Raw genomic sequence first — 54341 nt, 5'->3', positions numbered from 1 at the left:
AGGTGCCGGTCAGGGGGCGAGGAGGGCGGGCACCTCGACGGTGACAGCGCCCGATTGGCCCATAAATGGCCAGGTTTGCCGAGCTGTTCCGTAAGTGTTGATGGATTCCTGATATTGGCTGTCAGGAGGCAGTAGACGCGTTCGTCAAAGTTGAAATGCTGTTAACCGGTACGTCATGGGAACGCCTCGTCGCGACGTTTGTGGGCAGACGAAGGGGTATGGACGCGATGAGCTTAGCGAGCAGGAACGATCGCGTTCCTCGCGTCCTGGAGGTGAGAGGCAATGGCTCTGCCCATAAGGCGCAATCGGGCGCCGGTGCAGCAGCAGTGGGGTGGCTCCTGGCCGAGACGGGGCTGGGATCCCTTCACCGAGTTCCAGCAGTTGTGGGATCAGATGGGACGGCTGTTCGAGCAGGGCCCCGAGACGGACATCGCCGCCTGGCGGCCCGTCGCCGAGACCGAGGAGACGCCCGACGCGTACGTCGTCCGCGCCGAACTGCCCGGTCTGAAGAGGGAAGACATCAACGTCGAGCTCGACGGCAACGAGCTGTGCGTCTCGGGTGAGATCAACGACGAGGAGAAGGGGAACAGGCTCCGGCGGCGTACCGGGAAGTTCGTCTACCGCACGATCCTGCCGAGCGACGCCGACACGGAGCAGATCCGCGGCGAGCTGGCCGACGGCGTGCTGACCGTACGCGTGCCCAAGACCGAGCAGGGCCGTTCCCGCCGCGTCGAGATCAAGGGCTGACGACCGAGTTCGGGGGAGGCGCATGGCCGGGACCCAGGCGTTCTGGATCGACGCCGGGCACGAGGGCACGCAGGCCCGTTATGGCGAGCAGCTGCGCAGGTGGCGGCACGCGTTCGCGGCGGCGGAAGGGGAGCCGGCCGCGGGCGGCGTCACGCTGGACCCGCTGCACTTCGCGCTGGGCGCGTGGGAGGTGGCCACTCGGCCGATGGCCGAGTCGCCCTACGTACGCTGCCATCCCCGCGTGCTCGACGCGACCTGTCACCGCCCGGAGGAGACGCGCGGCCCGCTGGCCGTGGTCGAGCTCGCCGTCCCGGCCCCGGTCCCGCTTCCTGACGGCTGGTCGAGCTGGCAGCGCCAGGACGGGGGCGAGCCGGCGTACGTGGCGCCGCCGTACGAGCGGCCGACCGCGCTGACCACGCTGGAGCTGCGGGTGCCGCTGGCGGCGGACCGCCTGCCGACGCCCACCCGGGCGCGCGCCGACGGCCTGCCCAACCTCGACGACGCCCAGGCCTCGCTGGAGGCGCTCGTGGCGGAGCTGAACACCGTGGTCACGCCCTTCCTGCGCGAGCTGGAAGCGACCGCGAGGTGAAAAGCGATGAACAGGCGAAACGACGATCCAGGCGACCCGCACGACGAGTTCTTCGCTCCCGTCCTGCGTGAGCCACCGCCTCCCGAGTCCGTGTCGGAGTCGGGGAAGGTGAGCGACACCGGCGTGCCCGACGTCGCCGGGGCCGGCCGGGGGCGGTGGGCCAAGGCGCCGCCGCCCTCGAACGCGCTCAGCGTGCGCCTGCTGGCGGCCGCGCTCGGCGTGCTCGCCGGGGTGGTGCTGGCGCTGCTGGCGCTGCTGGCCGGACGGCCGCTGCTGGCCATCCTGCCCGCCGCCGTCGCGCTGGGGGCGGCCGCGTATCTGGTGGTGTTCGGCGTACGCCGCTCCCGCGCGGATGGCGGCCCGCCGACGTTCGGATGAGCGCCTGGTTTCACCCTCGTCAGCAGGGTAAACGCCCTGCTGAGAACGGACGAACCTGGCTAGGAGGCCCGCATGAAACACGTTCAGCGAGGAGTCGTGGCGCAGCTCATCGATCGGGAATGCGTCCGCCGGCTGCTGACCTCGGAACAGCCCGACGCCACGCTGGTCTTCGTGCGCGGCGACTGCGTGGTCCTCCCGGCCGCCGACGTGGACGACGCCCACAAGGGGCTGGTCATCGCCCGCCGTGACGAGGTGGCGGCCAAGCTCCCGGACCGCCTGACCGACAAGGTCCTGGACGACCTGGCGCACCGGCTGGACAACATCGTCCGGGACCTGGGCGCCTGAGGCGCCGCGCCCCTCCTGGCGGCGGACTTCTTCCAGGATCCTGGTCCCAGACCGGGTTCGATCGCCAGGACGAGGAAACGGGACGATCACGCCCCTAGATTCATGACGTGACGGATGAGAAGCCCCGTGGTGGCCGGGGAACACGGCTGCGCAGGATCGTCGTCTGGTGCGCGGCGCTGGTCGCGCTGGTGGCGGCCGCGGGGTTCGGCTACGAGTCCGTCGCCCGGCGGGCCGACGGCACGCGTCACCCCGCGCCGGGCAGGCTCGTGCGGGTGGGAGACCACCGGCTCCACCTGCACTGCACCGGCGCCGGGACGCCCACCGTCGTGCTCGAGGCGGGGCTGGCGGAGTCGAGCGCGAGCTGGGACGTCATCCAGCGCGGGCTCTCCGGCGGCGCCCGCGTGTGCGCCTACGACCGGGCGGGCTACGCCTGGAGTCAGGACGGCCCGCCGCCGCGTACCGCCTGGCACGCCGCCGGGGAGCTGCGTGCCCTGCTCTCGGCGGCCGGGGAGCGCGGGCCGTACGTCCTGGCAGGACACTCCTACGGCGGCAACATCGTGCGGGTCTTCGCCGGCCGCTGGCCTGACCTTGCCGCAGGCCTCGTGCTGATCGACGTCACCGACGAGAACGCCGCCGACGCCCTGAACCTGTCCAGGCCGCTGCTCGCCGCGCAGTTCACCGTCAACGGCCTGCTCGCGCGGACCGGCCTGCTGCGGCTGTCCGGCGAGGCGCTGGTGCCCGCCGAGGCCACCGCCCCGGCTCGCGTCCATGCTTCTGTGGTCTACGGGGGCAGGAGCATGGACGCCGCGCGGGCCGAGGCCTGGTCCGTCCTGGACAGTGCCGCGCAGGTCCGGGCGACGGTACGGCCGGGGGCGTGGGGTGACCGGCCCGTCGTGGTCATCGTCCCCTCCGGCCAGCCCGCCATCGCCGTCGATCAGGCCCGGCGCCTCGCCGCGCTCTCCACCCGGGGCCGCCTGATGATCGCCGCCACCGCCGAGCACTACGTGCAGGCCGCCCAGCCCGAGCTGGTCATCGGCGCGATCCGCGACGTGGTCGCCGCACGATAGGCTCCCCGCCGATCCTGCCCGGCAGGGAGGCGGCGGGGAGCCCTCTGGACAAGCCGCCAAGGCGTGTGGTGAAGTCCTTGCCAGCGTCGCGGTGCGCCCGGCAAGGAGATCGCCGAGGGCATGGAGGCGCCGGAATCCCGGGACGACTGTGGAAAGACCTGACGAGCGCCTGCTGGCGTTCGGTAACCAGCTGATCGAGGTACACCTCTGGCTCCGGGAGGAGCTCGACGCGCTCCGCGAGGACGTCGACGCCTTTCTCGCCGGGGACGCGCGGCCCCGCGAACTGAGGGCCCATTGCCTGACCTTCTGCTCCGCGCTGCAGCGGCACCACACCGGCGAGGACGGCGGCGCCTTCCCCGAGCTCGCCGAGCGGTTCCCCGAATTGGGCCCCGTGCTGGACGAGCTGCGCCGCGATCACCAACTGGTCGAGGACTCGCTCCAGAGACTGCAGGAGCTGCTCGACGGCCTGGACGGGGCGGCGGACCCCGCCGCGGTGCGCAGAGAGCTGGACAGCCTCGCCGCGCTGATGGAGACGCACTTCGTGTACGAGGAGAAGCGGATCGTCTCGGCGCTGGACGCGCCGGCGTGGGACCGCTCCCCGCCCGATTTCCTGCTCTTGGACGACGCCGAGCGCTGATCCCGCCGGCCGCGGTGGCCTGGCGGGTCAGCCGAGTTCGAGGACGACCTTGGTCCAGCCGGGCTCGCGGCGGTCGAACGCCTGGTAGGCGTCGATCACGTGGGGCAGGTCCTCCTGCTGGGTCAGCACAGTGCTGGGATCGGCCGCGCTCGCGGCGATCTTGCTGAGCAGGCCGGGCGCGTAGCGCCGGTGGTTGCAGTTGCCGGCCTTGATGGTGAGGTTGCGGTTCATGGCCGCGCCCAGCGGGAAGCTCTCGTGCTGCGGCGGGTAGACGCCGACGATCCCGATGGTGCCGGCCTTGTCGACCATCTCCACCGCCCAGCGCAGCGCCTGGTTCGGCGCGTCGCCGGGGACCCAGGCGCCGCCCTTGGTGCTCCGCTCGGTCCCCTCGGCGGCTGGTCCCGACTTGGGGCTCTCCGCGTCGATGCCCACGGCGTCGATGACCCGGTCGGCGCCGATGCCGCCGGTGAGCTCCTTGACCGTCTGCACCGGGTCCTCGACGTTGAAGTCGATCGTCTCGGCGTTCTGCAGGCGCGCGGTCTCCAGCCGGTCGGCGTTGCCGTCGACGATCAGCACCCGGCCGGCACCCTGCATGCGGGCCGACAGCGCCGCGAGCTGCCCCACCGGCCCGGCGCCGAGCACGGCCACCACGTCGCCGTTGCCGACCTCCGCCAGCTTCGCGCCGAACCAGCCGGTGGGGAAGATGTCGCAGACGGTCAGCGCCTGCTCGTCCGTCACGCCGGGCGGGATGGCGACCATGCCGGTGTGGGCGTACGGGATGCGGGCGTACTCGGACTGGAGCCCGTCGAAGGGACCGGTGCTCTCCGGCCCGCCGAAGAACGCCGTTCCCGCGGCTGGGCCGTTCGGGTTGGCCACGTCGCACTGCGCGTAGTAGCCGGCCCGGCAGTAGGCACAGCGGCCGCAGGCGATGGTGGAGCACACGACCACGCGGTCGCCGGGATTGAAGTTGCGTACGTTGGGCCCGGTCTCCTCCACGACCCCCACGGCCTCGTGGCCCAGGATCGTCCCCGGCCGCATGCCGGGCACGGTGCCGCGGACGAAGTGCAGGTCGGTGCCGCAGATCGCGCTGGCGGTGATGCGGACGACGGCGTCCTCCGGCTCCTGGATGCGCGGATCGGGCACCTGCTCAACGGCGATCTTGCCGACGTCGTGCCAGACGACAGCCTTCATCAGCTCTTCCTTCCTCTCAGATGGCCTCTCAGTGGCTTCTCATGGCCTCTCAATGGGCCGCCCCGTTCAGGCGGCGTCGCGATGCTGGTGGTCGCGGGGTGGCAGGGCGAGGTCGGCGCCGCGCGGGTGGAGATAAGGGTCGGTCCTGTGCAGCCCGGCGGTCTGGATGATCCGGCTGATGTCGGTCGGAGTGAGCAGCCCGATCAGGCGGCCGGAGGGGTCGAGCACCACGGCCCGCCCGTCGGCGCAGCCGCTCATCCGGCCCAGCAGCCCGGTCAGCGGCTCATCGGGGGTGGCCTGCGGCACGTCCCCGGGAGGGCAGGCGATGTCGGCCAGCCGCGTCGCGTCCCGCGCCGCGGGGGCCACCTCCCTGATGCGGTTGAGCGTCACCAGGCCGAGGAAGGCCCCGTCCGCGCCCACGAGCGGGTACGTCGACAGCCGCCGGCTCATCACCAGGCGGTCGATCAGGCCGGACACGGTCTCGTCCGGGTGGGCGACGACGGGTTGCCGCGACATCACGTCCCCGACCCGTACGCCGTGCAGGGCGGCGCCGAGTTGCGCCTGCTGCTCCTCGGCACTGGCGGCGTTCACGAGGAACAGCCCGATCAGGACCAGCCACAGGCCCTGGAAGCCGAGTCCGGTGACGACCTGCAGGAAGCCCAGCGCGATGAGCATGTACCCGAACACCCGCCCCGCGCGGGCGGCGGCGATCGCCGCGCGCACCCGGTCGCCCCACCGCGCCCAGAGAGCGGCACGCAGCACGCGGCCGCCGTCCAGCGGCGCGGCCGGGACCAGGTTGAACACGGCCAGGAGCACGTTGACGCCGGCCAGGTAGGCGAACATCCCGGCCACCAGCGCCGCGCCGGAGACCAGCGCCAGCGCCCCGAAGACCACCCCGCACGCCAGGCTGGCCACGGGTCCCACGACGGCGATCTTCAGATCGGCGCCGGGCGACTTCGGCTCGCTGCGGAGCTCGGCGATCCCGCCGAGCAGCCAGAGCGTGATCTGCGGCACCTCGATGCCGTGGCGCTTGGCCACCAAGGCGTGAGCGAGCTCGTGGGCGAGCAGGGAGGCCAGGAACAGCACGGCCGCGGCCAGCCCGGCGAGCAGGTACGCCGCCACGGAGTAGCCGGGGAAGACGATCGGGAAGCGCCCGAAGGCCAGCCCGACCACCAGGATCAGCACGATGAAGAGCACGCTGACGTTGACCCCGACGAGGACCCCGCCGATGCGGCCCAGACTGAACGACGAACGCATCTGCCCACTCCTCGCGAATCGACGCCGACCAGCGCCAATTCCGCTACCCGGGTGAGGATGCGAAAACCTGTCCGGCCGTCAGCCGCCGCTACCGAGGGCGACCGCGCACACCGCTGACTACGAGGCCAGGGCGCGTTGCATGAGCGTGGTGTCGATCCAGCGGCCGTGCTTGTAGCCGACGTCGATCAGCCGGCCCGCCTCGGTGAAGCCGAAACGGCGGTGCAGCGCGATCGAGCGGTCGTCGCCGGCGTCGGCGATGACGGCGATCATCCGGCGCATGCCGGCCGCGATCGACCCGGCCACCAGCTCGCCCAGCAGCGCTCCGCCCAGTCCCAGGCCCGTGTGTCCGGGGGCGAGGTAGATCGAGTCCTCCACGGTGTGCCGGTAGGCGGACTTGGGGCGCCAGGGGCCGGCGTAGGCGTACCCGGCCACCTCGCCGGACCGGTCGGCGACGAGGAAGGGCAGGCCGCGGCCGGTCAGCTCGTCCAGCCGCCGGTGCCAGTCGTCGACGGCCGGCGGCGTCTCCTCGAAGGTGATCACGGTGTTGGTGACGTAGTGGGAGTTGATCTCGGCCACGGCCTTCAGGTCCGCGGGAACCGCCGGTCGGATGACGGCTTGGGGAGGCGTCACAGTGATCGTCTTTCTCTATAGTGAAATCAACTCCCATTATAGAGTAGTCAGTCGGCCGTGAACCGGGCTATCCAGCGGCGTTGCCACGGGGTCTCGACGGCCCGGGGGTGGTGGTGCTCCCGCGTCCAGGCCACGGCGCCGGCGGCATCCAGCCCGGCCAGCACGGCGAGGCAGGCGATGACGGTGCCGGTACGGCCGATGCCGCCGCCGCACGCGACCTCGACCGGCTCCCCGGCCCGCGCCCGCTCGTGCAGCGCGCGGATGCCACGGACTGCCAGGTCCCGGTCGCGGGGGAGCAGGAAGTCGGGCCACTCGATCCACTCGCGCGGCCACGGCAACGCGGCGTCGTGCCGGCGACGAAGCCGGCCAGACCCCAGGTAGAGCCCGAAGCCGGGCGCAGGTCCCTCGGGAAGCGGGCGCCGCAGACCACGGCCCCGCACCCAGCAGCCGTCCGGGAGCCGGATCGCGCCGACAAGTGGCGGACCGCTCGCCGGGTCGCGCCCATCGGACGTGGGAAAGCTCGCCGGATCGCGCCCATCGGATGTCGGGGAGCTCACCGGATCACGCTCCCCATCCGTCGCCTGGCGCGGTGGTCGGCGACGTTGACGCGGTTGCCGCATCGGTCCGGCATGCAGTAGCTGCGGCGCCCCGCCCGGCTGGTGTCGACGAAGACGCCGCGGCAGCCCGGTGCGGCACAGGGGCGGAAACGGCTGTGGCCGAGCGTCCGGACTGCGCCGAGCAGCCCGATGCCGATGAGCGCGGCCAGCTCGCCGGCCGGCGACGCGCCCGGTGCGGTGGGGACGTACCACTGCCAGCCGCCGGACTCGCGGCGCAGCACCGGGGCCTGGCCCGCACGCCCGGCCAGCACCATCGCGCCCGCGACGGCCTGCTCCTCCCACTCGGTCTCCAGGACACCACGCACCTCCCTGCGCAACAGGTGGATCTGGTGGAGGTCGTCGGCGGTCGGCGCCCCATCCGCCAGGGCGTCGAGCCGGACGCCGCGTTCGGCCAGGAAGCCCGTCAGCGCGTCCGGGTCCGTAAGGGCCTCGGTGGCCCGCACGGTGGGCGAGGTGTTGACCAGGTCGGTCGCCACCGCCGCCCCCACCGCGTAGTCGATGATGGAGATGTCCACGCCCTGCCCTCCGAACTGTAAGGGTTATAGAGAGACTATACCCATTACAGTATGGGAAACCCCTACCATAGGGGCTTGGTGAACCTCGAAGCCCTGGGCAGGCACATTCAGGAGCTCCGCCACGACCGGGCCATGACGCTCCAGCAGTTGGCCGACGCGGCCGACGTGAGCGTGAGTATGCTGTCCTCCGTCGAGCGCGGGCACAAGGCACCCACCATCGTCGTGCTGGCCCGCATCGCCGACGGCCTCGGCGTGCCCGTCGCCGAGCTGGTCGCGCAGCCCGAGGATTGCCGCGTCATCGTGCGCCGCGCCACCGAGCAGGAGCACCTCGACGAGCCCGGCGGATGGCGGCGGACGATCCTCACGCCGGTCGTGCCCGGCGTGAACTTCGAGTGGATCCGCACCACGCTGCCGCCGAAGTGCGACGCGGGCCGGTTCCCCGCGTACGCGGCGGGCTCCCACGAGTACGTCGCCGTCGAGTCCGGCACTCTCCGGCTGACCCTCGGCGACAGGCACCTCGACCTGAACGCGGGCGACTCAGTCTATTTCGCCGCCGACGTCGAGCACGCCTACGCCAATCCTGGCGGGGTTCCGTGCACGTACCACGTGGCCGCGCTCATCATGCGCCCCCGCAGGGCCCACCCGCGCCCCAACGACTAGGGCCCGGCGCCGCGATCATTGACAAATGAACGCACCTGTGCTCCGGAGCTCGGTAAGAAGTGGGCGCGGACATCTTATGCGGCGGCCGACTCCCGGATAGTGTGCGGTAAGGCAAGCAATCCCTGTGTCCATGTCACCCGAATTCCTGGCCCGAATTCTGATCGGTGGGCATCACATGCAGGATCTGACGTTCGCCGTCCAGAGGCTGCCGGGCGTGTGCGTGATCTCCGTGGCAGGGGAGATCGACGCCGCGACCGCCGGCCAGCTCGACCGCTATGTCCAGCGCAGCCGGCGCATGCCCGGCGAGCACATGGTGATCGATCTCAGCGAGGCCGGGTTCCTCGGCAGCGCGGGACTTCGCGTGCTGCTGAACACCCATGCCTTCGCCCGCCAGCATGGCGGCGCCCTCCATCTGGCCGCGCCGCATCCCACGCTCGCGCGCATCATGGAGATCACCCAGGCGCACACCGTGCTGCATGTGCACGCCACGGTCGAGCAGGCGGTGATCGCCGCGCTCCAGCAGTCCAGTGCGCCGGAGAGAACCCTCACCCAGGCTTGACCCCAGTCGATTTGGTACGCGGACGCAAGAAAATTTCAGCTGATTTCCGGCTGCGGCGATCGCGCCCGGCCAGCGGCGATAAGGCCGGTGTCAGGGGGCGACGATCGCCGGGATCTTGCGCTTAAGCAGGACTTACCCGCCATTCATCATTCTTGTGTCATCGGGACCTAGGAGATGACATGGACGCGAACGAGCCTCGCGAGCACAGCGCCGGTGGCTGGAGCCAGTTCGGTGACACACCGCCCTCCGCGGGAGGGTTCACGCGGCCGGAACCGGTGGGCCCCGCCCTGCCGCCACCGCCGCCGCCGCGGCGACCGGGTCTCCGGGTCGGCCGCAAGGCGATCGCCGGGCTCGCGCTGGCCGCCGTGGCCGCCATGGGGGTGTCGGCGCTGGGCGGAGGCGCCGTGGGGGCGTACATGGCAGGCGGCGCACGCCCCACGGTGACCACCACCGCGACCGCGGCGAGCCCCGTCTTCCGCACCGTCGCCGACCAGCTCACGATCTCGCAGGTGGCGGAGAAGGTGCAGCCGTCGGTCGTGATGATCCAGGGGCAGACCGCCGAGGGCTCCGGCGTGGTGCTGTCAGAGGACGGGCTGATCCTCACCAACAACCACGTCGTGGCAGGGCAGAACGGCGGGCTGACGGTGAAGTTCAACGACGGCACGACGGCCAAGGCCACTGTGGTCGGCACCGACCCGGCCACCGACCTCGCCGTCATCCGCGCCGAGGGCGTGAAGGGGCTGGCCAAGGCCACGCTCGGGGACAGCGACCAGCTCAAGGTCGGCGACGACGTGCTGGCCCTCGGCAGCCCGCTCGGCCTGGACGGGACGGTGACCTCGGGCATCGTCAGCGCGCTCGACCGTACGGTCACCGCCGGTGGCAGCCCCAACGAGCAGCAGCTCCCGCCCGGCTGGAGCCAGCAGGGAGCGGAGAGCGAGACGACCACGCTCGGTGGCATGATCCAGACCGACGCCGCGATCAACCCCGGCAACTCCGGCGGCGCCCTCGTGAACGCGGCGGGCGAGCTGATCGGCATCAACAGCGCGGTGTCCTCCGAGGGCGTCAACCTCGGCTTCGCGATCCCCGTGAACACCGCCAAGCTGGTGTCCGAGCAGCTCATCAGCAAGGGCAAGGTGAGCCATGCGTTCCTCGGGGTGAGCGTCACGGACGCCGCCGGCGAGGCCCCCGGCGCGCTGGTCCGCCAGGTGACCGCGGGCAGCCCGGCGGAGAAGGCGGGGCTGAAGCAGGGCGACCTCATCACCGAGATCGGCAACACGAAGGTCGAGGGCGGCGACACGGTCGTCGGCCAGGTCCGCGGGTTCCAGGTGGGCCAGCAGGTGGAGGTCACGTACGTGCGGAACGGCAAGACGGACACCGTGATCGTCACCATGGAACAGCAGAAGTAGCCTGTTTCAGGTGCCGAGGCCGGCGTCCCGGGCCCGGGCCACCGCGGAGGCGCGGTCGGAGACGCCGAGCTTGGCGAAGATGTTGGAGACGTGATTGCGGACGGTCTTCTCGCTGAGGAAGAGCCGCTGCGCGATCGCGGTGTTGGTGAGGCCGGTGGCGAGCAGGTGGAGCACCTCGCGTTCCCGGTCGGTCAGCTCGGGCAGCGGGCGCGGTCCCGTTGCCTGCGAGGTCAGGGCGGAGAGCACGCGGGTGCCCGTGGCCGGGCTGAAGACGACCTGGCCGGCGGCGACCGCCTCCAGCGACCGTACGATCTCCGCGGGCGTCGCCTCCTTCAGGAGGTAGCCGCGGGCGCCGGCGCGGATGGCGGCCAGGACCGAGGCGTCGTCGGACATCATGGTCAGCGCCAGCACGGCCACCTGGGGATGGCGGGCGATGATGTGCGCGGTGGCCGCGACCCCGTCCATGCCGGGCAGGCGCAGGTCCATCAGCACGACGTCGGGCAGCACCTGGTCGACCAGGTCGACGGCCGCCTCCCCGGTGCCTGCCATCCCGGCGACCTCCACGCCGGGCAGGTCGGAGAGCAGGGTGAGGAGCCCTTCGGCGAACACGGGGTGGTCCTCGACCACCACGACGCGGATCACGGCGTGCCGTTCAGCGGCAGGCGGACGAGGACGCTCGTGCCGGGGCCGGTGCCGGTGAGGAGATCGAAGGTGCCGTTGAGCTCCTCTGCGCGGCGTCGCATCGAGGTGAGGCCGAAGCCGTGACGCGTGGGGGAGGCCATGCCGATCCCGTTGTCGTCCACTCTCAGCTCCAGATCGTCCTGCGCGCGCAACCGGATCGTACAGGTGGAGGCCTGGGCGTGCCGGGCCGCGTTGGTGAGGGCCTCGGCGGTGATCCGGTACGCGGCCAGCTCGACCGCGGCGGGCAGGTCGGGCAGGTCGGGCGGCGTGTCGACGTCGACCTCCAGATGCCCGGCGAAGCCCCTGCCGAGCTCGGCCAGTGCGTCGGCCAGACCGAGGTCGTCCAGGGGCGGTGGGGCGAGGTCGTGCACGATGGCGCGTACGGTGTCGACCGTCGTCCGGGTGCGCAGCGCCAGGTCGCCGAGAAGGTGTTTGGCCTGGCCGGGGTCGGTGTCGATGAGGCCGCGGCCGCGGTCGATGTGCAGGGCGAGGGCGGCCAGGGTGGGGCCGAGCCCGTCGTGCAGCTCGTACAGGAGCCGGTCGCGCTCCTCCTGCCGGGCGGCCAGGAGGCGGCGGTGAGAGCGTTCGAGGTCGGCGCCGAGGCGGTGGGCGCGCACGGCCACGGCCAGGTGCGGGGCCAGCTCCGACAGGAGGGCGTGGTCCCTGGGCCGCAGCCGCTCGCCGATCACGAGCGTGCCGACGCGCTCGCCCGAGTGATGCAGCGGTACGCGTTCCGACGCCTCGGCGGGGCGGCCCCACTGGGCGACGATCGCGCCGGACTCCTCGACGCCCACGTAGTGCACGCGCAGGCTGCGGCCCAGCTCGGCGGCCATCCGGTCGAGCAGCCGTCCAGGGGGCTCGGCGTCGGACAGCCGGCTGCCGAGCCGGCGCAGCGTCTGCCGGGGGTCGTCGCGGTCGCCGTACACGAGCTGGTTGGCTCTGGCGCGGACGCGCGTGTACAGGGGATGGACGGCGAAGGCCACCAGCGCCGCGCTCGCCGCCGCCCCCACCACCCGGCCGAGCGTGAACACGGCCAGCGCGTACGCCCCCAGCAGCAGCACGCTGACGGCGCCGAAGGCCAGCGCCCGCGACAGCAGCAGGTCCAGGTCCCACAGCCGGTGGGCCACGACCGCGACCGCGACGGCCACCGGCAGCGGCACCGGGGCCAGCGCGACCAGCAGCGGCCCGGCCACCTGCAGCAACTGGCCCGCGCCCAGCATGACCACAGTGACCAGGGCGGCGGCCAGCACCCACTGCAACTGGCGGCGCGCCCCCGGTTGCGCCCGCCGGTAGCGCACCGCCAGCGACGACACCGCCAGGACGGCCACGGCCGCGGAGCAGCCCGCCGCGGCGACGCGCAGGACGGGCGGGAACGGCGGCAGCCCGGCCAGCACGCCGACGTAGCCCGGCGGGTACAGCCCGGCCACGTCCACCACGGTGACCGGCCGCAACGCCCAGTCCAGGGTGTTGACCACGATGGCCGCCACGGCCAGCACCGCCACCGGGCGCCACCGCGGCGACGGCAGCCGCCCGTCCGGGAAGACCAGCAGGAACAAGGTGGGCACCGCGAGGTAGGCGGGCATCCACAGCCAGTTCGACAGCCACATCGCCCAGTCGTCGCCGGGCAGCCGACCGCCGTTGATGCCGAGCAGCCCGTACGCCGACAGCGCCACCCCCACCCCCTGCGCCGCCCCGATCGCCGTCATCAGCCACCCGACGCGGCTGACCGGAAGCTGCGCCACGACGAAGAGGCCGGGCAGGCCGAACGCGAGCGCGGCCACGGCGCGGAAGGCGTCGAAACGCTCCACGAACCCCGTCACCCCGAGCACGCGTAGCTGGGGCTCGATCGCGAGCGCGCCCACGACCAGGCAGAACAGCAGAATCCCGGCCGTGGTGCCGAGGCGGATCGAGGTGCGGGTCACGACTCGAATGGTGTCATCCGCCGTGTCCCGCGGTCACGGGACGAAATGTCCCAATTTGGGGGCGGCCTGGGTGATCGTGCCCTTGCTGGCGCTGCTGCTCGAACGCTGACGGTCACTCCTGCTTTCCGGGGCGGAGCAGGCCGGACTCGTAGGCGTGGGCGACGAGCTGGGCGCGGGTGCGCAGGGCCAGCTTGGTCATGAGGTGGTTGATGTGCGTGCCGACCGTGGCCTGGGTGATGAACAGGGCGGCGGCGATCTCGGCGTTGGACAGGCCGCGGGCGACCAGGCGCAGGATGTCCACCTCGCGCGGCGTGAGCGCGTCGAGGCTGGAGGGGGCGGCGCGCCCGGCGTACCCGGCGATGACGCGGGGGGTCACGGCGGGGTCGAGCAGCGCCTGGCCGCGTACGGCGGCGTGGATGGCCGCGAAGAGCTGCTCCGGCGGCGACGACTTGAGCAGGAATCCGCTGACCCCGGCGCCTAGGGCGGCGGCGAGGTGGTCGTCGCTGTCGTAGGTGGTCAGCATGATGACGCGCGGGGGGCCGGGCAGGGTCATGATCTGCCGCGCCGCGGTCAGCCCGGTCACGGCGGGCATCGCGATGTCGAGCAGCGCCACGTCCGGGCGCAGCCGCCGGACGAGCTCCACCGCCTCCCGGCCGTCGCGGGCCTCGCCGACCACCTCCAGGTCGCCCTGCGTGCCGAGCACCATGCGCAGGCCCGCTCTGATCATCTCCTGGTCGTCGGCGATGACGAGGCGGACGATCATCGGCCGCCCACCGCCTCCGAGGTGCTCGCCGGCAGCGGCAGCACGGCGCGCACGCGGTATCCGCCGCCCTCGCGCGGCCCGGCGTCGAGATCGCCGTGGAACAGCGTCACCCGTTCCCTGATCCCCATCAGGCCGTTGCCTCCCGATGGGACCGCAGGCCCGGCGCGCCCATCCTTGGGCCCTTCGTCGGTGATCTCCAGGCTTAGCTCACCGGTCCCGTAGGTGACCTTGATCAGGGCTTCGGTGGGGCCGGCGTGCTTGAGGATGTTCGTCAGCGCCTCCTGCACGATGCGGTAGGCGGACAGGTCCAGGCCCGCGGCCAGCGGCACCGGCTCGCCCTCCACCCGGAGCGCGACGTCCAGCCCGGTGGAGCGCAGGTGCGCCACCAGCTCGGACAGCCGGTCCAGCGTCGGCCGCGGCGCCGTCTCGTCGCTCTCCGGCGCCGCCCGCAGCAGGCCCAGCATGCGGTGCAGCTCCTCCACCGCCCCGCGCCCCGTCTCCTCGATCGAGACCAGCGCCTCTTGCTCCTGGCGGCGGTCCTTGGGCAGCATCATCCGTACGCCGCCGGCCTGCAGCACCATGACGCTGACGCTGTGCGCGATGATGTCGTGCAGCTCACGGGCGATGCGGGCGCGTTCCCTGGCCACCGCCTCCCTGGCGAGCAGCTCGCTGCGCGCGGCCATCAGCTCGCTGCGCGCGTCGGCCAGGTCTGCCCGCAGCCCGTGCCGCCGCACGGCGACGCCCGCGCCACCGGCGATCATCGCCATCACGGCCGAGACCGCGTACTCCTCCACCCCGCTCGTGGTGGTGCCCACGAACAGGCCCGTCAGGAAGAAACCCGTCATCAACAGGCCGGCGACCCCACGCCAGCTCCCCAGCGGGACCAAGCTGAGCAACGTGAACAGCAGCAGCAACTGGGTGTACCACTGCCAGGCCCCCGGCGGCTGCCGGGCCAGCAGGAACACCGCCATGTTGGCGGCGGTGAACAAGCACACCACCGCGAACGGCGCCCGCCGCCGGACCAGCACCAGGATCGCCGTCAGCGCCGCCCCGCCCAGCCACAGCGCCACGACGGGCCGCTCGGGCAGGCCGGCGGAGCCTCTCAGCTCCTCCATCAGCGCGAACAGGCCGATCACGGCGGCGACGAGCCAGTCGATCGGCCCCAGCCTCACCGTACGTCGCCCGGTGCCGCCGCCAGGTGCGGCGGTCCACGAGGAGGAAGGGGGAGAGTCGGCCATGAGCGGAGCCTAGGACACCATGTCCGGGCGGTCATCAGCCCAGCGCAGCACCCTGTGTCCCCCTCTGGGCGGACCCCGGGATCAAGGCACGCCTTGATCCGGGTCCCGGGACCATATGTCCCGGCCTCGAGATGACCGGCGCCTCATGACGCCCGACCGGCGCGACCCCGACGGTGGACGGCATGAAAACCGCGTCACCGTACGTCACCATGGCGGTCGTCAGCTTCCTCGGCTGGGCCGCGCTGGCCGTCGAATCGTTCGTCACTCCACCGCCGCAGGCGTACCGGGACGCGCTCGTCCTGATCCCGTGGACCCTGTACGGGGTGGTGCTGGCCGGCGTCCACCAGGCCCAGCGCCACCGGAGCGGCCGCCTGGCCCGCACCGGCCTGATCGTCTCCCTCGTGGGCATGCTGACCTCCGCCGTCGGGAACATCGGCGTCCTGCTGGGCAGTGAGGCCACGGTGGCCATCTCGTTCCCCGTCGGGCCGGGCCTGTTCTCTCTCGGGCTGCTGCTGTTCGGGATCGCCACCTTCCGCGCCGGCGTGCTGCCCAGGTGGGCAGGGGCGGCGCTGGTCCTGTCGCAGCCGCTGGCCATCGGGATCGGACTCGCCCTGGTGTGGCACGTGCCGGTTCACCCGCACGGCAGCTACACCGGCGGCCTCGGGCACGGCCTCGTCGTCCTGCTGACGGGGATCGCGCTCCACCGTTTCCGCCGTGAGCCGAATCCCGCCCTGCGCTGAGCTCATGAAGCGAAGAAACGCGCCGACCAGGCCGCCGAGCTCGGCGCCGACGGCGGTGGTCCGGGGGTGCGAACGAAAGCAGGCGACCCCCGGAGAAACATCGCGAGGACATGCCCTGCGAATAGCCAACCTCTGACCCGGCCTGTGGTAGCGTGATGCCGTTGCAGTTTGGTACCCATGAATTAGTGTGCGCCTGACGGTATGTAGCGTCGGGCGCATTTCTTGTTTAGCCGGTCATTTCCGGGTGGGTCAATGCGGCGACACGGGATTCGCGAGGTGTGGATTCCGGCTTTGCGCCTATGAGGAGATCGCCATGGCGACTGGCACCGTCAAGTGGTTCAACGCCGAAAAGGGCTTCGGTTTCATCGAGCAGGACGGCGGCGGCGCCGACGTCTTCGCCCACTACTCCAACATCGCCGCCCAGGGCTACCGTGAGCTGCGGGAGGGCCAGAAGGTGAGCTTCGACATCACCCAGGGCCAGAAGGGCCCGCAGGCGGAGAACATCGTTCCCGTCTGACGGCAGTGAACAAGCGGGCCCGGTCCTCCACGAGGGCCGGGCCCGCTTGTTCGGTGTCATCAGGCAAGGTGGCGCCGGGGTCGTGATGCCCGCCCCCGAGATCGGCCCGGACACGCGGCAGCGCATCGCGCGGCTGGCCGAGACCGTCGGCCGCCGATGATGCAGGGCGGCATTTCGCCGGGAATTCGTGATGTGCGGAGATGGCGGCATCCAATCTGAACCGGTCCGGGCGGGAGGCCGTACCTCACGGTGGGACGAGGTGGGGAGGTCGGCCACGTGCGGCACCGGATCACGAGCGCGGGCGTCGGGTTGCTGTTGTCGATGGCCCTGATCACGGGCCCGGCGGATGCGCACGGCGCGCTGGAGAGCCCCCTCAGCCGGGCGGCCGCCTGCGGCGCCGAGAGCCCGAAGACATCCGGGTCGGCGGCCTGCCGCGCGGCCGCGGCGGTGCGCGGTACGGCCCTGCCGGGCGATTGGGACAACCTCAGGGTATCGAACGTCGCAGGCCGGGACCGCGAGGTGATCCCGGACGGCAAGCTGTGCAGCGGCGGCGTCCCCGCCTTCAAGGGCCTCGACCTCGCCCGCGCCGACTGGCCCGCCACCACCGTGAAGCCCGGGGCCCGCTTCACCTTCAAATACCGCGGCACGATCCCGCACCGGGGCACCTTCCGGCTGTACGTCACTCGTGCCGGCTACGACCCGGCCAAGCCGCTGAAGTGGTCCGACCTGGAGCGCAAGCCGTTCCTCAAGTCCACCGACCCGAAGCTGACCGACGGCTCGTACGTCATCAAGGGCCGCCTGCCCGCCGGCCGGACCGGCCGCCACCTGATCTACACGATCTGGCAGAACTCCGACACGCCCGACACCTATTACTCCTGCTCGGACGTGATCTTCCGCAAGAGCGGCGGCGCGCGGCCCCGGCCCGCCCCCGCGCTCCAATCCACCGTCCAGCACGGCGGCCTTCCCTGGCCGGTAGGCGTGGGCGCGCTCCTGGCCGTCGGCGCCGGAGCGGCGATCATCGTGGGCCTCCGGTCGAGCCGCCGCCGTCATGGGCCGGGGCGGCCGCGGCACCGGTGAGGTCCCGCCCGCTCCGCTCAGGCTGAAATCCGGCAACGCCCGCACGTACGCGCCGTGGGCGTCGGCATCGGTGGCGGTGAGCACCGGATCGCCGAAATCTGACCGCCTGATCCGCCCGTGGCCGCCGGCCGCTGGTCCTCTTATGGCCGCCATCCGGCGGGCGGCGACGCCCAAGGGGCGAGTGTCCGCCAAATCGCATGCGCGCGAGCGTCCACTGCGTCCCGGCGTCCAGCGCGGCGGGGCGTGACCAGGAACTGGACAGCAAATGGCCTGGGAACTGGTCAGCCGGAGAGCCGATGCTCGGCAGGCTGGCGGGACCCCGCGGCGACCTCTCCCATGACATGAAGGAAAGGCTGATCCATCGTGACCGAGCGCCTGCGCGTGGCCGTGCTCGCGGGCGGGCCGTCCGCCGAGCACCAGGTGTCGCTGCAGTCGGCGCAGGCGGTGCTCGACGCCCTGCCGAGGAGCCTGTACGAGCCCTTCCCCATCATCATCGACCGCCATGGCGGGTGGCCGACGGAGCTGCGCCGCGACATGGCCGACGTGGTCTTCCCCGTGCTGCACGGGCCGTACGGCGAGGACGGCGTGCTGCAGGGGCACCTGGAGACGCTCGGCCTCCCGTACGTGGGCTGCGGGGTGCTGGCCTCGGCCGTGGCCATGGACAAGGTGGCGATGCGGCGCGCGTTCCTGGCTGAGGACCTTCCGGTCACCCCGCACGTGTGGTTCACCGAGCACGAATGGCGCGCCACGACCGACCACCGGAGCGTGGTGAAGGCGCTCGACTGGCCGATGTACGTCAAACCGGCCAACCTGGGCTCCTCCATCGGCATCTCCCGCGTCACCTCCATGGAGGAGCTGCGCGCGGGCGTCGAGCTGGCGTTCACCTACGACCGGGTGGTGGTCGTCGAGCAGGGCGTGCGGGCGCGGGAGCTGATCTGCGGCGTGCTCGGCGGCTACGACACCCCGGGGGCCTCGGTGCCAGGCGAGCTCATCGTCGGCGGCGACTGGCTCGACTACGAGACCAAGTACCTCAGCCCGGCCGACATCGCCACCATCCCGGCCGCGCTGCCCGAGCCGGTGGCCGAGGAGGTGCGGGAGCTGTCGCTGCGCGCCTTCCGCGCGATCGGCGGCTATGGCCTGTCCCGCGTCGACTTCCTCTACGAGGAGGACACCGGCCGCCTGTACCTGCTGGAGATCAACACCATGCCCGGCTTCACCTCCTGTTCCGTCTATGCCAAGGCCTGGGCGGCGAGCGGCGTCGCCTACCCCGACCTGCTGCGCCGCCTCATCGACCTGGCGCTGACTAGGAGTCGCTCATGATCCCCATGACGCTGAGCGAGATCGCGCGGCTCCTGGGAGCCGGCCTGCACGACGTCGGCGACCCGGACGCGCTGGTCACGGCCCCTTCGGCGGTCGACTCCCGCGAGGTCGTGCCCGGCGGCCTGTTCGCCGCCACGACCGGCGCACGCGTGGACGGTCACGACTACGCGGCCAAGGCCGTCGCGGACGGCGCCGTCGCCGTACTGGCGTCCCGTCCCGTCGGCGTGCCCGCCCTCGTGGTCGGTGACGTCCAGCACGCGCTCGGCGTGCTGGCCCGGCAGGCGCTCGAACGCCTCGACCCCACCGTGATCGCCCTGACCGGCTCGGTGGGCAAGACCACGACCAAGGACCTGCTGGCCCAGGTGCTCGAACGGCACGCGCCGACGGTCGCCACCGACAGGTCGTTCAACAACGAGCTGGGGCTGCCGCTCACCGTGCTGCGTGCCGACGCCGCGACCCGCTACCTGGTGCTGGAGATGGGCGCCGGGCGCCGGGGCGACCTGACCTATCTCACCCGGATCGCGCCGCCGACGGTGGGCCTGGTCCTCAACGTCGGCGCCGCCCACGTGTCCCGCATGGGAGGCGGGCTGGAGGACGTGGCCGCTGCCAAGGGGGAACTGGTGGAGGCGCTGCCCGCCGACGGGGTCGCGCTGCTCAACGCCGACGACCCGTACGTCGTGGGCATGGCCGCCCGCACCCGGGCCAGGATCACCTTGTACGGCCGGTCGGCCGGAGCGCAGGTACGCTCCGGCGACGTGCGGATGGACGACCGGGCACGACCCTCGTTCGAGCTGATCACTCCCACCGGCCGCGCCCAGGTCGAGCTGAACCTCATCGGCGAGCACCAGGTGAGCAACGCCCTGGCCGCCGCGGCCGTCGCCACGACGCTCGGTCTGTCCGCCGAGCAGATCGCCCAGGGGCTCAAGGAGGCCACCCGGCGCTCGGCGGGGCGGCTGGAGATCCTCGAACGGCCCGACGGCGTCACGATCGTCAACGACGCTTACAACGCCAACCCCGAGTCCATGCGGGCCGGGCTGCGCGCGTTGAAGGCGCTGGCCGGCGCCCGCCGCAGCGTGGCCGTGCTCGGTGCGATGGGGCAGCAGGCGGACGCCTCCCGAGCCCGGCACGCCCAGGTGGGGCGGCTCGTGGCCGAGCTCGGGATCGACGTGCTGATCGCGGTCGGTACGGGCGACCCCGTCGCGATGGCGCAGGAGGCCGAGTCCGCCAACCTGGGCGTCGCCGTCCACCGGGTCGCGGACGCCGCCGCGGCCGTCGCCCTGGCCACCGAGCTCCTCGAACCGGGTGACGTGGTGCTCGTCAAGGCCTCCAGCGAGATCGGCCTCGCCGCGTGCGCGCGCGAGCTGGCGAGAGCCGGAGTTCCGTGATGTCAGGGCCGCTGAGCGGGGCGCCCGGGGACGTGATCACGCAGCCGCACGCCGAGGACGCCGTCTTCGAGGCGATGCTCGACGGGTGGGCGCGGCAGCAGCGCGGCACCGGGCGTTTCCAGCAGTCGACGCTCCTCTTCCGCGAGCAGATCGTGCGCCGGTTCGCCGCGTTCAGCGGCGCGTACCCCTGGCAGTGGTCTCGCGAGCACTTCGATCTATGGATCGCCCAGCTGACCGTGGAGCTGCGCCGGGCCGAGTCGACCGTGCGCGGCTACCAGTCCGCGCTGCGGATCTTCTGCGAGCCCGCTATCGGGACGTCACCGTCTTCAAGGTCGTCTACGCCTGGGGGCTGCGCGGCTCGGAGGCGTCCGGGCTGGACGTGACCGACTTCCACTCCCACGCCGACGCTCCGGAGCTGGGCCGGTTCGGCTCCCTGTACGTGAGGGCCAGCGGGCGAACCCGTGGCCAGCCACCACGGCGGCGGACGATCCTCAGCGTGATGCCGTGGGCGGTGGAGGCGGTCCAGGCGTACCTGGCCGACGTCCGGCCCCGCTACCGTGCCGGCCATCGGCCCGCGCTGTGGCTGACGGAGCGGGGCGGGCGCTTGCGGGCCAGGGAGATCGAGCAGCGGTTCGCGACCTACCGGGACGCGCTCGGCCTGGACGGGGCGTTGACGCCGCTGTGCATGCGCAACGCGTACATGGCCCATCTGGTCGAGGACGGCGCCGATCCGGCGTTCGTGCAGGAGCAGGTCGGGCACCGCTGCGCCGCGGACGCCGTCCACAGAGAAGAGCCGGTGTGACGGAGCACGCGGCGAAGCTGGACTACCGCTGGCGGCTGCGCAAGGTCATGGCCGAGCGCGGCATGTACGCCACCACGGACCTGCGGCCGCCGCTGGCCGAGCGGGGCTTCAAGCTGTCGCAGAGCCAGGTCTACCGGCTGGTCGTCGAGCGGCCGGAACGGCTGAACCTGCGCGTGCTGATGGCCCTGCTGGACATCCTGGACTGCACGATCGAGGACCTGATCGAACCGGTCGCCGGCGAAGGGGATCACCGCGACGCCGCCACGGACGACCAGGGCGCGGCGGCCGGGCGGACATCCGGCGCGGAGGACCGGCCCGGCGTGCCGCGCCCCAAGCGGGCGCGTGTCCTGCCCGGCACGCCGGACCCAAGACGGCGATAAGGCCATTTGCCGGGCGGGTTTCTGCGCACGGTTGGTTGTGGGCGCGCGGAATGCCGATTTCATTAGAGGATTGTTTCGTGCATCGGCCCGACTATTCCCTGCTCGCATGTCATCGGCCCTGGTCATTGCGCGTTTAATGCCATGTGTGAATGTGTTGAATTACGCATTGATTTTTGTCGGGCCGGAGATGCGCCGACGTTAGGGTTAGGGACATGTCATCGGGTATTGACAAAAGGTCCGAGCTGCTTGGGCGGCGTTTACAGGCCGCCCGCGAGTCGGCGTTCGTGGGAAGAGAGGAGGAGCTGGCGGTTTTCTGTGCGGCGCTGTACGGCGACCGGTGCAGCGTTCTGTATGTGCACGGTCCCGGGGGCATCGGGAAATCGGCGTTGCTGCGCCGGTTCGCGCAGAAGGCCGCGATGGCGGGGCGCTCGGTGGCCAGGGTGGACGGGCGGACGCTGGAGCCGTCGCCGGCGGCGTTCGAGGCCGAGGCCGAGCTGGTGCTGCGCGATGACCGGGCGGTGCTCCTGGTGGACACCTTCGAGCGGATCCAGGGCCTGGAGGGATGGCTACGGGAGCGGTTCCTGCCCCGGGTGCCGGTGGGCGCGCTGGTGGTGATCGCGGGACGGTTCCCGCCGGACATGCAGTGGCAGGCCGACCCCGGATGGGCGGGGGCGCTGGAGGTGATGCCGCTGCGCGACCTGCCGCCCGGTGACGCGAAGGCGCTGATGGACTGCTGCGGGGTGGCCGACGAGCTGCGCGAGCCGCTGCTGGCCTTCGCCGGCGGGCATCCCCTGGCGTTGCTGCTGGGGGCGGCGGTGGCGGTGCAGGACGGCGGGGCCAGCAGGCGGTGGACGCCGAAGCGGGACGTGGTGGCCACGCTGCTGGACCAGCTCGTCGGAGAGGTCCCTTCGGGGGCGCATCGTCATGCTCTGGAGATCTGCGCGCACGCGTACATGACGACGGAGGACCTGCTGCGGGCGGCCCTGCCGGAGGACACCGGGGCGCTGTTCCGGTGGCTGCGGCGGCTGCCGTTCGTCGAGTCGAGCAGTCTCGGGCTGTTCCCGCACGACGTGGTGCGTGAGGTGCTGGAGGCCGATCTGCGCTGGCGGGATCCGCAGGGGTACGCCGCGATGCACGACCGCATTCACGCGCACCTGGCGGAGAAACTGCGCACGGCGGCCGATCCGGATGTGCTGGGCGCGGTGGCGGCGCTTTTCTATCTGCATCGCGACAACGGTGCGCTGGTCGATTCCCATGGCTGGCACGAGGAGGGCGAAATTCAGGAGGACGTCCTGCGGGCCGGGGACGTCGCCATATTGCTGCGGCTGGCCGCGGCGGCGGAAGGCGAGGCGTCGGCGGCGTGCGCCGCTTTCTGGGCCGAGCGTCGGCCGGAGGCGTTTCGCACGTATCGGCGGGCCGAGACCGGCGAGCCGGTGGCCTTCTGCGCGTGGCTGCGCCTGGAGGAGCCCGATGAGCAGGAATTGGCCGCCGATCCGATCGTGGCCGGGGCGTGGACGCACGCGCGGGCGACCGCGCCGTTGCGGGCCGGTGAGCATCTGGCCGTCGCCCGGTTGTGGGTGTTGCCGGCCTACTACGGCGATTCGCCGGTGTCGGATCTGATCCAGTGGCGGATGATCGGCAATTGTCTGCGGGGCGAGCGAATGGCTTGGTCGTACATCGCGCTCCCGTGCTCGAATTCCAAGGCGGATCGTCTACGGCACTACGACATGCATGACATTGCCGAGCGGCCGCGGGCGGGGGACGAGGCGTACAGCCTGTTCGTCCACGACTGGCGGGCGGTGCCGGCGCAGGCCTGGCTGGAGCGGCTGAACCGGTCGCCGGCGCCGAGCCCGTACGCATCTGCGAGGACCTCTGGCACCGCGAGCTTCACGGAGCGGTCAAGAGCTGAACGCCCGGCTCGCGGGGGTCGATGTCCATGCGGCCCGGGGCTACTGCGTGGCCTTCCACAGGGTGTGGGTGTCGGAGACGGTCTCGAGACGCTGTGCCTTCCCGTCCCGCAGGTGCCAGACATGGACGAACCTCGCCACGCCCGCCTTGCCGGTCACCCGATGCACGCCGCGGTGCTCGCCCACGACGAAGACCTTGTCGTCGACCGGCGTGAGCTCGAACGGGGTGAGCTCGAAGTCGGCCCACTCCGCGGCGATGGGCCCCAGCGCCTTCTCGATGACGTCACGCGGCCCGTAGTAGGTCGCGGCGCCGGCCACCGCAGCGATCTCAGAAGTCGGCATGAGATCGCCATAACCCGTCCACTTGACATCCGGCGCCAGGCGCTCCGCGAACGCCTGCAGGTTGCCGGCGGCCAGCGCCGAATAGATCTCGGCGACGGTACGGCGGTTGATCCGCGTAGTCGGGGAGAGGATCTTCGCCTCGGTCTCCATCACGTACGGCTCCTTGGTCATCTGGTGGTCCTCCAGATGACCGCGGACGACTGCTCATTCTCCAGACCGCCGGCCCGCCGATTCCTGTCCATCGCGTGGCGCGCACAGCTCGGCGAAGCGCTCGACGTCGATGTTGCCGCCGGAGACGATCACGCCGATCCGCGGCGGGACGCGGTCCAGGCGCCCGGCCAGCAGGGCGGCCAGCGGGGTGGCGCCGCTGGGCTCGATGACGACCTTCAGCCGTTCGAACGCCAGCCGCATCGCCGCGCGGATCTCGTCGTCGGAGACCAGGACGATCTCGTCCACCAGCCGCTTGTTGATGGAGAACGTCAGCTCGCCCGGGATGTCCGCGGCCTGGCCGTCGGCGATGGTGCGCGGCACGGGGATGGACACCCGCTCGCCCGCGGCCAGCGAGCGCTTGGTGTCGTCTCCGGCCTCGGGCTCCACACCGATGACGCGGATGCCGGGCCGCAGGCCCTTGGCCGCCGTGGCGCTGCCCGCGATCAGGCCGCCGCCCCCGACGGGCACCACCAGCGCGTCCAGCTCCCCGACCTCCTCGAGCAGCTCCAGCGCCGCGGTGCCCTGCCCGGCGATGACGTGCGGATGCTCGTACGGGGGGATCAGCGCCAGCCCGCGCTCGGCGGCCAGCGCCTCCCCGATGGCCACCCGGTCGCCGGTGTAGCGGTCGTAGGTGAGGATCTCGGCGCCGTACCCGGCGGTGGCCTCCACCTTGGAACGGGGCGTGTCCTCGGGCATGACGATCACCGCGGTGCTGCCCAGCTCGCGCGCGGCCAGGGCGACGGCCTGGGCGTGGTTGCCGGAGGAGTAGGCGGCGATGCCCCTGGCGAGCTGCTCGGGCGAGAGCCGGGAGGCGGCGTTGTAGGCGCCGCGGAACTTGAACGCGCCGATGCGCTGGAAGTTCTCGCACTTGACGAACACCTGGGCGCCGACCAGGGCGTCCAGGGTGCGCGAGCGCAGAACGGGCGTACGGTGGGCGACGCCCTTGAGCCGGACCGCGGCGTCGTGGACGTCGTCCAGGGTGACCGGGAATGGGTTCGTCATGCTCGCTGCTCCTCGGAGGTGTCGGATCGGGCCTGGGAGAGGTAGCTGTAGGCGGAGGCACGGGAGATGCCGAGCCGGGCCGCCACCTGGGGAACCGCCCGGCGCACGGCGAACACGCCGCGCTCGTCCAGGCTCCGGAACAGCGCAAGACGCTCCGCCCGGCTGAGCTCCGCCCAGGGCTTGTGCTGCTCCAGCTGGTACGCGTCCACGATGGCATCCACCACCGCGTCGACGTCGTCGCCGAAGGTCGTGGCCGGCACCACGGCGGCGGGCGCGGCGAGCCCGGCGAGCTGGCCGATCAGCGCGTGGGCCTGGGTGACGGCGGTGATGTCGAGGTTGACGCACAGGGCCCCGAACACGGCGCCGGTGCTGTCGCGCAGGACCATGGTGGAGGACTTGACGAGCTTGCCGTCCCGGGTGCGGGTGACGTAGTTGAGCTCGTCGCGCGCCTGGTCGCCGCGGGCCAGGATGCCCATGCCGATCTCGCTCATCGACCCGCCGACACTGCGGCCGGTGACCGAGCCGGCGATGGCGACCACGGAGTTGTCCGGGCGGCGGAAGTCGTGCACCACCACCTCGCAGAACGAGCCCAGGGTCGCCACGATCCCGTCGATGACCGGGCTCAGCGCGGCGATGATCGCATCCTGCTCATCACGCTTCACGAGCGGTCCCCCGTACTAAGCTGCAAAGGTCTGGACAAACAGTACAGACTGTAGACGAAAAGTCCAAGCACCTCAGACCGGCACGCGACCTGCGCGTCACCGCGACCTGGCCTCGGCCAGCTGTTCATCGGCCACGACCTGGCCCTCGTCCGGCACGTGGCCGACAGGGTCGCCGTGCTGCACGACGGGCGGATCGTCGAGACCGGCCCGGTCCATCAGGTGTGGGACGCGCCCGCCCACGCCTACACCCGCGAGCTGCTCGCCGCCGTACCCGATCTCACCCGCGCGGGGGCCGGGTGACGACGGCGGACGGGGCCCTGGACCCCCGTCAGCCGTCCACACCACTCAGGTAAGGGCGAATTCGGCGGCCGCCTCGGCGTGCAGGCGGGCGCTCGGGAACACCGGGATGCCGGTGTCCTTCTCGCTGATCAGGAGCTCGATCTCGGTGCAGCCGAGGATGACGCCCTCGACGCCTTCGCGGGTCAGATCGTCGATGATCCGCGCGTAGACGTCCTTGGAGGACTCGCTCAGCACCCCGCGCACCAGCTCGTCGAAGATCACTCGGTGGATCAGCTCGCGCTGCTCACGCTCCGGGACGACCACCTCGAAGCCGTGGGCGGCCAGCCGGTCCCGGTAGAAGGGCTCCTCCATCGTGAAGCGGGTTCCCAGCAGCCCGACCTTGGCCATCCCCCTGGCCCGTACCTCGGCGCCCACGGCGTCGGCGATGTGCAGCACGGGAACGCTCGCCGTCCGCGTGACCTCCTCGGCCACACGGTTGAAGGTGTTGCTGCAGATGAGCAGGACCTCGGCGCCGAGATTCTCCAGCTTCCGCCCGGCGTCCGCCAGCAGCGTGCTCACCTCGCCCCAGCGGCCGGCGAAGATGAGGTCCTCGACCGTCGTGTAGTCGACCGACCAGATGAGGCTGTTCGCGGAGTGGCTGCCGCCAAGCCGCTCGCGTACCCGCTGGTTAATGACCTGGTAGTAGATGACAGTCGACTCCCAGCTCAGCCCGCCGATGAGACCGATAGTGCGCATGGAACTCCGTTTCCTAGCCTCGTGGCGACAGGCTAGGTGCGGCGATTGCTCATTTCACAGGCCAGAAACTGTCCGGCACGCTGGACAGGTCGGTGGCGCGTTCCGCATCCGGGGCCGCAGGCTCACGCCGTCATGGGGAATTGGCGGTCCAGGCCGGTGCTGCGCAGCAGTTCGGACATGTAGGGACGGGGAGCGGTCAGGGCCACAGTGATACCCATCGACCTGGCGCGACGCTGCACGCCGACCAGGACGGCCAGCCCCGAGGAGTCGCAGAACGTCACGCGGGACAGGTCGAGGATGAGCAGGTCGGTGCTCTGGCGCAGCGCGGCCAGGAGCCGCCTGCGCAGCGTGGGGCTGGTGAAGATGTCGATCTCGCCGGTGAGCTCGACGACGGTCGGGGTGGACGGCTCGCCGGCGTCGACCGAGGAGGTGTCGAGAATGCTCATGGGGCGCTCCCTGCGCAAGGGCAAGACGCCTGCCGGTCGATTCGGGCCCGGGGACAGCGTCGATGCCATGATGGCCGGCCTGTTCAGGACCCTGAAAGGATCCCAAGTCATCGATCGCCGAGGGCGACGCCGACCCGAATGCCAACGCACGAAATGTCCGCGGTACCGCCACTCTACCCCTTGGGCTTCCCGAGAGCCTCTGCTGGCGAGGGGAGCTCCGTGCTCGCGGCGCGGCGGCGCTGGACGCGGCTGAGTCCGGCCAGCGCCAGGCGGCTCGCTCATTGGCACGGCTTGCGGGAGCCCGCGACCCCGCTGTACGGGGCGAGCGGGCTCAGAGCTTGAACAGCTTGGCGTACGGCACGGTGATGCGGTGCGTCTCCGAACCGAAGTCCACGAGAACGGCGACGCCTTCCTCGATCCCGATCACCAGGCCGAGTCCGTATTTGTCGTGACTCACGCGGTCCTGCAGGAGGAAGTTCTCAAGTGGTGGTGGGGCGACCTCGGGTTTGTTGAAGGGGCTTCCGGGGAGGGGGCGCCGGGCCGCGGCTCGTGTAGGCCTCATTGACATCAGTATGCGCCCCTTTGACCGATGCGTCGACCGTTTTGCCCCTTTGTGCTGGCTGTACCACGGAGAGTTAGGGGATGTCACGCCGGAGCGTGACGGGACGGGCGAGGGTGGCCCGGCCGGGTCATTGACGTGCAGCAGTCCCCGCTCCACCCACTGTCGCAGGTCGTCGGCGGACCCGTAGCGGCCGGGTCTCCTGCCAGACGTCAATGACCCCCTGCGGGTGCCCGGGGTCGGCGTCGATCTGCCCGTCATTTTGCAGGGAGCGTTTTACATATTGCCATGAGCGTTGTAATTTTCCTCATGCCGCACATCGCACGCAGCAGAGGAGAAGACCGCATGATCAGGATCGCCATCGTCGTCGGCAGCACCCGTCCCAGCCGCAGGACCGAGGTCGCCGCCCGCTGGGTCGCCGAGGTCGCCGCCCGGCACCCGGCTGTCGCGTCGGGCCAGGCCGCCTTCGAGCTCGTCGACCTGGCCGACTACGGGCTGCCGGTGCTCGACGAGCCCGCTCCAGCGCTGTTCGGCGACTACCGCAACGAGCACACCGCCAGGTGGGCCAGGACCGTCGGCTCGTTCGACGGGTTCGTCTTCGTCACCCCGGAGTACAACCACTCCGTTCCCGCATCGCTGAAGAACGCGATCGACTTCCTGTACGCGGAGTGGAACAACAAGGCGGCCGGATTCGTGAGCCACGGCGTGCACGGTGGCACCCGGGCCGTGGAGCACCTGCGGCTGTCCATGACCGAACTGCAGGTCGCCAACGTGCGCACCCAGGTCGCGCTGTCGGCGTTCACCGACTTCGAGATCAACGACCCGACGGAGCCCGGCGTGATCGCTCCGGGGCCGCACCAGGAGCCGACGTTGATGGAGCTGCTCGACGAGGTCATCGCCTGGGCGCGGGCGCTCAAGCCGCTGCGCGACGCCGCCTCGACGGCCGTCCTCGCCTGACCTGTCAAGAAGGGAGCCGATTCCATGCGATACCGGCTGCTGGGCCGTACCGGACAGCGGGTCCGCCCAGATCGGCGGCGGGCGGCGGCCATGACGGGAGAGAGCGTCCGCCCGGGTCGGCAGGCGGCGGCCATGACGGGGAACACCGGGGCTGTGGGCATCCCGGTGTGACACTGGCGCGAAGGCGAAGCGGCCCGGCTGAAGGGCCGGAAGCAGATCCGATCTCGTGCTGGCCATACGGAAATCCTCGGGTTACGATCCGGAAACACATCCGATGTATGTGGTCCCGCAGGAGCCCCCCATGCCGACCGCCACACCGATTCGTCTGTGCGCCGCCCTCCTCCTGTCCCTCTGCCTCCTGCCCGCCCCCGCCCACGCGGAACAGGCCGAACAGGCCGCGCGAGGAAGCTGGAAGGTCTCCGGCTTACCCGGCGGCCCGGCGGCGGAGCTCGCGCTCGACGCCCAAGAGGGCACTCTCACCTTCGCCGCGACCCGCGGCGGCGCCCGGGTCCTGGAGCCCAGCCCCGTCGGCATCGTCACCGAACGGGCCGACCTGTCCCAAGGGCTGCGCTTCCTGCACCGCCGCGACCGCCTGGTGACCGAGCACTACACCACCACGGTCGGCAAGCGGCTCAAACGAGCGGCGCTCATGCGCGAGGCGACCTTCGCCTTCCAGAACGCCGCGGGCGCCCGGCTCGACCTCGTCGTCAGGGTCGCGCGGGACGGTGTCGCCTACCGCTATCGGCTGCCCGCCGACTACGGCCCCGTCCTGCGCGAGACGTCCGCGTACACGCTCCAGCCGGACGCGACCGCCTGGCTGGCCGTGCACCGCCGCGACTACGAGAACCCGTTCGTCCAGCACACGGCGGTGACCGCGCCGGCGGGCGACTTCATGGTGCCCGCCCTGTTCGAGACCGGCGGCGGCCACCTCCTGATCACCGAGTCGGGCCTGGACGGGCGCTACTCCGGGCCCCGGCTGGCGCACGAGGCGGGCGCCGCCACGTACCGCCTCCGGTTGTGGGACGAGCAGGTCCAGGTCGCCGGAGCGCTGGAGACCCCGTGGCGGGTCCTGATCATCGGAGATCTGGCCACGGTCACCGAGTCCACGCTGGTGGACGACCTCGCCCCCGCCTCCAAGGTCCGCGACACCTCCTGGATCGAGCCGGACCAGGTGCTGTGGACCTGGCTCGCGGGCGGCAGGGAGGCGGGCCAGAGCCTGGAGATCCAGAAGGGGTACGTCGACTACGCCTCGGCGCGCGGCTGGCCGTACGTGGCGGTGGACGCCGGGTGGTACTTCCTGCCGGACCAGTGGGACGTCACCGACCCGGACTGGCCGGCCAACAGCTGGATCCCGCAGCTCGTCGAGTACGGGCGCGGCAAGGGCGTGGAGATCCTGGTCTGGATCCACTTCCGCGACCTGGACACGCCGGAGGAGCGAGCCCTGTGGCTGCCCACCCTGAACCGCTGGGGCGTGCGCGGCGTCAAGATCGACTTCATGGACTCCGAGGCGCAGGAGCGCCTGCGCTGGTACGACGAGATCCTCCCGGCCACCGCCGCGAACCGGCTCATGGTCAACTTCCACGGTTCGACCATCCCCAAGGGCATCCACCGCACCTGGCCGCACGTGCTGACCATGGAGGGCGTGCACGGCGGCGAGAAGCGCACGCTCACCACCGCCCACCTGACCACTCTGCCCTTCACCAGGAACGTCGTCGGCTCGATGGACTACACGCCGATGGCCTTCCACCGCCCGTCCCGGCCCACTTCCGACGCCCATGAGCTGGGCCTGGCGGTGACGTACGAGTCAGGGCTGCAGAACCTGGCGGGCACCGTCGAGTCCTACCAGGCCAGACCCGAGGCCGAGCGGTTCCTCGAGCAGGTGCCGGCCGCCTGGGACGAGACGCGGCTGCTGTCCGGCCGCCCGGCCGATCACGTGGTGCTGGCGCGGCGCAGCGGCGACCGGTGGTTCGTGGGAGCCGGGGTCTCGGGCGCCCCTCGGACGCTCGACGTCCCGCTGAGCATGCTGCACGGCCGGTGGCTGGTGGAGGTCGTCCGCGACGGCCCGACCGGCCTGGTGCGCGAGAGCCACGTGATCGACGGCCCCAGCGGCCGCCTGTCGGTGCCGGTGCCCGGCGAGGGCGGGTTCGCGGCGATCGCCTGCCGCTGGCAGCCCCGCATCACCACCTGCGACCGATAGACCTCCGACCTACACTCCCAGCACACCTCCGATGTATAGAGGCACCCTGATGAAGAGACGGATACTGGCAGGGCCTATCGTCCTGCTTCTCGGCGCGGCGCTGGCCGTGGTCCCGGCCGCGCAGGCGCAGACCGGGCGCGCGGCGGAGCCGCACACGCTCTGGTACGACGAGCCGGCCCCCGACACGAACGAAGGCTGGGAGACGCGGTCGCTGCCGATCGGCAACGGGGCCATGGGCGCCACCGTGTTCGGCGGCGTGCGGGCCGAGCGGCTCCAGCTCAACGACAAGACCCTGTGGACCGGCGGCCCCGGAGTCCCGGACTACAACTTCGGCAACTGGGACGCTCCGCGGCCCGGCGCGCTGGACGCCATCAGGGAACGGATCTGGAAGGAGGGCGGCATCTCGCCGAACGATGTCCTGGCCGCCCTCGGCCTGCGGTCGGACACGCCGCGCCACCGCAGGTTCGGGGCGTACCAGAGCTTCGGCGACCTGCGCCTCGCCTTCCCCGACCTTCCGGAGCAGGTGGGCGATTACCGCAGGGAGCTCGACCTCGCGCGCGGGGTGGCCGGCGTGTCGTTCACGGCCGGCGGTGTCCGTCACAGCCGCGAGTACTTCGCCTCCGCGCCCGCGGGCGTGATCGTGTCCAGGCTCGCCGCCGACCGGCCCGGCGGGGTGGCCTTCACCGCGCGGATCGCCGTCCCGGCCAACCGGTCGGCCTCGGCCACCTCGAAGGGCGGGCGTCTCACCGTCAAAGGGGCGCTGACCAGCAACGGGATGGCGTACGAGGCCCAGCTCCAGGTCCTCAACCAGGGCGGGACCAGGACCGACAACCCGGACGGCACCGTCACCGTGACCGGCGCGGACTCGGTGGTCCTCATCCTCGGCACGGGCACCGACTACGCCGCCGATTACCCCACGTACAAGGGCGAGGACCCGCACGCCAAGCTCACGGCGCGGGTCGACGCCGCCGCGGCCCAGGGGTTCGGCAGGCTGCTGGCCGCACACCGGGCCGACCACGCCGCCCTGTTCGACCGGGTACGGCTCGACCTGGGCGGCGCCCTGCCCGTCATCCCCACCGACGACCTGCTGGCCCGATACGGTTCGGCCCCGGCCGCCGACCGGGCGCTGGAGCAGCTCTTCTACCAGTACGGGCGCTACCTGCTCATCGCCTCCTCCCGCCCCGGGTCGCTGCCCGCCAACCTCCAGGGCTTGTGGAACGTCCACGAGGCCCCGCCCTGGCAGTCCGACTACCACGTGAACATCAATCTGCAGATGAACTACTGGCTCGCCGAGATGACCAACCTGGCCGAGCTGGCGCGCCCTCTGCACGCCTACGTGGACGGGCTACGCGAACCGGGCCGTGTCACCGCCAAGCAGATGTACGGGGCGCGCGGCTGGGTCGCCCACCACGCCTCGAACATCTTCGGCCAGACCGGCGCCTGGGACCACCCGGCCTACTTCTTCCCCGAGTCGGGAGCCTGGCTGTCCCTGCAGCTCTACGACCACTACCGCTTCACGCAGGACAAGGGCTTCCTGCTGCGGACCGCGTACCCGATCATGAAGGAGACCGCGCAGTTCTGGCTCGACTTCCTGCAGACCGACCCCAGGGACGGCAAGCTGGTCGCCATCCCCAGCCGCTCCCCGGAGATCGGCCCGGCCACGGCGGGGGCGTCGATGTCGCAGCAGATCCTCTGGCACCTGTTCACCGACCTGCGCGAGGCCGCAGGGCTGGCAGGCGACGGGCAGCAGGCGGCCGCGGCCGCGAAGGTGCTGGCCAAGCTGGACCCGGGCCTGCGGGTCGGCAAGTGGGGACAGCTCCAGGAGTGGAAGGAGGACCTCGACGACCCGGCGGAGACGCACCGGCACGTCTCCCACCTGTTCTCGGTGCATCCGGGCCGGCAGATCTCGCCGCGTACGACGCCGGAGCTCGCGGCGGCGGCCAAGGTCTCGCTCAACGCCCGCACCGACGTGGGCACCGGCTGGAGCAAGGCCTGGAAGATCAACTTCTGGGCGCGGCTGCTCGACGGCGACCGCGCGCACAAGCTGCTGCGCGACCAGCTCCAGACCAGCACCCTGGCCAACCTGTGGGACACGCACCCGCCGTTCCAGATCGACGGGAACTTCGGCGCGACCTCCGGCATGACGGAGATGTTGCTGCAGAGCCACCTCGGAACGATCGACCTGCTGCCGGCGCTGCCCGCCGCGTGGGCGGACGGCCGGATAACCGGCCTGCGCGCCCGCGGCGCCCATACCCTGGGCCTGACCTGGGCGTCGGGGCGGCTGTCCGAGGTACGGCTGACCTCGGACAAGGGCGGCGCGGTCAAGCTCCGCAACGACGCGCTCCGCGGCAGCCTCCGGATCACGACGGACCACGGGCGTCCGGTGGCGTACAGCGTGGACGGCGACACCGTGACGTTCCAGACGCGCACCGGCGGGGGCTACCGGATCGTGGTGATCAATCGGTAGAGCGCCTGACGACGAGGTGTGAGGCATACATCCTGTGATGTACCAGGTAGTCGATCAGGCGGGGTTCCTCTATTTTTGGCCTGACCACGCGCCCCAAGGAGATGTTCACTGTGAAGAGACTTCTTGACGGAATCCCGCTGCGTACCGGTGTCGTCGCGGCCGTCGCGCTGGCCGGCGGGCTGCTGGCCTCGCCCCCGGCCGGCGCCACCGTCGCGACCGGCGCCACCGTCGCTTCGGTGTCGCAGACGGCCGACCTGGCCGCCGCCGCACGTCCGCGCAATGGCAAGATCCTCTACGACCGCGTCAGCGGCGGCCGGGGCACACTCAAGATCAAGAACGGCACATCGAAGGACGGGGTCGTCACCCTGGTCAGGGGCAAGACCAAGGCGATCAGCATCTACGTACGCGCCAGGTCCACCGCGAGCGTCAAGGACGTCAGGGACGGCACGTACCGGATCTACTTCACCAACGGCTACCGGTTCAGCACGTCGAAGCGCAAATTCACCAAGAGCGCCACCTACCAGCGTTTCAACGATCGGCTGAGGTTCACCACGACCTCCACCAGCACGACCATCTGGACCCTGACCCTCAACCCGGTCAAGGGCGGTAACGCGAAGACCAGCCCGGTCAACCCGAAGGATTTCCCGGCCTGATCGATGAGCGGCTGCTCGTTCGCGTGATCGCGGGCGAGCAGCGCCCCAGGAGGGGAGTTGGCGGAGGCGCACGGGAATCGAACCCGCCGACGACGCTGCGCGCCGTCCACCGGTTTTGAAGACCGGGGAGCCCACCAGAACCCAAGCGCCTCCAGGCGCGGAGCATACTTCACCCGACCCTATATGCCCGCGGTTTTCAGATGGTGCCCGACCGAGCACCGAGTGCCTCAAGCTCAACGGATGTTCAGCGCCACGTCGTCGCCGGCCGGGCGGTTCTCGACGAGGCGGAGCAGCGCTGCGGCGGGCACGCTGAGCGGCCGGGTGGTGCGGGTGATGAGCAGGTCGGTGTCGACCACCCCGGAGGACACGGTGGGGCCGAACGGGCTCCAGAACGCCCCGTCCGTGGTGATCGTCAGCTCGGCGGGCAGGTCCTGCTGCCGGGCGGTCACGCCGAGAGCGTGGTCGGCGGCGCGGCCGCGCCTGACGATCGGCCGGATGATGTGATCCTCGTCGGGTACGCCGAGGTCACGGTGGAGGGCGCACAGACGGTCCAGCTCGGCGTCCTCGATCGACTCGACGGTGGTGGCGATGCGTACCTTGACGCCGCGCTCCACCAGCCGCGGGATCGCGTCGACGACCTTGTCGAAGTTCTCCGGGCCGCGCATCTCGTCGTTGGCGTCGGGGTCGGGCCGGTCCAGGGAGATCTGCATCGCCACCCGGCGGCCCCGGATCGGTTCGAGCCGTTCGAGCCGCTTGGGCGTGAACAGCGTGCCGTTGGTGAGCACCAGCACGGGCAGGTGCTCGGCCATCTCCGCCAGGGTGCCGGGCAGCCCCATCACCAGGAACGGCTCGCCGCCGGTGACCCCGAGGTCGGTGAAGCCCAGCTCCGCGGCCTCCGCGGCGATCTCGACCATGCGCTCGTGGCCGAGCTCCCGGCGCGGCACGGCGGGCGCGGACTCGGTCAGGCAGTAGATGCACGCCAGGTTGCAGTGGTAGTCGGCGTACATCCAGACCCGGCCGGGCAACCGCCCCTCGGCCACCGCCTCAGCGACCGGGCTCATCAGGTTCACAGCAGGCCCTCCAACGTCAGCCGGGACAGCGTGCCGGGGGCGGTGGGAAGTTCAAGCGCGGTGGCGAAGCGGTTGAGCATCAGGGTGGCCCCCGCGACCACGGTCAGCTCCACCATCTCGTGCTCGGCGAAATGCTCGCGCAGCCGGGCCCGCGCCTGGTCCGGCACCGGGCCGTGCCCGCCCGCGACGGCGTCCGACCAGGCGATCACCGCCTGCTCCGCCGCGTCGGCGAACACCTCCTCATAGTCACCGGCCAGGCGCAGCGCCAGGATCTCCGCGCGGGACAGACCCGCGTCGAGCGCGACGGCCGTGTGCGTCTGCACGCAGTAACGGCACCCGGCCAGCGCCGAGACCCGTACGATCACCAGCTCCTTGGTCCGCCACGACAGCGCGGACGGGCCGAGGGCGCTCCCGATGAACGGCAGCGCGACCTCCAGCAGCTCGGGCACATGGGCCAGGGCGGTCACGATGGGCCCCGGGTCGCCGTTCCCATAGAAGGGGCGGGCCAGCAGCGGCGCCTCACCGGCCTCGAGCAATCGAACGGCACTCATGTGGCTCACGTTAGGCCAGGCCGTCGCCACCGTCAGCGACGCTCAGGATGACGTCACCGCTTCGTAAGAGACGTGCCGGTACGTCCGTGGTTCCGTACGGTTATGCGCCACTTCCTCCTCGTGCTACTCCTCGCCACCTCGCTTATCACGGCGTGTGGAAGCCCGGTCGAGACCGCCGTGAACGGGCGCGGGATCCCCGAGAAGCTCCGGATCGGCCTGATCCCCAACATCTCCCCTGAGCAACAGCGAGCGAAGTACGAGCCGTTCGCGACCTACCTGGAACGCCGTCTCGGCGTGGCGGTGGAGCTGTTCGTGGCCTCCGACTACGCAGGGGTCGTCGCGGCGCTCGCCGGCGGCCGGATCGATCTGGCCTACCTCGGCGGGCTCACCTACGTCCAGGCCGAGCAGCAGGTCCAGCTCACTCCGCTGGTCACCGAGGTCGACCACGCCACCGACTCCCCGCAGTACGTTTCCGCGGTGGTGGTCCGGGCGGATTCCCCGTACCGGAACCTGAAGGAGGACATCGTCGCGGCCGGGAAGTCGTTCGCCTTCGGCGACGTGAGCTCCACCTCGGGCAGCCTCTATCCGCGCATCATGCTGACCGAGGCGGGCGCGACGTGCTCGCCCCGGCGCGTGGACGAGTGCCCCCCGCTGGGGAAGGTGACGTTCACGGGCGGGCACGACGCCACCGCGCAGGCGGTGCTGAGCGGGCAGGCCGACGCCGGCGGGGTCGAGCTGCGCATCCTGCGACGCCTGGAGAAGGAGGGCAAGGTGCCGGCGGGGAAGCTCCGCGTGATCGAGGAGCGCCGCGTCCAGGGCTATCCGTGGGTGATGCGCACGGCGCTCGGAGAGCCCGCGCGCGCCGCCCTGTCCGAGGCGTTCACCTCGATCGAGGATCCGGCGCTGCTCGACCTGATGCGGGCCAAACGGTACGTGACGGTCACCGCCGCCGACTATGACGAGGTCCGCCGCACCGCGACCGATCTCGGGCTGCTCACCGTCAAAAGGTGAGCAGGGTCCGGCTACGGAACGGAGGCACGCCATCGAACTCCAGACGCGGCACCTGAGCGTGGACTTTCCCGAGCGGCGACTGCGCGCGGTCGACACGGTGACCCTGCGGGTCGCGGAGGGGGAGCGGGTGGCGCTGCTCGGGCCGTCGGGTGCGGGCAAATCGACGCTCCTGCGCGTCCTGCTCGGCGCGGTCCCGGTCACCGGCACGGTACGGGTGAACGGGCTGGACCCGTACGGCACGGCCAGGGAACGGCGCGAGATCCGGCGAGCCAGTGGCTTCGTCAGACAGGGCGGCGACCTGGTGCCCGGGTTGTCGGCCCGGCTGAACGCCGTCATGGGCACCAGCCCGTACTGGTCGCCGCGGGACTGGGCCAGGGTGCTCGCCGGGCGGGTGCCCGCGGCATACGAGGAGCGGCTCGCGGCCCTGGCCGACCGGCACGGGATCACCGACTCGCTCCCCGCCCGCGTGCGGGAGCTGTCCGGCGGCCAGCGCCAGCGGGTCGCCGTCATCCGCGCCCTGCTCCCCGGGCCGCGACTCTTACTGGCCGACGAGCCGACCAGCGGGCTGGACCCGGTCACCGCGGAGGCCGTGGTCGACGCCCTCTGCGCGCCGGGCGAGTCGGTGACGGTCGTCGTCGCGACCCACGACCTGGCCGTGGCCCGGCGCTTCCCGCGGATTCTGGCCATGCGGGACGGCAGGCTGGTGCACGACGGGGATTCCCTGGACGAGACGGCGGCGGCCGGCGTCTACGGCGGCCAAGGACCTTCACGATGAGACGGATCACCGATGCGCCGCCCGTCCGCCCGACCTCGACGCGACGGGAGAGACGACCGCGCTGGGGGTACGCCCTGCTGCTCGCCGTCGTGCTCGGCTGGGCCGTGCACGGCACCGGGCTGAGCGTCAGCGCGCTCGCCGAGGGCGGAGGCGGCGCCCTGCTGCTCCTCGAGGGCTTCCTGTCTCCCAACCTGTCGGGCGCCTTCCTGTCCGATGTGGCGGGCGCGCTCGTGGAGACCGTGCAGATCTCGCTGACCGGCCTGCTCTTCGCCGCCCTGCTGGGCTTGCCGCTCGCCGTGCTGATCGCGGGCAACGTCGAGGCGGTGCCGGCCCTGCGGGCAGCGGCCAGAACGACCGCGGCGACGTTGCGCGGAGTCCCCGACCTGCTGTGGGCGCTGCTGTTCGTCGCGATGCTCGGGCCGGGAGCCGCCGCGGGATCGCTGGCCCTCGCCGTCCACGGGGCGGGCCTGCTGGCCAAGCTCTGCGCCGAGCAGTTCGAGGCGGTGGACCCCGGCCCTGTCGAAGCGCTGCGCCTCACCGGATCCGGCCGCATGGCGACCACCGCGCTCGCCGTGGTGCCACAGGCCGCGCCCGGCCTGGCCTCGCTGCTGCTCTACCAGTGGGAGTGCAATCTGCGCACCTCCACGGTGCTCGGCTTCGTGGGCGCCGGAGGGATCGGCCAGGAACTGGCGGTCTCGCTCAAGCTCTTCCGCTACGACGAGCTGTCGACGCTGGTCATCGCCGTCCTCGCGGTCATCCTCGTCGTCGATCTGGCCTCACGTACGATCAGGCGCAGGCTGGGAGCGGCCGCATGAGAACAGTGAAAGAGATCATGATCGCCACCGAACTGCTGCGCGCCTGGGCCGAAGACCTGGCCGCCTGGCGCATTCCCGAGCCGATCCTCGCCCGTGTCGCGGAGTCGCCCTGGGTCCTGCCCGAGGAGGTCTTCGCCCGGCGCACCGATCACTACCTGGCCGCGCCCGGCGGACCGTCCTACGAGCGGGCGATGGAGGCCCTGGGGGAGGGCGGCTCGGTGCTCGACGTCGGCGCCGGGGGCGGCGCCGCCAGCCTGCCCCTGGCCTCCCGCACCACCGCCCTGACCGCCGTGGACCCCCACCAGCCGCTCCTTGACGACCTGGTACGCCGCGCCGTCCCGCTGGGCCTGACCCCCACGGCCGTGTGCGGCACCTGGCCCGACGCCGCCGCCCGGGTCACGGTGGCCGACGTGGTGCTCTGCCATCACGTGATCTACAACGTGGCCGATCTGGCGCCGTTCGTCGCGGCGCTCACCGGGCACGCCCGCCGCCGGGTGGTGGTGGAGGTCACCGTACGCCATCCGCTGACCGAGCTGAACCCGTACTGGAAGCGGTTCCACGGCCTGGACCGGCCCGAGGGCCCGACGGCCGGGCAGGTGATCGAGCTGCTCGAAGCCTTCGGCCTGGAGGTGAAGGCCGAGCGCTGGACCCGTCCGGCGATGGCCGAATACGGCAGCTTCGCGACCCTCGTGGACGTCGTCCGCCGCCGCCTCTGCCTGCCGCCGGATCGCCGCGCCGACGTCGCCTCCGCGCTGTCGGACGCCGGTGTCTCCAAGGACTGCCCGCCCGACCTGGGCTCATCCGGCCGCGATCTGGTCACGCTCTGGTGGCCGGGGGAAGCTGAGTAGCACAGGTGCCCACTACCGTCCTCGGCATGGGGCGTGAATGATGCGTCAAGCGGTGCAGCCGACCGAGAACCACACGATCTTGCCGCCGTCCGCCGCCGTCACTCCCCAGTCGTCGGCGATCGCCGCGACGATCTGAAGCCCACGGCCAGAGAGGTCGTCGACGCCGGGGGAGCACCGGCGGGGCTCGCCGTCGCCCGGGTCGAAGACCTCGCCGTACAACTGGTCCTCGCGGCCTTCCAGGCGGAGCGCATAGGCCGACCCGCCGTGTTGGACGGCGTTGGTGACCAGTTCGCTGACTATGAGCAGGCAATCGTCGATCAGCTTCTCCATGCCCCAGCCGGTCAATTCCGCCCGGACCAGGGAGCGCGCCTCGCTGACACCGGCCGGCACCGACGGCAGCAGGTACTCCACCGTGCGGATCGGCGGGGCGGACAAGGACCCGTGGGGGAGGGGCATGTTCATCACATCTCTCGGCTGGGAGCGCTCCCAAATCCACGATAATCGCACGCATTCCCTCTTGTGAATGCGAGACGGACAAGAATGTTGCGATTTCATGTCCCGCGGTCGAGCGGAGTGGAACCTGTGAATAGCGGGACGATCGGGAAAGGACTGCCGTGCGCCTCAGGGGATATGGGCCACGGCGCCGTAGTTGCCCGACGAACTGGGCTGGTCGCCGCAGGCGAGGTCACGCTCCATCGAACGCCACTCCGGGACCCACACCAGTCCGGGCTCCACCAGGTCGAGACCCTCCAGTAAGGCTCCGGCCTCATCCCGGGAACGGATCGCGAGGCCGGGCAGCGTCATGGCGAGCAGATCGCGGATGGCGGGCAGCAGCTCCGGCGGAATGCCGTCGAACGTGGTGTGCAACAGGCCGAGGAAGCTGCCGTTCGGCGCCGCGTGCCGGAGCCGCTTGATGACGTAGTGGGCGTACTCGTCGTCGTCGAGGCTGTGCGTCGACAGCAGGAGCACGGCCAGGGGGCTCTCCCAGTCGAGGAACGTCTGCACGACCTGGTCGCCGAGCATCTCGTCGATCTCCCGCACGTCGCCGTCCACGACGCGGACCAGGTCGGTGAAGGGCTCGATGGTGGCCTGCGCCATGGTCACCACCATCGGGTCGTTCTCCACGTACACGACGCGCAGGGCCGGGTTGGCGGAGGCGCGGCGGGCTATGTCGTGCAGCCGGTGCCCGGCGGAGAGGCCGCTGGGGACGCCGCTTCCCACGATCATGAACTGGTCCACGCCTTCGACGGCGGCCAGGTGGCGTACCACCCGGGACATGAACTGGAGCACGGCGCGGGCCGCGGTCGTGATCGCAGGGGTCACTTGATCGAAATGGCGCACCGTGTCCTTGTCCACCAGGAAGTTGTTCTTCCCGCCCGCCGCCGCGTCGAATATCCGCGTGATTCTGGCTTGCGTCGTATCGAGCTTGGCCAAGTTTCGGACAGCACGCTGGTGCATGAGCGTCGCCCCTTTCCCCTCGCCGGCCACTCTCTAGCGGTTAGCGATCTATGGACCTCACTCGATGACTCTGACCATATGTTCCAACAATTCCAGTCAATGACAATACGATAGACCGGTTATTTCAGGAAATGTTTGTTACCAGAATCTTCGCGACGAGCCGCCGGCCCGCCGCGCGCGGCATTCCATGGTCACCGGACCGGCACGCGCTTGTGCAGGTCGGTGACCGTTTTGCAGGCTCATGAACGACCTTGACCCGAACGGCGTGCTGGCAGGACCCGGCCCGGCGGGCTCATCGGCCGAGTGGGGTGATGGCGGATATCCGCGCCGCGAGCTCAGCCAGGTGCCCCAGCCATGAGTCGTCGGCGGGGTCGGGAACGACGACGATGACGTGGTCGATGCCCAAGGCGGCCAGCTCGGCGCAGCGCTGAACGCTCTCCTCGACACTCTGGCCGTCGGGGATGCGCATGTGGAGGGTCTTCTCGATGTCCTCGTAGGGGCGTCCCAGCCGTGCGCAGTGGTCGCGCAGCACGCCGAGCTTGTGCCGCACGTCGGCGCCGTACAGGAAGTTGCAGGCGTCGGCGTACTCGGCGACGAGGCGGAGAGTCTTCTTCTCTCCGCTCCCGCCGATCAGGATCGGCGGGCGCGCCTGCGGCGCGTTGAGCGTACGGTCCAGCCTGTAGTGCCGGCCCTCGTACGGTTGGTCCTCGTCGCTCCACATCTGCCTGGCGATCTGGAGCGTCTCCTCCAGCCGCTCGAACCGCTCGGCCAGGGGAGGAAAGCGGAGGCCGAGGCCGCGGGCCTCCTCCTCGTACCAGGCGGCGCCGATGCCGAGGACGGCGCGGCCGCCCGAGAGCGCGTCGAGGGTGCTCACCTGCTTCACCAGCAGGCCGGGTTCGCGGTAGACGGCGCCGGTCACGAGGACGCCCAGCGTGACCCGGCTGGTGAGGGCGGCGGCGTAGGACAGCGCGCCGTACGCCTCCAGCATCGGATCCTCCACGGAGCCGAAGTTGGGGATCTGGAAGAAATGGTCCATCACCCACAAGCTGCGTAGCCCAGCCTGATCGGCGCCCCGGGCGACAGCGGCGAATCTACCGGCGATGGCGGCGTCGCCGCCGGGCCAGGTGAAGCGAGGGCAGGTCAGACCGAGTTCCATGGGAACACTCCTTGATCGGGTTGACGGGGAGGGCCCGGCGCGGGAAGGGCGTCGCCGCGATCGCGGGCACGAAAAAACCCTCTCGCCTGGGCTGCACCCGAGGCGGAGAGGGCTCCGTAGACGTCATTATCTCACGAGCCGCGCACGGCGGAGTTTCCCGGTGCCGAAGACTGCGGTGCGCGAGGCGTTCATGGCGAGGTTCCTTGACCGATCCAGCGGGCGAACAGGTCGACGTGCCTGGTTGGGGCTTGTCGATCCGGGCGGCGGTCGTTCGTGTAGATGGTGAGACGCCGGCGCTGTGCCGGCGGAGTGGAGAGGGCAACGAGGATGAACGAGGTACGGACGCTGCTCACCGGTCGGGGCCTGGTCGAGTCGCCGCGCTGGCACGGTGACCGGTTGTACTTCTCCGACTGGACCGCGGGCGAGGTCGTCGCCGTGGACCTCGACGGCCACAGCGAGGTGATCGCGAGGCTGCGGTCGTTGCCGCTGTGTACCGCCTGGCTCCCTGACGGCCGGCTGGTGATGGTCTCGTCCCCGGACGGGCGGTTGCTGCGCCAGGAGCCTGACCGATCCCTGGTCACCCACGCGGACCTCGGCAAGGCAGTCTGGAACGACATCGTGGTGGACGGCCGCGGCAACGCCTACGTCAACGCCATCGGCTTCGACATGATGGGCGGAGAGGAGTTCAGGCCCGGTTTCGTCACCCTGGTCACGGCGGACGGCTCGGTGCACCAGGTGGCAGACGACATCGCGTTTCCCAACGGGATGGCGGTGACCCCCGACAACTCCACCCTGATCGTCGCGGACTCCTACCGTCACAGCCTGGTGGCCTTCGACATCGGCGCGGACGGCCGGCTGTCCGACCGGCGGGTCTGGGCCGACCTTGGCGAGGGCACCCCGGACGGCATCTGCATCGATGCGGACGGCGCGGTCTGGTACGCCGACGTGCCCAACCAATGGTGCGCGCGGGTCGCCGAGGGCGGCAAGGTGCTGCGGACCGTCGCGCTGGACCGCGGCGGCTTCGCCTGCGCGCTCGGCGGCCCCGACGGGACGACGCTGTTCATCGTGGCAGCCGAATGGCGGGGCATGTCCGAGACGGTGCCGGTGCCGCCCGGCACCGGTCAGGTCCTCTTCACCCAGGTTGACGTACCGGGTGCGGGCTGGCCGTGATCCCCCGTGATGCCGCGGGCCGATCGTCGCCGGCCCCACCCTCCTCGGGGGAGACCGGCCGGCCTGAGCCCACGTGGCCGGCCGATCATGCGGAGCGGCGTGGAGCGCGGAGCCCCAGGGTGCGGCGGCCGGCCTCGACGAGATGCCGGAGCAGAGCGTCGTCATCAAGGCGGATCAGTGCCGGGCCGGCCGCGGCGGCGATGCCGGCCAGCACCATGGTGGCGTTGACGCGCCCGGCCGAGCCAGGGGTGACATCCGCGAGGAGGTTCAGCTGGCGGTTGATCAGGTCGCGTGTCCCGGGCTGGGCGCGCAGCATCTCGATCGCTCCGGCATCGGTGGCGAAGACGGCGACCACGGCTCGATGCTCCACGGCGAGGACGGCATATTGGGTGAGCATGTGCTCCGCTCGCGCGTGGGGGGTGCGTTTCGTCTCGGCGCTTTCGATGACGTCCCGCAGTTGGCGCAGCACCGGCTCGACCACTGCGGTGAGCAGCTCCTCGCGGGTGCGGAAGTGGTGGTAGACAGCCGCCTTCGTGATCCCCAGCTCGTCGGCGATCATCTGCAGCGACGTGCCCGCGAAGCTGCGCTGGGTGAACAGGCGAACCGCGACGTCGATGAGACGCTCCCGGGTTTGCGGCACACCGGACGCCTTCTGGGCGGCTTTGACGGCCACATCTGCTCCTTCTTGCAGCGTCCCCGCAGCGTCGAATCTCTCTGGATGTCCCGATCCTAGCTTGCCGATCGGCAAGGATCAAACTTGCCGATCGGCAAGTGACTTATGCCACAATCCCTAGCTCGATAGCTTGTCGATCGGCTAGTAATGAGCTAGCCGATCGGCAAGGCTGAACTTGCCGTTCCAGCCCGAGATCGAAGTGAGGGAGACACATGGCTGACACACTGGCCGGCACCGCCGGCGAAGCGGCATCGTCCGTTCCCGAATATCCGATGCCCAGGGATGCCCGCTGCCCGTTCAACCCGCCGGCGACCGTGCGGCAGCTGACTGCCGACGAGCCGGTCTCGAAGGTGCGGATCTGGGACGGCAGCACGCCCTGGTTCATCACCCGCCACGCCGACCAGCGCACCCTGCTCACCGACCCCCGCATCAGCATCGATGAGAACCGGCCTGGGTTCCCCCACATGACCCGAGGCCGGGCGGAGGCCGCGAAGGTCACCCCGCCACTGATCACCAACACTGACGCGCCCGAGCACACCCGGCTGCGCCGGATGGTCAACGGCCCGTTCACCGTCAAGCGCGCCGAAGCCCTGCGACCCGCCATCCAGAAGATCACCGACGACCTGATCGACGCCATGCTGGCCGGGCCGAAGCCGGTCGACCTGGTCACCGCGCTGGGTCTGCCCCTGCCGACCCTGGTGATCAGCGAGCTGCTGGGCGTGCCGTACGAGGACAACGAGTTCTTCCACCACCAGAGCACCGTCGCGTTGAGCCACGAATCCTCAGGGCAGCAGGCGCAGGAGGCCGCCGGCGCACTGTTCGGCTACCTCGACGGCCTGATCGAGCAGAAGACGGCCAACCCCGCCGACGACATGCTGTCGGAGCTGGCCGCCCGGATCAAGGCCGGCGAGATGACCCGCGCCGAGGCCGCCACCATGGGCGTGGCCGTACTGATCGCCGGACACGAGACCAGCGCCAGCATGATCCCCCTCGGCACCCTCGCCCTGCTGCAAAACCCCGGCCAGTTCGCCGTCCTGCGCGACACCGACGACCCGAAGGTCATCGCCGCGGCGGTCGATGAGCTCCTGCGCTACCTGACGATCGTGCACACCGGTGTTCGCCGGATCGCCCTGGAAGACATCGAGATCGGCGGTCAGGTCATCCGGGCCGGTGACGGCATCATCTTCGACATTTCCGCCGCCAGCTGGGACCCCAGCATGTTCCCCGAGCCCGAACGGCTCGATCTGAGCCGGGCCGCCCGCCAGCACCAGGCCTTCGGCTACGGCCCCCACCAGTGCCTGGGACAGAATCTCGCCCGGGTAGAACTCCAGGTCGTCTACAGCACCCTCTACCGCCGCGTGCCGACACTCCGCCTGGCCACCTCGTTCGACGAGATCGAGTTCGCGTTCGAAGGAATCGCCTACAGCCTGCGTTCTCTGCCCGTCACCTGGTGACCGGCTCCCCTCAGCGAAACAAGGAAGGAAGAAGTCCCATGCGTGTGGAACTCGACGAACCCAAGTGCGTGGCCTCAGGTCAGTGCGTCCTGGCCGCTCCCGAGGTCTTCGACCAGCGAGACGAGGACGGCGTCGCGATCCTGCTGGACGAGACGCCCGCCGCCGACCTCCACGACGGGGTGCGGGAGGCCGCGGCGGTCTGCCCAGCGGCGGCCATCCGCCTGGTGGCGAAATGAAGCGGATCGTTGTGGTCGGCGCCTCGGCCGCCGGACTCGCGGCGGCCGAGACGCTCCGCCGGGAGGGCTTCGAAGGGCCGGTCACCCTCGTCGGCGACGAACCACACGCTCCCTACGACCGGCCGCCGCTGTCCAAGCAGCTCCTGGCCTCGCAGTGGGAGCCCGACCGGCTGACACTGCGCTCGCCGGACACCCTCAGCGCGCTCGATCTCGACCTTCGCCTCGGTGTCCGCGCGACGGGTCTCGACCTGAACGCTCGTACGGTGCGGCTGTCGGACAGCGGGGACGTGTCCTATGACGGGCTGATCGTGGCCACCGGGGTGCGTCCGCGCCGCCTGCCCGGCCAGGGCGCGCACGTGCTGCGCACGCTCGACGACGTCCTGGCCCTGCGGGGGCGGCTGGGGCCGGGGCGGCGCCTGATCGTGGTCGGAGCCGGCTTTCTCGGGGCGGAGGCCGCGGCCGTCGCCCGGGGCCTCGGCTGCGAGGTCACCCTCCTCGAACCCGCGCCGGTGCCGCTGGCCCACGCGCTCGGCGAGGGGGTGGGGCAGGTGCTGTCACAGGCCCACCTGGAGCACGGCGTCGATCTGCGCACCGGGGTCAGCGTGGCCGCTGTGTCCGACGGCGGGGTACGGCTGGCCGGCGGGGAACTGGTGGAGGCCGACGAGGTCCTCCTCGCCATCGGTTCCCTGCCGAACACCGAATGGCTGCAAGGCAGCGGCCTGACCCTGGCTGACGGCCTGGTCTGCGACGAGTACAGCGCGGCCGCCCCGGACGTGTACGGAGCCGGAGACGTCGCCCGCTGGCACAACCCGCTGTTCGGTACGTCGATGCGGATCGAGCACCGCACGAACGCCGCCGAACAGGGCATGGCCGCCGCCCGCAACCTCCTCCACCCCCAGGCACGCAGACCGTTCGCCCCGGTGCCCTACTTCTGGTCCGACCAGTACGACATGAAGATCCAGGCCTACGGCTACCTGCGCGGCCACGACGCCATGGCGATCGTGGACGGCGACCTCGGCGAGCGCCGGTTCGTGGCCGCCTACCGCACCGGCGACCGGCTGGCCGGGGCCCTCGGGATCGGCATGCCGCCGAAGGCCATGCGCGCCTGGCGACAGGCCGTCGCGGCCGGCGCCAGGTGGCACGAGACGCCGGCGGCAGGAGCCGTCATCAGGGAGATTGGTCAAAGTGGATCGCGTGTCTGAGGACCGTCGCGTCGTGGTCGTGGTCGTGGTCGCGGTCGTGGCTCGACTGCGTCATCCATGGTCAGGTCGGCGTTGATCACCCATTTCTGGACAGGCGCGGCGCCCGCCTCCACGCATCCGCGATGCGTGTCCGCTTAACGGACGAATGTCTACGTTTACGTGACTAACCGGCGAATAGTACGCGCAAGGCCTTTTGTCGTCATGACTCACTGGTTCAAGATCTGCAACGGGCGGCATCATGATCCGCTCAGGCCAGAAGGGGAAATGATGAAGAAACTGATGAAGACAGCCGTGATGGGCGTTGCCATTGCGGGGGCGAGCATTGCTCTCGCGCAGCCGGCCTCGGCCGCCTCGTTCACCTGGAACGTCGGTGACGGCACCGTCAGCTACAACGACGGTACGGACACCATCTGCGCCCAGGCGTACAACAGCGAGGGCCCGCGCTGGGTCGAGGTGGTGCTGACTCCGGTCAACGGTGGAGGCCCCTCGTACACCTGGCGGGACAACAACAACTACTACGGCCACTCGGGCAGCACGTGCCGGAGCCTGGCCACCGCTTACGAGGACACCTACTACCGCGCCACGGTCAGGACCTACTGGGGCGAGCGGGGCACCATCGTGAACCGCGGCTCCAAGAGCTTCTACAGCTAATCGCGCGTCTTGATCGTGCCCACTCCCCGTACACCGCCTCGGTGTGCGGGGAGTGTGACGTCCTGCGGCGGTTGATCGCGTTGCACGGACTGCGCCGTGGCGAGGTCGGTTACGACGCCGGCAGGGGGCCTCAAGGGGCTGACCGATCCGCGCCGCCGGCCGAAGGCGCTGCCCGCCTGAACGTCCACGTGCCGCCGGCTGTCAAGTCCGTAATGAGGTGATGATCAGGTGAGAGCCCGCAGGCCGGATCGGTGCGGCTCGCATCGCCGGTCAGCGCGTACGCCTGGCAGCGGCAGCCGCCGAAGTCGAGCTCCTTCCGGGGGCAGCTCGCGCACGGCTCGCGCATCCAGCCGGTGCCCCGGTAGGCGTTGAAGGCGGGCGAGTGCTCCCAGATCCAGCCGAGCCGATGATCGCGCGCGTTGGGCATCTCCAGGGGCAGGCCGTACGCCGCCGGGCAGGGCAGCACGCGGCCGTCGGGCGCGACGGTGATCGAGATCGCACCCCAGCCGCCCATGCAGGGCTTGGGCACGCCGTCGAAGTAGTCAGGGATCACCCAGATCAGCTCGACGTCCGTTTCTTCCCGATACCTCCGGACTACGGCCTCGGCTCGCGCGAGCTGCTCCCTGGTGGGCAGCAGCGCGGACCTGTTGAGCAGCCCCCACCCGTAGAACTGGGTGTTGGCCAGCTCGATGCGCTCCACGCCCCACGCCAGCCCGAGCTCGATGATCTCGCCGACGACGTCGAGGTTGGCCCGGTGCAGCACCACGTTGAGCCCGAACGGCAGCCCGCTCGCGGCCACCACCGCGGCGGCTCGCTCCTTCCTCGCGAACGACGCGACCCCGGCGATCCGGTCCGATTCCCCTGCCGTGGCCGACTGGACCGACAGCTGCACACTGCGCAACCCCGCCGCCGCGAGCTCGCTCATCCTGCGCTCGGTCAGCCCGACACCGCTGGTGACCAGCTGCGTGTAGACGCCTGCGCGGTCGGCCGCCGCCACGATCTCCGCCAGATCGCGTCTCAGCAGCGGCTCGCCACCGGACAGATGCGTGTGCACGATGCCCAGTGCCGCGGCCTCACCGAGTATCCGCCGCCACTCCTCGGTGCTCAGCTCGCTCGACCTGGCCGCCAGCTCGGCCGGGTTGGAGCAGTACGGGCAGCGCAGCGGACACGCGTGCGTGAGCTCGGCCAGCATGGCCCAGGGGGCGCTCACCTCGTTCATCGGAGCCATCCCTCCGCGCGCACCCGTTCGAGGAACTCCACCACGTCGGACTCGACGCCCTCGGGCAACTCGGCGACGATGTCGGCCACGGTCCGCGCCCCGTCGCACAGGGCGACGATGGCCGCCGCCTCCTCGTTCAGCACGACGATCCGCTCGGGCACGATCAGCAGGTCCGCTCCCCGTACGGGGTCGTGGCGGAGCATGGCCGAGCGGGACAGCGCCGGGCACCAGGTCATCGGCCCACTCATCGGGACGTCCCGTCCACCGCGTCGAGCAAGGCCCACAGCAGGTCGCACTTGTAGGCCAGCGCCGCGATGGCCCTCTCCTGTTCGGCACGGGTCCTGGCCCAGTCGAGCACCAGGGCCAGGGCCTCGCCGCTGTCCTGGCGGCCCTGGGAGACGCGTACCTGGAAATATCGCAGTCCCTCCGGGTCTATCCATGGGTAATGGCGTTCGAAGGCCGCGATCCTCGTTCGCATGAGGTCGGGTGCGAACAGCTCGGTCAGCGACGCGGCGACGGCTTCCAGCGCGGAGCCGTTGCGGCACAGGTTCACGTAGCCGTCGACGGCCAGCCGCACGCCGGGCAGCACGCCCTCGCCCGACAGCAGCAGCGACCGCTCCAGCCCGGCCGCCTCGCCCAAGCGCAGCCACCGCTCGATGCCGCCCTCGCCGGCCGCGGCGCCGTCGTGGTCCTGGATCCTCCTCAACCACATCCTGCGCAGCTCGGGCGTGATCAGCTTGGCGAGGATGAACGCGTCCTTGACCGGGATGTGGCGCTGGTAGTGGAAGCGGTTGAGTATCCAGCGCCGCAGCTCGTCACGGGTCAGCCGGCCCGCGTGCATGCGCTGGTTGAAGGGGTGAAGGTGGTGGTAGCGCTTCTCCGGTACGGCGCGCAGCTCGGTCTCGAAGCCGTTCACAGGTCGATCACCATCCCGTCGGCGGCCACCTCGATCCCCAGCTCGGCGAGCGCCTTGTGCTGCTCGGCCGCCGGGTCCACGAGAGGGTTGGTGTTGTTGAGGTGGGTGTACAGGCGGCGGCCGGGCAGCCGGGAGAGCCGTTCCATGGTCGCCTCGATCGGCAGGTGGCCCATCTGGGTGGCGGTCTTGGCGGAGATCCCTGTGCGGCGCGGCTCCTCGTCGTCCCAGAACGTGCCGTCGACGATCACGCATGCGGCTTGTTCGAACGCCTCGTCCAGTTCGTCCGGCCATACCCCCATGGCGGGGACGTACACCAGCGGCCCGAGACGCAACGCGGACACCCAGCCCGTGGCCTCGGGGGAGCCGGCGGCGTACCGGGGCCGCTTGCCGGACACCGGGATCGTGTCGGCGTCGGTCCAGGTCAGCTGGAGGTAGGGACGCAGGAGGTCGGCGAAGGGCCGCAGCGCGTGCCGTACGACCGGGGTGGAGCGCACCTCCAGCGCGTCGGCTTCCCTGAGCCTGAGCAGGCCGATCGTGTGGTCGAGCTCGGCGTCGGTGAGGATCACGCCCTTGAGCGGCGACTCCCGGGGGCCCGGCCCTGGGCGCAGCCACGCGCACGACTCGATCTGGTCGGCGATGTCGGGCGTGGCGTTGATGACGTAGGCGCCGTCGTCGATCTGGACGGCCAAGCTGGCGTGACGTCGGCGGTGTCCCGGATGGGCGCGTGCCCCGGAGCAGCCGGGGCACGCGCAGTTCCACTGGGGCACGCCGCCGCCTGCCGCGGTGCCGAGCACCTGCAGTCGCATGGCGGCACCCGGTTACCTGGTGGCCAGGAAGTACGCGGTCATCTCCATCGATGCCTCGACGACCTGGTAGTCGGGCTTGTGCCAGGTCGTCTCCTCGCCGCGGCCCCTGACCTTCTTCTCGTGGTTCCTGCGGGGTTGCTTCTTGCCCTGATCCTTCGGCTGGGACATTGCGTACCTGCCTTTCCTAGGGTGTTACAACCGATATGACCTTCTGATGAAGCTGGCGTCAATGCTTTAGGTCGGAGCTATAGCACTGATTTTCCTCATTTTTTTGGACCTTGGAACGTATGGCCAGAATTTTCATCCGATGTCTTGACAGAATAGGTAAACCCAGCGATCAGGAAAGCAAGGAGCTCGCCACCGGTGCTGGGATCGGTCTGCGGTCAAGCGCACGCATCAGATGACCACTGGATGGATCGATCTCAGCGTTCCGGGAGCACGACGATGGCGTCACCGTCGGGCCGCTCGCCACTGCTGTCGCTCGGCACGCCCTGCAGCGCACTATCGACGATCATGGCGGTCGACCCGCCGCCGTCCAGATTGATCGCATCGACCGCCCCCAGGCCGCGCATGACCTGCGCCACCTCGGCAATGCTCAGGCCCACGCTATGCGCGGGACGGCGGCCGTCGGCCGTGAGCAGGATGATCCGCCCGTCGCGGGTGACACCTGCGGCCGTCCGCGGGTTCCTGCGCAAGTACCAGCCGTTGTAGAAGGCGCCGCGATCGGCCCCGTCGATGTCCTGCGGGCTCCACCCGTCGCGCACCGGATCCAGCGCGACCTCGCCGTCACGCACCAGCAGCGGCCCGCCGTTCACGATCGAGGTTTGCGGCTGGATCGGCAGCGGCATACCGCGTTCCGCATCGACCACGGAACGGCTCAGCTTGAGCCGGACGCCTGGCCTTGCGTGCTGCCGCAGCCACCCGGCGCCCGTGCCGGTGCCCTGGAGCAGGCTGCCCTGCGCGGGCACCGCACCGCCCCGCCCCTCCTGCGCGGACACGACGGTGCCGTTGCCGTCGAGCGTCACCTGGTAGCCCTGGCCCTGAGGCGCGGCCGTACCGAACCGCGGCGTGAACACGATCACCTCGTTGTCGTTGCCGCAGGTGTAGTCGTGGGCCGGCTGGGCGAGCGGGTAGGCGTCGCCGACGCCGCCGCAGTTGACGACGAGGCCAGGCTGCCTGTTGAGGCCGGTGACCTCTCGCCGTTCGCCGCCCGTCCGCACGGACAGTAGCGTCTTCAGGCGCCGCACGGCGGTGCCGGTTCCCGAGTCGGTGGGGATCACCAGGGCCGGGCGGCCGTTGACGGCTTCGGAGACGAGGTCTCCGCGGACCACCGAGATGCCGGCGAGGTCGCCGTCTGTGCCGGCCAGACCGGGGCCGGGCTTGCCGCCTTCGTTCGGAGATATCACGAAGTAGCCGCCGTTGACCGCGGCGAGCGCCCCGGTACGCTGCGCGATCGAGCTGGTCGTCTCACGTCCCGGCACGATCCCCGTGGCCAGCTCGGAGCCGAGCCGCCCGCTGAACCGGCGCGGATCGACAATCAGCACGTCGAGCGACCACGGGCCGGTCGTCGCCCGGCCGTCCTCGCCGGTGAACTGGACACTGCCGCGCACGCCCTTGGCCGCGAGCTCGGCCGCGGCCGCCTGCGCCGCCTGCTGGCCGGCGAAGCGCCCCACCCGGACCATCCAGCCGAGCGGCTGGTCGCCGGGGCTCAGCGGAGACGTGCCCGCGGTGGCGTCCCGGCGCGGCTCGTACCCGGCCGCGCGGATCTGCCGCTCGAGCTCTGCTGCCTCCGCCTCCGTGGACGCCACCCCGACCGTGACCGTCCAGAAGTCGTCAGGGGAGGACTGTCCGCGCTCGATCGCGATGTGCGTGACGCCCGTGGCCACCTGGCGTGGAGTGCGCGTCTCCATCAGGGACGCGGGTCCGAGGGGAAGGCGGTCTGCGGCCTGCGCCGTTCCGGCGTCCAGCCGGCTCGGCGCGGCCGAGGCGGCCTGCCCGGCGGCGAGACAGGCCAGGGCCAGCCCGCCGATCAGTCCATGGCGTACGGCTCCGCGTCGCATGGCGGTCCTCTCTTGGGAAGGCAGGTCTTGGGAGACAGTCTTGGGAGGCAGGAGTCAGGGCTCGACGTCGACGAAGATGGGATTGGTGTAGAACCAGGTGTCCAGCCACGGATCTCCGTCACCCGGAGGGTGCGCGATCGGCCCGTGCGGGTCGATGGCGCGGCCGAGCAGGCCAGGGCCGTTGCGGCGCCCGTCGCTGCCGCGCAGCCGCAGGTAGCACGGCTCTGTGACACGGCCGACCGGGATCCGCAGCGTGTACGTTCCCGTCCGTCCCCCGACGTCGATGCTGTGGACCATGCGGGTGTCCGGCGCCCGCCAGGCGTCACGATCCTGGGCGGGAGCCCGGACGCTGCCCTTGATGACGTCGACGTGCGCCAGCTTCGGCAGCTCCCCGTGGTAGTTCGGGCGGGACGCTGTCGTGATCGTGACCAGCAGGAACACCTGCTGGCCGCGGCCGACCCGGAGCCGGCCGCCGAGCGTGGTGCCCGCGCCTCGAGGGGAGGCGCCCACCAGCCGCACGTCGATCCCGTCGATGAGCTGGCCATGGTCCACCCACACCCGGCCCGCCCGCAGACCGGCCATCACCTCGCGGTAGCCGTACTTCGTCACCCCCACATGAGTGCGGCTGAACTGGCCCGGCCAGAGGTCGCTCCCCGGCTGCGGCGTGCCCGTGTCCACGGGATCGGGCAGCTTGCCGGTGTTGTCGAAGTTCTTCCCCGCCGGCCAGTCACCGTTGCGCCAGGTGTCGTAGACCGTCCGGTGGTTGTCCGAGTTGGAGGTGATCGAGAAAAGCTTGCCCTCCGACAGCAGCGCGTCCCACAGCCCGCCGACGGTGGCCGTCATCCAGTCGAAACCGCCATAGGTCACATACGCCTCTGCCGGGTAGCCGGGCCAGGACTGCGCCGACGGTTTGTTCTCGTACTCGCCGCGCACGCTCGCCGCCCCTCGCCCGGGCAGCGCGGCACCCTGCGCGCCAGGCGCGCCCTCCATGCCGATCATGATGTCTGGATCGGCGTCGCGCCAGGCGCGCAGCTCGTGCGGGGAGTCGATGCCCAGCCGGGACGGGTGGTTCGCCAGCACGAGGACGTCGTCCACGAATCCCGTGCGCTTGCGCTCGGCCAGCCACTTGATCGCCTCCACCGCGAGCGCCTCGTTGCCCGGCGTGTCCGGGTGCGCGGGCCCGCCCTCGGCCCGCTTCAGCAGCTTGCCGTCATAGGCGAGCTCGAACTGGCGAAGGATCTCCGCCTCGTTCTCGCCGGGAGCGGCGAAGACGGTGCCATGCTCGGCCGCCGGGATGTACCACTCCAGACCCTGGAAGATGAGCAGGCGAGGATTCTCCGCCCGAGCCTTGAGCACCTCCGCACGCTCGGCCAGCGCGCCACCGGCATCGGCGTGGCCGATGTTGCTGTGCTCGGTGAACACCATCCAGTCCAAGCCGAACTGCGCCGCCCGCAACGCCTGCTGGGAGAAGGTGTACTTCGCGTCGTGGCTGTAGACGGTGTGCACGTGGTGGTCGCCGACCAGGTACACCAGATCCGGATCGTCACCAGCAGGCGTCCGCTGAGCAGCGGCCGGTTGGGGGCCCACCAGCGAGGCGGCTGCGAAACCGGCGCCGAACAGGCCGGTTCTGCGCAGCAGGCGCCGCCGCGAGAGGCCCTGGGCGTCGAGCCGTTCCTCTGGAACCTCGGGATCGGCCCAGACCGGCAACAGGTGCTGCCGCTCCGCATCCGCCCGCGTCACATCTCGGTCTCCGGTCATGTGCCTGTCCGCCTACGTCGTGCCGACTTGTCGGCGGAACGCTATGCCCGGCAGATGGCGAAACGGTGATTATCGGTTGTCCGAATACTGAAGTTTGGGGCCCACCGGCTCGTTCCGCGCCGCTGGTCGGCGCCGCATGTCGCTGGGACCGTCACCCTTCGGTCAGGGCTGTGCCCGTCCGGTATTCGCTCGGGCTGATGCCGCGTTCCCTTTTGAACGCGGTGCTCAGGGCGAAGGGGCTGGAGAAGCCGACCCGGCTTGCCACCGTGGCGATCGTGGTGCCGGGTTCGCGCAGCAGGTCGACGGCGAGAGTGAGCCGCTGCTCGCGCAGGTAGGTCATCGGGGGCTGTCCGACCAGGGCGGTGAAACGCCGGACCAACGCCGCCCGGGACGCGCCCGTCTTGGCCGCCAGCGCTCCCAGCGTCCACGGATGGGCGGGGTCGGCGTGCAGCAGTCGTAGGGCCCGTCCCACCACGGGGTCGCTGTGCGCCCGGTACCAGGCGGGGAGCTCTGCGCCGGGGCGGGTGAACCAGGCGCGCAGAGCGGTGATGAGCATCAGGTCCAGCATCCGGTCCAGCAGAACCTGCTGCCCTGGCTCCGCCCGGGCGACCTCCTCGAAAGCCGCCGGGCTGATGGGGCAGGACCCGTGCCC

The 54341-nt window shown here is 71.0% G+C and carries 61 protein-coding genes, 1 tRNA gene and 1 pseudogene (1 of these 63 cut by a window edge); 32 read left to right on the top strand and 31 right to left on the bottom strand.

Annotation, left to right across the window (positions count from 1 at the left end):
• Positions 1-282: 282 nt before the first annotated feature.
• The 6 genes from EJK15_RS10535 (at position 283) to EJK15_RS10510 (ending at position 3763) form a co-directional block, all read left to right on the top strand.
• Positions 283-747, top strand: coding sequence for an Hsp20/alpha crystallin family protein (locus EJK15_RS10535; protein WP_138710191.1), 465 nt, complete (start codon positions 283-285; stop codon positions 745-747).
• Positions 748-769: 22 nt separating this feature from the next.
• Complete coding sequence (locus EJK15_RS10530) at positions 770-1336, top strand: hypothetical protein (RefSeq protein ID WP_138710190.1); 567 nt, start codon at positions 770-772, stop codon at positions 1334-1336.
• A 6-nt stretch (positions 1337-1342) separates the two neighbouring features.
• A complete protein-coding gene (locus tag EJK15_RS10525; protein ID WP_138710189.1) occupies positions 1343-1714 on the top strand; it encodes a hypothetical protein in 372 nt (123 codons plus the stop codon).
• A gap of 72 nt (positions 1715-1786) precedes the next feature.
• Entirely contained in the window at positions 1787-2059 is a 273-nt protein-coding gene (locus EJK15_RS10520; protein WP_138710188.1) for a hypothetical protein, read from the top strand.
• Positions 2060-2166: 107 nt separating this feature from the next.
• Positions 2167-3126 (top strand): alpha/beta fold hydrolase, encoded by a 960-nt coding sequence (locus EJK15_RS10515; RefSeq protein WP_171074216.1) that lies wholly within the window; start codon positions 2167-2169, stop codon positions 3124-3126.
• 148 nt (positions 3127-3274) lie between these two features.
• Positions 3275-3763: a hemerythrin domain-containing protein gene (locus EJK15_RS10510; RefSeq protein WP_206060765.1), complete on the top strand. Its 489-nt coding sequence runs from the start codon at positions 3275-3277 to the stop codon at positions 3761-3763.
• Positions 3764-3790: 27 nt separating this feature from the next.
• Here the strand turns inward: EJK15_RS10510 and EJK15_RS10505 are convergent, their stop codons facing one another.
• The 5 genes from EJK15_RS10505 to EJK15_RS10485 form a co-directional block, all read right to left on the bottom strand.
• Positions 3791-4954 carry a zinc-dependent alcohol dehydrogenase gene (locus EJK15_RS10505; protein WP_138710186.1) on the bottom strand — a complete coding sequence of 388 codons (1164 nt, stop codon included), beginning with the start codon at positions 4952-4954 and terminating at the stop codon, positions 3791-3793.
• A 66-nt stretch (positions 4955-5020) separates the two neighbouring features.
• Complete coding sequence (locus EJK15_RS10500; protein ID WP_138710185.1) at positions 5021-6211, bottom strand: site-2 protease family protein; 1191 nt, start codon at positions 6209-6211, stop codon at positions 5021-5023.
• A gap of 117 nt (positions 6212-6328) precedes the next feature.
• Entirely contained in the window at positions 6329-6841 is a 513-nt protein-coding gene (locus tag EJK15_RS10495) for a GNAT family N-acetyltransferase (protein WP_138710184.1), read from the bottom strand.
• Positions 6842-6888: 47 nt separating this feature from the next.
• Complete coding sequence (locus EJK15_RS10490; protein WP_420847034.1) at positions 6889-7398, bottom strand: protein-tyrosine phosphatase family protein; 510 nt, start codon at positions 7396-7398, stop codon at positions 6889-6891.
• Positions 7395-7973, bottom strand: a complete 579-nt coding sequence (locus tag EJK15_RS10485) for a CGNR zinc finger domain-containing protein (RefSeq protein WP_138710182.1) — start codon at positions 7971-7973, stop codon at positions 7395-7397. Before EJK15_RS10485 ends, EJK15_RS10490 begins: the two co-directional genes overlap by 4 nt.
• Before the next feature lie 78 nt (positions 7974-8051).
• Between EJK15_RS10485 and EJK15_RS10480 the strand changes: the two genes are divergently transcribed.
• The 3 genes from EJK15_RS10480 (at position 8052) to EJK15_RS10470 (ending at position 10598) form a co-directional block, all read left to right on the top strand.
• Entirely contained in the window at positions 8052-8633 is a 582-nt protein-coding gene (locus EJK15_RS10480; protein WP_240776883.1) for a helix-turn-helix domain-containing protein, read from the top strand.
• Positions 8634-8763: 130 nt separating this feature from the next.
• On the top strand, positions 8764-9192 hold the full coding sequence (locus EJK15_RS10475; RefSeq protein ID WP_138710180.1) for an STAS domain-containing protein: 429 nt from the start codon (positions 8764-8766) through the stop codon (positions 9190-9192).
• Between the two features lie 179 nt (positions 9193-9371).
• A complete protein-coding gene (locus EJK15_RS10470) occupies positions 9372-10598 on the top strand; it encodes a S1C family serine protease (RefSeq protein ID WP_138710179.1) in 1227 nt (408 codons plus the stop codon).
• Positions 10599-10604: 6 nt separating this feature from the next.
• Here EJK15_RS10470 and EJK15_RS10465 read toward each other — a convergent pair whose 3' ends face one another.
• From EJK15_RS10465 to EJK15_RS10450, 4 genes are all read right to left on the bottom strand, one after another.
• Positions 10605-11240 (bottom strand): response regulator transcription factor, encoded by a 636-nt coding sequence (locus tag EJK15_RS10465; RefSeq protein ID WP_206060764.1) that lies wholly within the window; start codon positions 11238-11240, stop codon positions 10605-10607.
• Positions 11237-13201 carry a sensor histidine kinase gene (locus tag EJK15_RS70400; RefSeq protein ID WP_171074215.1) on the bottom strand — a complete coding sequence of 655 codons (1965 nt, stop codon included), beginning with the start codon at positions 13199-13201 and terminating at the stop codon, positions 11237-11239. The genes EJK15_RS10465 and EJK15_RS70400 overlap by 4 nt, the downstream gene beginning before the upstream one ends.
• 112 nt (positions 13202-13313) lie before the next feature.
• Positions 13314-13964: a response regulator gene (locus EJK15_RS10455; protein ID WP_138710178.1), complete on the bottom strand. Its 651-nt coding sequence runs from the start codon at positions 13962-13964 to the stop codon at positions 13314-13316.
• Positions 13961-15202: a sensor histidine kinase gene (locus EJK15_RS10450; protein ID WP_138710177.1), complete on the bottom strand. Its 1242-nt coding sequence runs from the start codon at positions 15200-15202 to the stop codon at positions 13961-13963. The genes EJK15_RS10455 and EJK15_RS10450 overlap by 4 nt, the downstream gene beginning before the upstream one ends.
• Positions 15203-15384: 182 nt before the next feature.
• Here EJK15_RS10450 and EJK15_RS10445 point away from each other — a divergent pair, with 182 nt between their 5' ends.
• From EJK15_RS10445 to EJK15_RS10415, 8 genes are all read left to right on the top strand, one after another.
• Positions 15385-15942, top strand: coding sequence for a hypothetical protein (locus tag EJK15_RS10445; RefSeq protein WP_138710176.1), 558 nt, complete (start codon positions 15385-15387; stop codon positions 15940-15942).
• A 313-nt stretch (positions 15943-16255) separates the two neighbouring features.
• Positions 16256-16459, top strand: coding sequence for a cold-shock protein (locus tag EJK15_RS10440; protein ID WP_138710175.1), 204 nt, complete (start codon positions 16256-16258; stop codon positions 16457-16459).
• 276 nt (positions 16460-16735) lie between these two features.
• On the top strand, positions 16736-17536 hold the full coding sequence (locus EJK15_RS10435) for a lytic polysaccharide monooxygenase auxiliary activity family 9 protein (RefSeq protein ID WP_206060763.1): 801 nt from the start codon (positions 16736-16738) through the stop codon (positions 17534-17536).
• A 363-nt stretch (positions 17537-17899) separates the two neighbouring features.
• A complete protein-coding gene (locus EJK15_RS10430) occupies positions 17900-18856 on the top strand; it encodes a D-alanine--D-alanine ligase family protein (protein WP_138710174.1) in 957 nt (318 codons plus the stop codon).
• A complete protein-coding gene (locus EJK15_RS10425) occupies positions 18853-20241 on the top strand; it encodes a UDP-N-acetylmuramoyl-tripeptide--D-alanyl-D-alanine ligase (RefSeq protein WP_138710173.1) in 1389 nt (462 codons plus the stop codon). The genes EJK15_RS10430 and EJK15_RS10425 overlap by 4 nt, the downstream gene beginning before the upstream one ends.
• Positions 20241-20624 carry a hypothetical protein gene (locus EJK15_RS74335; protein WP_240776881.1) on the top strand — a complete coding sequence of 128 codons (384 nt, stop codon included), beginning with the start codon at positions 20241-20243 and terminating at the stop codon, positions 20622-20624. Before EJK15_RS10425 ends, EJK15_RS74335 begins: the two co-directional genes overlap by 1 nt.
• Positions 20537-21043 (top strand): tyrosine-type recombinase/integrase, encoded by a 507-nt coding sequence (locus EJK15_RS10420; RefSeq protein WP_240776882.1) that lies wholly within the window; start codon positions 20537-20539, stop codon positions 21041-21043. Before EJK15_RS74335 ends, EJK15_RS10420 begins: the two co-directional genes overlap by 88 nt.
• Positions 21040-21423 (top strand): helix-turn-helix domain-containing protein, encoded by a 384-nt coding sequence (locus EJK15_RS10415; protein ID WP_240776880.1) that lies wholly within the window; start codon positions 21040-21042, stop codon positions 21421-21423. Before EJK15_RS10420 ends, EJK15_RS10415 begins: the two co-directional genes overlap by 4 nt.
• A gap of 566 nt (positions 21424-21989) precedes the next feature.
• Here EJK15_RS10415 and EJK15_RS74330 read toward each other — a convergent pair.
• The 4 genes from EJK15_RS74330 to EJK15_RS10395 all read right to left on the bottom strand — a co-directional run bounded on the left by EJK15_RS74330 (position 21990) and on the right by EJK15_RS10395 (position 25546).
• Complete coding sequence (locus tag EJK15_RS74330) at positions 21990-22979, bottom strand: hypothetical protein (RefSeq protein ID WP_240776879.1); 990 nt, start codon at positions 22977-22979, stop codon at positions 21990-21992.
• A 393-nt stretch (positions 22980-23372) separates the two neighbouring features.
• Positions 23373-23843 (bottom strand): nuclear transport factor 2 family protein, encoded by a 471-nt coding sequence (locus tag EJK15_RS10405; protein WP_138710172.1) that lies wholly within the window; start codon positions 23841-23843, stop codon positions 23373-23375.
• A gap of 33 nt (positions 23844-23876) precedes the next feature.
• Positions 23877-24884 (bottom strand): threo-3-hydroxy-L-aspartate ammonia-lyase, encoded by a 1008-nt coding sequence (locus EJK15_RS10400; RefSeq protein ID WP_138710171.1) that lies wholly within the window; start codon positions 24882-24884, stop codon positions 23877-23879.
• Complete coding sequence (locus tag EJK15_RS10395; protein WP_138710170.1) at positions 24881-25546, bottom strand: helix-turn-helix transcriptional regulator; 666 nt, start codon at positions 25544-25546, stop codon at positions 24881-24883. Before EJK15_RS10395 ends, EJK15_RS10400 begins: the two co-directional genes overlap by 4 nt.
• Before the next feature lie 156 nt (positions 25547-25702).
• Here EJK15_RS10395 and EJK15_RS10390 point away from each other — a divergent pair, with 156 nt between their 5' ends.
• Positions 25703-25846 (top strand): ABC transporter ATP-binding protein, encoded by a 144-nt coding sequence (locus EJK15_RS10390; RefSeq protein WP_240776878.1) that lies wholly within the window; start codon positions 25703-25705, stop codon positions 25844-25846.
• Between the two features lie 45 nt (positions 25847-25891).
• Here EJK15_RS10390 and EJK15_RS10385 read toward each other — a convergent pair whose 3' ends face one another.
• From EJK15_RS10385 to EJK15_RS76230, 3 genes are all read right to left on the bottom strand, one after another.
• Positions 25892-26581: an aspartate/glutamate racemase family protein gene (locus tag EJK15_RS10385; RefSeq protein ID WP_138710168.1), complete on the bottom strand. Its 690-nt coding sequence runs from the start codon at positions 26579-26581 to the stop codon at positions 25892-25894.
• A 122-nt stretch (positions 26582-26703) separates the two neighbouring features.
• Positions 26704-27027 (bottom strand): STAS domain-containing protein, encoded by a 324-nt coding sequence (locus tag EJK15_RS10380; protein ID WP_138710167.1) that lies wholly within the window; start codon positions 27025-27027, stop codon positions 26704-26706.
• 331 nt (positions 27028-27358) lie between these two features.
• Positions 27359-27484 carry a hypothetical protein gene (locus EJK15_RS76230; RefSeq protein ID WP_276615376.1) on the bottom strand — a complete coding sequence of 42 codons (126 nt, stop codon included), beginning with the start codon at positions 27482-27484 and terminating at the stop codon, positions 27359-27361.
• 447 nt (positions 27485-27931) lie between these two features.
• On the opposite strand from EJK15_RS76230, the gene EJK15_RS10370 reads away from it, so the two are divergent.
• The 5 genes from EJK15_RS10370 to EJK15_RS10355 all read left to right on the top strand — a co-directional run bounded on the left by EJK15_RS10370 (position 27932) and on the right by EJK15_RS10355 (position 33860).
• Entirely contained in the window at positions 27932-28543 is a 612-nt protein-coding gene (locus EJK15_RS10370; RefSeq protein WP_138710165.1) for an NADPH-dependent FMN reductase, read from the top strand.
• 24 nt (positions 28544-28567) lie between these two features.
• Positions 28568-28714: a hypothetical protein gene (locus tag EJK15_RS70395; RefSeq protein ID WP_171074214.1), complete on the top strand. Its 147-nt coding sequence runs from the start codon at positions 28568-28570 to the stop codon at positions 28712-28714.
• Between the two features lie 130 nt (positions 28715-28844).
• Positions 28845-30740, top strand: a complete 1896-nt coding sequence (locus EJK15_RS10365; RefSeq protein WP_138710164.1) for a glycoside hydrolase family 97 protein — start codon at positions 28845-28847, stop codon at positions 30738-30740.
• 49 nt (positions 30741-30789) lie between these two features.
• The gene (locus tag EJK15_RS10360) at positions 30790-33207 is read left to right on the top strand and encodes a glycoside hydrolase family 95 protein (protein ID WP_138710163.1); all 2418 of its coding nucleotides are present in this window, start codon (positions 30790-30792) and stop codon (positions 33205-33207) included.
• Between the two features lie 110 nt (positions 33208-33317).
• A complete protein-coding gene (locus tag EJK15_RS10355) occupies positions 33318-33860 on the top strand; it encodes a hypothetical protein (RefSeq protein ID WP_138710162.1) in 543 nt (180 codons plus the stop codon).
• 58 nt (positions 33861-33918) lie between these two features.
• Here the strand turns inward: EJK15_RS10355 and EJK15_RS10350 are convergent.
• The 3 genes from EJK15_RS10350 to EJK15_RS10340 form a co-directional block, all read right to left on the bottom strand.
• Positions 33919-34013: transfer RNA gene (locus tag EJK15_RS10350), tRNA-Sec, on the bottom strand.
• An 80-nt stretch (positions 34014-34093) separates the two neighbouring features.
• Positions 34094-34921: a radical SAM protein gene (locus EJK15_RS10345; protein WP_138710161.1), complete on the bottom strand. Its 828-nt coding sequence runs from the start codon at positions 34919-34921 to the stop codon at positions 34094-34096.
• Between the two features lie 5 nt (positions 34922-34926).
• Entirely contained in the window at positions 34927-35481 is a 555-nt protein-coding gene (locus EJK15_RS10340) for a carboxymuconolactone decarboxylase family protein (protein ID WP_138710160.1), read from the bottom strand.
• A gap of 102 nt (positions 35482-35583) precedes the next feature.
• Between EJK15_RS10340 and phnD the strand changes: the two genes are divergently transcribed.
• The 4 genes and pseudogenes from phnD (at position 35584) to EJK15_RS10320 (ending at position 38930) form a co-directional block, all read left to right on the top strand.
• Positions 35584-36492, top strand: a complete 909-nt coding sequence (gene phnD, locus EJK15_RS10335) for a phosphate/phosphite/phosphonate ABC transporter substrate-binding protein (RefSeq protein ID WP_138710159.1) — start codon at positions 35584-35586, stop codon at positions 36490-36492.
• An 85-nt stretch (positions 36493-36577) separates the two neighbouring features.
• A pseudogene (locus EJK15_RS10330) lies at positions 36578-37267 on the top strand (ATP-binding cassette domain-containing protein); the annotation flags it as partial.
• On the top strand, positions 37264-38082 hold the full coding sequence (phnE, locus tag EJK15_RS10325; protein WP_138710157.1) for a phosphonate ABC transporter, permease protein PhnE: 819 nt from the start codon (positions 37264-37266) through the stop codon (positions 38080-38082). The pseudogene EJK15_RS10330 and the gene phnE, both read left to right, overlap by 4 nt.
• On the top strand, positions 38079-38930 hold the full coding sequence (locus EJK15_RS10320; protein WP_240776877.1) for a class I SAM-dependent methyltransferase: 852 nt from the start codon (positions 38079-38081) through the stop codon (positions 38928-38930). The genes phnE and EJK15_RS10320 overlap by 4 nt, the downstream gene beginning before the upstream one ends.
• Before the next feature lie 45 nt (positions 38931-38975).
• On the opposite strand, the gene EJK15_RS10315 is transcribed toward EJK15_RS10320, so the two are convergent.
• From EJK15_RS10315 to EJK15_RS10305, 3 genes are all read right to left on the bottom strand, one after another.
• Positions 38976-39341: an ATP-binding protein gene (locus EJK15_RS10315; protein ID WP_171074212.1), complete on the bottom strand. Its 366-nt coding sequence runs from the start codon at positions 39339-39341 to the stop codon at positions 38976-38978.
• A 210-nt stretch (positions 39342-39551) separates the two neighbouring features.
• Entirely contained in the window at positions 39552-40364 is an 813-nt protein-coding gene (locus EJK15_RS10310) for an SAM-dependent methyltransferase (protein ID WP_240776876.1), read from the bottom strand.
• 316 nt (positions 40365-40680) lie between these two features.
• Entirely contained in the window at positions 40681-41544 is an 864-nt protein-coding gene (locus tag EJK15_RS10305) for an LLM class F420-dependent oxidoreductase (protein ID WP_138710154.1), read from the bottom strand.
• 327 nt (positions 41545-41871) lie between these two features.
• On the opposite strand from EJK15_RS10305, the gene EJK15_RS10300 reads away from it, so the two are divergent.
• The gene (locus tag EJK15_RS10300; protein WP_138710153.1) at positions 41872-42714 is read left to right on the top strand and encodes an SMP-30/gluconolactonase/LRE family protein; all 843 of its coding nucleotides are present in this window, start codon (positions 41872-41874) and stop codon (positions 42712-42714) included.
• A gap of 85 nt (positions 42715-42799) precedes the next feature.
• On the opposite strand, the gene EJK15_RS10295 is transcribed toward EJK15_RS10300, so the two are convergent.
• Positions 42800-43387 (bottom strand): TetR/AcrR family transcriptional regulator, encoded by a 588-nt coding sequence (locus tag EJK15_RS10295; protein ID WP_138710152.1) that lies wholly within the window; start codon positions 43385-43387, stop codon positions 42800-42802.
• 212 nt (positions 43388-43599) lie between these two features.
• Here EJK15_RS10295 and EJK15_RS10290 point away from each other — a divergent pair, with 212 nt between their 5' ends.
• From EJK15_RS10290 to EJK15_RS10275, 4 genes are all read left to right on the top strand, one after another.
• Positions 43600-44841 carry a cytochrome P450 gene (locus tag EJK15_RS10290; protein WP_138710151.1) on the top strand — a complete coding sequence of 414 codons (1242 nt, stop codon included), beginning with the start codon at positions 43600-43602 and terminating at the stop codon, positions 44839-44841.
• A gap of 38 nt (positions 44842-44879) precedes the next feature.
• Positions 44880-45077 carry a ferredoxin gene (locus EJK15_RS10285; RefSeq protein ID WP_138710150.1) on the top strand — a complete coding sequence of 66 codons (198 nt, stop codon included), beginning with the start codon at positions 44880-44882 and terminating at the stop codon, positions 45075-45077.
• Positions 45074-46279 carry an NAD(P)/FAD-dependent oxidoreductase gene (locus EJK15_RS10280; RefSeq protein WP_138710149.1) on the top strand — a complete coding sequence of 402 codons (1206 nt, stop codon included), beginning with the start codon at positions 45074-45076 and terminating at the stop codon, positions 46277-46279. The genes EJK15_RS10285 and EJK15_RS10280 overlap by 4 nt, the downstream gene beginning before the upstream one ends.
• Positions 46280-46558: 279 nt before the next feature.
• Positions 46559-46930 (top strand): hypothetical protein, encoded by a 372-nt coding sequence (locus EJK15_RS10275; protein WP_138710148.1) that lies wholly within the window; start codon positions 46559-46561, stop codon positions 46928-46930.
• Between the two features lie 130 nt (positions 46931-47060).
• On the opposite strand, the gene pqqE is transcribed toward EJK15_RS10275, so the two are convergent.
• From pqqE to EJK15_RS10235, 8 genes are all read right to left on the bottom strand, one after another.
• Positions 47061-48149, bottom strand: coding sequence for a pyrroloquinoline quinone biosynthesis protein PqqE (pqqE, locus tag EJK15_RS10270; RefSeq protein WP_206060761.1), 1089 nt, complete (start codon positions 48147-48149; stop codon positions 47061-47063).
• On the bottom strand, positions 48146-48385 hold the full coding sequence (gene pqqD, locus EJK15_RS10265; RefSeq protein ID WP_206060760.1) for a pyrroloquinoline quinone biosynthesis peptide chaperone PqqD: 240 nt from the start codon (positions 48383-48385) through the stop codon (positions 48146-48148). Before pqqD ends, pqqE begins: the two co-directional genes overlap by 4 nt.
• Before the next feature lie 8 nt (positions 48386-48393).
• Positions 48394-49065 carry a pyrroloquinoline-quinone synthase PqqC gene (gene pqqC, locus EJK15_RS10260; protein WP_138710145.1) on the bottom strand — a complete coding sequence of 224 codons (672 nt, stop codon included), beginning with the start codon at positions 49063-49065 and terminating at the stop codon, positions 48394-48396.
• On the bottom strand, positions 49062-49871 hold the full coding sequence (gene pqqB, locus EJK15_RS10255) for a pyrroloquinoline quinone biosynthesis protein PqqB (RefSeq protein WP_138710144.1): 810 nt from the start codon (positions 49869-49871) through the stop codon (positions 49062-49064). The genes pqqC and pqqB overlap by 4 nt, the downstream gene beginning before the upstream one ends.
• 12 nt (positions 49872-49883) lie before the next feature.
• The gene (gene pqqA / locus EJK15_RS10250) at positions 49884-50039 is read right to left on the bottom strand and encodes a pyrroloquinoline quinone precursor peptide PqqA (protein WP_138710143.1); all 156 of its coding nucleotides are present in this window, start codon (positions 50037-50039) and stop codon (positions 49884-49886) included.
• A 254-nt stretch (positions 50040-50293) separates the two neighbouring features.
• On the bottom strand, positions 50294-51931 hold the full coding sequence (locus EJK15_RS10245) for a phosphodiester glycosidase family protein (protein ID WP_138710142.1): 1638 nt from the start codon (positions 51929-51931) through the stop codon (positions 50294-50296).
• 54 nt (positions 51932-51985) lie between these two features.
• Positions 51986-53689, bottom strand: coding sequence for a PHP domain-containing protein (locus tag EJK15_RS10240; protein WP_138710141.1), 1704 nt, complete (start codon positions 53687-53689; stop codon positions 51986-51988).
• Positions 53690-53840: 151 nt separating this feature from the next.
• Positions 53841-54341, bottom strand: partial view of a helix-turn-helix transcriptional regulator gene (locus EJK15_RS10235; RefSeq protein WP_138710140.1) — the 3' portion only. Its footprint extends 87 nt past the window's final position; 501 of the gene's 588 nt are visible here — the last part of the coding sequence; its start codon lies beyond the right edge, outside the window — the gene reads right to left on this strand; it ends in the stop codon at positions 53841-53843.

It is taken from the genome of Nonomuraea basaltis (assembly GCF_005893125.1).
Classification (GTDB): Bacteria; Actinomycetota; Actinomycetes; order Streptosporangiales; family Streptosporangiaceae; genus Nonomuraea; species Nonomuraea basaltis.
Note: the sequence above shows the minus strand (reverse complement) of the source record. Positions and strands in the feature narration are given on the sequence as shown.

What these genes read in the sequence shown, in the direction of transcription:
- EJK15_RS10535 (WP_138710191.1), top strand. Translation starts at nt 283, where the DNA reads ATGGCTCTGCCCATAAGGCGCAATCGGGCGCCGGTGCAGCAGCAGTGG.
- EJK15_RS10530 (WP_138710190.1), top strand. Translation starts at nt 770, where the DNA reads ATGGCCGGGACCCAGGCGTTCTGGATCGACGCCGGGCACGAGGGCACG.
- EJK15_RS10525 (WP_138710189.1), top strand. Translation starts at nt 1,343, where the DNA reads ATGAACAGGCGAAACGACGATCCAGGCGACCCGCACGACGAGTTCTTC.
- EJK15_RS10520 (WP_138710188.1), top strand. Translation starts at nt 1,787, where the DNA reads ATGAAACACGTTCAGCGAGGAGTCGTGGCGCAGCTCATCGATCGGGAA.
- EJK15_RS10505 (WP_138710186.1), bottom strand. Translation starts at nt 4,954, where the DNA reads ATGAAGGCTGTCGTCTGGCACGACGTCGGCAAGATCGCCGTTGAGCAG.
- EJK15_RS10500 (WP_138710185.1), bottom strand. Translation starts at nt 6,211, where the DNA reads ATGCGTTCGTCGTTCAGTCTGGGCCGCATCGGCGGGGTCCTCGTCGGG.
- EJK15_RS10475 (WP_138710180.1), top strand. Translation starts at nt 8,764, where the DNA reads ATGTCACCCGAATTCCTGGCCCGAATTCTGATCGGTGGGCATCACATG.
- EJK15_RS10470 (WP_138710179.1), top strand. Translation starts at nt 9,372, where the DNA reads ATGGACGCGAACGAGCCTCGCGAGCACAGCGCCGGTGGCTGGAGCCAG.
- EJK15_RS10455 (WP_138710178.1), bottom strand. Translation starts at nt 13,964, where the DNA reads ATGATCGTCCGCCTCGTCATCGCCGACGACCAGGAGATGATCAGAGCG.
- EJK15_RS10450 (WP_138710177.1), bottom strand. Translation starts at nt 15,202, where the DNA reads ATGGCCGACTCTCCCCCTTCCTCCTCGTGGACCGCCGCACCTGGCGGC.
- EJK15_RS10445 (WP_138710176.1), top strand. Translation starts at nt 15,385, where the DNA reads ATGAAAACCGCGTCACCGTACGTCACCATGGCGGTCGTCAGCTTCCTC.
- EJK15_RS10440 (WP_138710175.1), top strand. Translation starts at nt 16,256, where the DNA reads ATGGCGACTGGCACCGTCAAGTGGTTCAACGCCGAAAAGGGCTTCGGT.
- EJK15_RS10425 (WP_138710173.1), top strand. Translation starts at nt 18,853, where the DNA reads ATGATCCCCATGACGCTGAGCGAGATCGCGCGGCTCCTGGGAGCCGGC.
- EJK15_RS74335 (WP_240776881.1), top strand. Translation starts at nt 20,241, where the DNA reads ATGTCAGGGCCGCTGAGCGGGGCGCCCGGGGACGTGATCACGCAGCCG.
- EJK15_RS74330 (WP_240776879.1), bottom strand. Translation starts at nt 22,979, where the DNA reads ATGCTCACCGGCCCGCAACGGCGCGGTCGCCCGCGCGTGCGTCCACGC.
- EJK15_RS10405 (WP_138710172.1), bottom strand. Translation starts at nt 23,843, where the DNA reads ATGACCAAGGAGCCGTACGTGATGGAGACCGAGGCGAAGATCCTCTCC.
- EJK15_RS10400 (WP_138710171.1), bottom strand. Translation starts at nt 24,884, where the DNA reads ATGACGAACCCATTCCCGGTCACCCTGGACGACGTCCACGACGCCGCG.
- EJK15_RS10385 (WP_138710168.1), bottom strand. Translation starts at nt 26,581, where the DNA reads ATGCGCACTATCGGTCTCATCGGCGGGCTGAGCTGGGAGTCGACTGTC.
- EJK15_RS10380 (WP_138710167.1), bottom strand. Translation starts at nt 27,027, where the DNA reads ATGAGCATTCTCGACACCTCCTCGGTCGACGCCGGCGAGCCGTCCACC.
- EJK15_RS10370 (WP_138710165.1), top strand. Translation starts at nt 27,932, where the DNA reads ATGATCAGGATCGCCATCGTCGTCGGCAGCACCCGTCCCAGCCGCAGG.
- EJK15_RS70395 (WP_171074214.1), top strand. Translation starts at nt 28,568, where the DNA reads ATGCGATACCGGCTGCTGGGCCGTACCGGACAGCGGGTCCGCCCAGAT.
- EJK15_RS10365 (WP_138710164.1), top strand. Translation starts at nt 28,845, where the DNA reads ATGCCGACCGCCACACCGATTCGTCTGTGCGCCGCCCTCCTCCTGTCC.
- EJK15_RS10360 (WP_138710163.1), top strand. Translation starts at nt 30,790, where the DNA reads ATGAAGAGACGGATACTGGCAGGGCCTATCGTCCTGCTTCTCGGCGCG.
- EJK15_RS10345 (WP_138710161.1), bottom strand. Translation starts at nt 34,921, where the DNA reads ATGAGCCCGGTCGCTGAGGCGGTGGCCGAGGGGCGGTTGCCCGGCCGG.
- EJK15_RS10340 (WP_138710160.1), bottom strand. Translation starts at nt 35,481, where the DNA reads ATGAGTGCCGTTCGATTGCTCGAGGCCGGTGAGGCGCCGCTGCTGGCC.
- phnD (WP_138710159.1), top strand. Translation starts at nt 35,584, where the DNA reads ATGCGCCACTTCCTCCTCGTGCTACTCCTCGCCACCTCGCTTATCACG.
- phnE (WP_138710157.1), top strand. Translation starts at nt 37,264, where the DNA reads ATGAGACGGATCACCGATGCGCCGCCCGTCCGCCCGACCTCGACGCGA.
- EJK15_RS10320 (WP_240776877.1), top strand. Translation starts at nt 38,079, where the DNA reads ATGAGAACAGTGAAAGAGATCATGATCGCCACCGAACTGCTGCGCGCC.
- EJK15_RS10305 (WP_138710154.1), bottom strand. Translation starts at nt 41,544, where the DNA reads ATGGAACTCGGTCTGACCTGCCCTCGCTTCACCTGGCCCGGCGGCGAC.
- EJK15_RS10300 (WP_138710153.1), top strand. Translation starts at nt 41,872, where the DNA reads ATGAACGAGGTACGGACGCTGCTCACCGGTCGGGGCCTGGTCGAGTCG.
- EJK15_RS10290 (WP_138710151.1), top strand. Translation starts at nt 43,600, where the DNA reads ATGGCTGACACACTGGCCGGCACCGCCGGCGAAGCGGCATCGTCCGTT.
- EJK15_RS10285 (WP_138710150.1), top strand. Translation starts at nt 44,880, where the DNA reads ATGCGTGTGGAACTCGACGAACCCAAGTGCGTGGCCTCAGGTCAGTGC.
- EJK15_RS10280 (WP_138710149.1), top strand. Translation starts at nt 45,074, where the DNA reads ATGAAGCGGATCGTTGTGGTCGGCGCCTCGGCCGCCGGACTCGCGGCG.
- EJK15_RS10275 (WP_138710148.1), top strand. Translation starts at nt 46,559, where the DNA reads ATGAAGACAGCCGTGATGGGCGTTGCCATTGCGGGGGCGAGCATTGCT.
- pqqE (WP_206060761.1), bottom strand. Translation starts at nt 48,149, where the DNA reads ATGAACGAGGTGAGCGCCCCCTGGGCCATGCTGGCCGAGCTCACGCAC.
- pqqD (WP_206060760.1), bottom strand. Translation starts at nt 48,385, where the DNA reads ATGACCTGGTGCCCGGCGCTGTCCCGCTCGGCCATGCTCCGCCACGAC.
- pqqB (WP_138710144.1), bottom strand. Translation starts at nt 49,871, where the DNA reads ATGCGACTGCAGGTGCTCGGCACCGCGGCAGGCGGCGGCGTGCCCCAG.
- pqqA (WP_138710143.1), bottom strand. Translation starts at nt 50,039, where the DNA reads ATGTCCCAGCCGAAGGATCAGGGCAAGAAGCAACCCCGCAGGAACCAC.
- EJK15_RS10245 (WP_138710142.1), bottom strand. Translation starts at nt 51,931, where the DNA reads ATGCGACGCGGAGCCGTACGCCATGGACTGATCGGCGGGCTGGCCCTG.
- EJK15_RS10240 (WP_138710141.1), bottom strand. Translation starts at nt 53,689, where the DNA reads ATGACCGGAGACCGAGATGTGACGCGGGCGGATGCGGAGCGGCAGCAC.